Origin of the sequence: Serratia sp. CY37869 (assembly GCF_052168895.1) — a bacterium.
Classification (GTDB): domain Bacteria; phylum Pseudomonadota; class Gammaproteobacteria; order Enterobacterales; family Enterobacteriaceae; genus Serratia; species Serratia ureilytica.
The window spans coordinates 457615-515285 of sequence record NZ_JBJNLU010000004.1; the positions used below are offsets into that span (position 1 = coordinate 457615).

Below are 57671 nucleotides of genomic sequence, written 5' to 3' on the forward strand. Positions count from 1 at the left end.
GCGCGCGCGACAACGACGCGGTCAACATGGTGCTGTACGATCGCACCCTGCTGTGGCTGACCTTCGGGTTGGCGATCATCGGCTTCGTGATGGTGACCTCGGCGTCGATGCCGATCGGCCAACGCCTGGCGGACGATCCGTTCCTGTTCGCCAAACGCGATGCGCTGTACCTCGGCCTGGCGTTCGGCCTGTCGTTGGTGACGCTGCGCATCCCGATGGAAGTTTGGCAGCGCTACAGCAACGTGATGCTGCTGATGTCGATCGTGATGCTGCTGATCGTCCTGGTGGTGGGGAGCTCGGTGAACGGGGCCTCGCGCTGGATCGCGCTCGGCCCGCTGCGTATTCAGCCGGCGGAGCTGTCCAAGCTGTCGCTGTTCTGCTACCTGGCGAGCTATCTGGTGCGCAAGGTGGAAGAGGTGCGCAGCAACTTCTGGGGCTTCTGTAAGCCGATGGGCGTCATGGTGGTGCTGGCGGTGCTGCTGCTGGCGCAGCCGGATCTCGGCACCGTGGTGGTGCTGTTCATCACCACGCTGGCGATGCTGTTCCTGGCTGGCGCGAAAATGTGGCAGTTCCTGGCGATCATCGGCTCCGGCGTGTTCGCCGTGGTGCTGCTGATTATCGCGGAACCGTACCGTATGCGCCGCGTGACCTCGTTCTGGAACCCGTGGGCCGACCCGTTCGGCAGCGGCTACCAGTTGACCCAGTCGCTGATGGCATTCGGCCGCGGCGAGTTCTGGGGGCAGGGGCTCGGCAACTCGGTGCAGAAACTGGAGTATTTGCCGGAAGCGCACACCGACTTCATCTTCTCCATTTTGGGTGAAGAACTGGGCTATATCGGTGTGGTTTTAGCCCTGTTAATGGTATTCTTCGTCGCTTTTCGCGCGATGTCCATCGGGCGCCGCGCGCTGGAGATCGACCAACGCTTCTCCGGCTTCCTGGCCTGCGCGATCGGCGTGTGGTTCAGCTTCCAGGCGCTGGTTAACGTCGGCGCCGCCGCGGGCATGTTGCCGACCAAAGGTCTGACGCTGCCGCTGATCAGTTACGGCGGCTCGAGCTTGCTGATTATGTCGACGGCGATCGTGCTGTTGCTGCGAATTGATTATGAAACGCGCCTGACCAAGGCTCAGGCGTTTGTGAAGAGGTAAGGGATGAGCGGGAAACCTAAGCGTTTAATGGTGATGGCAGGCGGTACCGGCGGGCACGTGTTCCCGGGGCTGGCGGTCGCGCATCATCTGATGGCGCAGGGCTGGCAGGTGCGCTGGCTCGGAACCGCAGACCGAATGGAAGCCGATCTGGTGCCGAAGCACGGGATCGAGATTGATTTTATCCGCATCTCTGGCCTGCGCGGCAAGGGCCTGAAGGCCCAGTTGACGGCGCCGCTGCGGATCTGGCAGGCGGTGCGGCAGGCGAAAGCCATCATGCGCAGCTATCAGCCGGATGTGGTGCTGGGGATGGGCGGTTACGTTTCCGGCCCCGGCGGCCTGGCGGCCTGGCAGTGCGGCATCCCGGTGGTGCTGCACGAGCAGAACGGCATTGCCGGCTTGACCAACCGCTGGCTGGCGCGCATCGCCGCCAAAGTGATGCAGGCCTTCCCCGGCGCGTTCCCGAACGCCGAGGTGGTGGGCAACCCGGTGCGCACCGACGTGTTGGCGCTGCCGTTGCCGGCGGAGCGGTTGCAAGGGCGCGAAGGCCCGATCCGCGTGCTGGTGATTGGCGGAAGTCAGGGCGCCCGCGTGCTGAATCAGACAGTTCCTGAAGTCGCGGCGCGTTTGGGCGATAGAATTACGCTCTGGCATCAGGTTGGCAAGGGCGCGCTGGAAACGGTGCTGCGCGACTACGAGAGGGTAGGGCAGACACAGCACAAGGTGACCGAGTTCATCGACGACATGGCCGCCGCCTATGCCTGGGCCGACGTAGTGGTCTGCCGCTCCGGCGCGTTGACCGTCAGCGAAATCGCGGCGGCGGGGCTGCCGGCGATTTTCGTGCCGTTCATGCACAAGGATCGTCAACAGTACTGGAACGCACGCCCGCTGGAAGAAGCCGGCGCGGCGAAGATTATCGAACAGCCGCAGTTCAACGCCGATGTGGTGGCCGAACTGCTGGCGAGCTGGGATCGCAAGACGCTGCTGGCCATGGCCGAGAAAGCGCGCGCGGTCGCCATTCCGGACGCCACCGAGCGCGTGGCGGCGGAGCTGGTGCGGCTCGCCAAGTAACGAGTGCAGGGGTTCGGCGCGCCGAACCTGAATAAAAGCAATGTGATGTAGGCCGGGATACCGGATCCGGATTAGAGAGAGTGATGAATACACAACAACTGGCGAAACTACGTACTATCGTGCCCGAGATGCGTCGCGTCCGGCACATTCACTTTGTCGGCATCGGTGGCGCCGGCATGGGTGGTATCGCCGAAGTGTTGGCAAACGAAGGGTATCAGATCAGCGGCTCCGACCTGGCGCCAAATCCGGTGACCCAGCAGTTGAGCGCGCTCGGGGCGACGATTTATTTCAATCACCGTCCGGAAAACGTGCTGGATGCGAGCGTGGTGGTGGTGTCTACCGCCATCTCCGCCGACAACCCGGAGATCGTCGCCGCCCGTGAAGCGCGCATCCCGGTGATCCGCCGCGCTGAAATGCTGGCGGAGCTGATGCGTTTTCGCCACGGCATCGCTATCGCCGGCACGCACGGCAAAACCACCACCACGGCGATGGTCTCGAGCATTTACGCCGAAGCCCGCCTGGACCCGACCTTCGTTAACGGCGGGCTGGTGAAGGCGGCGGGCACCCACGCACGACTGGGGTCCAGCCGTTATCTGATCGCGGAAGCGGATGAGAGCGATGCGTCGTTCCTGCATCTGCAGCCGATGGTGGCCGTGGTCACCAACATCGAAGCCGACCATATGGACACCTACCAGGGCGACTTCGAGAACCTGAAGCAGACGTTTATCAATTTCTTGCACAACCTGCCGTTCTACGGTCGCGCGGTGATGTGCATCGACGATCCGGTGGTGCGTGAGCTGCTGCCGCGCGTGGGTCGCCATATCACCACCTACGGCTTCAGTGAAGATGCCGATGTGCGCATCGAAGACTACCGGCAGATTGGGCCGCAGGGGCACTTTACCCTGAGCCGTCAGGACAAACCGTTGCTGACGGTGACGCTGAACGCGCCGGGCCGCCACAATGCGTTGAACGCAGCGGCGGCGGTGGCGGTAGCGACTGAAGAAGGCATCGACGACGAAGATATCCTGCGCGCGCTGGCTGGCTTCCAGGGCACCGGGCGCCGCTTCGATTTCCTCGGCGAGTTTCCGCTGGAGCCGGTCAACGGCAAAGCGGGCAGCGCGATGCTGGTGGACGATTACGGCCACCATCCGACCGAAGTGGACGCCACGTTGAAAGCGGCGCGCGCCGGTTGGCCGGACAAGCGTCTGGTGATGATCTTCCAGCCGCACCGCTACACGCGCACCCGCGATCTGTACGACGATTTCGCCAACGTGCTGTCGCAGGTGGATGTGCTGCTGATGCTCGACGTGTACGCCGCCGGCGAAGCGCCGATCCCGGGCGCGGACAGCCGCTCGCTGTGCCGCACCATCCGCAGCCGCGGCAAGCTGGATCCGATCCTGGTTTCCGATGCCGATACCGTGCCGGAAACGCTGGCGCAGCTGTTGCAGGATGAAGACCTGGTGCTGGTGCAAGGCGCCGGCAACGTGGGCAAAATCGCCCGTAAACTGGCCGAGCTGAAGCTGCAGCCGCCGAAGAAAGAGGAGGAGCACCATGGCTGATAAAGTTGCAGTTCTGCTGGGCGGCACCTCCGCTGAACGTGACGTTTCTCTGCAGTCCGGCGCCGCGGTGCTGGCCGGGTTGCGCGAAGCCGGTATCGATGCGCACGGCGTCGATACCCGCGATTTCCCGGTGACCCAGCTGAAAGAGCAGGGGTTCACCAAAGTGTTTATCGCGCTGCACGGCCGCGGCGGCGAGGACGGCACCCTGCAGGGGCTGCTGGAGTTTCTCGAGTTGCCTTATACCGGCAGCGGCGTGATGGCCTCGGCGCTGACCATGGATAAATGGCGCACCAAGATGGTGTGGCAGTCGATGGGCTTGCCAGTGGCGCCTTACGTGGCGCTGAACCGCCAGCTGTACCTCGGCGCCGAAAAAGCGGCGCTGCTGGCGCGCGTGGCGGATCTCGGTCTGCCGCTGATCGTCAAGCCGAGCCGTGAAGGCTCCAGCGTCGGCATGAGTAAGGTCACCGAAAGCGCCGCGTTGGAAGCCGCATTGGAAGAAGCCTTCCGCCATGACGACGATGTGCTGGTGGAGAAGTGGTTGAGCGGCCCGGAATACACCGTGGCGATGCTGGGCGACCAGGTGCTGCCGTCTATTCGTATCCAGCCGGCCGGCGTGTTTTACGACTATCAGGCCAAGTACATTTCGGACGACACGCAGTACTTCTGCCCGAGCGGTTTGAGCGCCGAGCAGGAAGCCGAGATGGCGGCGTTGGCGCTGCGCGCCTACCGCGGTCTGGACTGCAGCGGCTGGGGCCGCGTCGATGTGATGCAAGACAGCGATGGCAGCTTCTATCTGCTTGAGGTGAATACCTCTCCGGGCATGACCAGTCATAGCCTGGTGCCGATGGCGGCGCGCCAGTTTGGATTAAGCTTCTCGCAGCTAGTGGCGAGAATTTTGGAGTTGGCCGACTGATATGTCGCAAGCTGCCCTGAATGCGCGCGATCGCGAGGTGGATAACGGCCCGCGCCGCAGCAATGGAACCCAGTTGGCGGGAATGATTTTCCTGCTGATGGTGTTGGGAACGGTCGTGTGGAGCGGTTGGGCGGTGCTTGGCTGGATGAAAGACGCCAGTCGCCTGCCGCTCTCAAGGCTGGTGGTGACCGGCGAACGCCATTACACCACCAACGATGATATTCGTCAGGCGATCCTGGCGCTGGGCGCGCCCGGCACCTTTATGACGCAGGATGTGGACGTTATCCAGCAGCAGATCGAACGTCTGCCGTGGATCAAGCAGGCCAGCGTGCGCAAACAATGGCCGGATGAGCTGAAGATCCATCTGGTGGAGTATGTCCCGGTGGCGCGCTGGAACGATTTGCACATGGTGGACGCCGAGGGCAAAGCGTTCAGCGTGCCGGCGGAGCGGGCGGGCAAGCAGAAGTTGCCGCTGCTCTACGGGCCGGAAGGGAGCGAGCAGGATGTGCTGGAAGGCTATCGGGCGATGAGCGCCACGTTGGCGGCCAGCAAATATACGCTGAAAATGGCGGCGATGACCGCGCGCCATTCCTGGCAGCTGGCGCTGGACAACGATGTCCGGCTTGAGCTGGGGCGCGATGACCGCAACGGGCGTTTGCAGCGGTTTATCGAGCTTTACCCGGTATTGCAGCAGCAGGGCCAGGCGGAGAGCAAGCGTGTCAGCTATGTCGATCTGCGCTACGAGTCCGGCGCTTCGGTAGGGTGGGCTCCGGTGTTGGTCGATCCGCAGGCGCTTGGCGGTCAGCAAAACAGTAATCAGCAACAGAATCAGGCACAGGCAAAACAACAATGATCAAGTCGACGGACAGAAAACTGGTAGTTGGACTGGAGATCGGTACTGCAAAAGTCTCCGCGTTGGTAGGGGAAGTTCTGCCCGATGGCATGGTCAACATTATCGGGGTGGGCAGTTGCCCGTCTCGCGGCATGGATAAGGGCGGCGTAAACGACCTGGAGTCGGTGGTGAAGTGCGTACAGCGCGCCATCGATCAGGCCGAGCTGATGGCGGACTGCCAGATCTCGTCGGTGTACCTGGCGCTGTCGGGCAAACACATCAGCTGCCAGAACGAAATCGGCATGGTGCCTATCTCGGAAGAGGAAGTGACGCAGGACGACGTGGAGAACGTGGTGCACACCGCCAAATCGGTGCGCGTGCGCGACGAACACCGCATCCTGCACGTGATTCCTCAGGAATACGCCATCGATTATCAGGAAGGCATCAAAAACCCGGTTGGGCTGTCCGGCGTGCGCATGCAGGCCAAGGTGCATCTGATTACCTGCCATAACGATATGGCGAAGAACATCGTCAAGGCCGTGGAACGTTGCGGCCTGAAAGTTGACCAACTTATTTTCGCCGGTCTGGCCGCGAGCTACGCGGTGCTGACCGAAGATGAACGCGAACTCGGCGTTTGCGTGGTGGATATCGGCGGCGGCACCATGGATATGGCGGTGTACACCGGCGGTGCGCTGCGCCACACCAAAGTGATCCCTTACGCCGGGAACGTGGTCACCAGCGATATCGCTTACGCCTTCGGCACGCCGCCGACCGACGCGGAAGCGATTAAAGTTCGACACGGTTGTGCGCTTGGGTCGATTGTTAGCAAGGATGAGAATGTAGAGGTGCCTAGCGTCGGGGGACGTCCTCCGCGCAGTCTGCAAAGACAGACGCTGGCTGAAGTCATTGAGCCACGCTACACCGAACTGTTGAATCTGGTTAACGATGAAATTTTGCAATTGCAGGAGCAACTGCGTCAGCAAGGAGTGAAGCATCATCTGGCGGCAGGTATCGTGCTGACCGGTGGCGCCGCCCAGATTGATGGCCTGGCAGCCTGTGCGCAACGGGTGTTCCACACCCAGGTACGCATCGGCCAACCCTTGAACATCACGGGTCTGACGGATTATGCGCAGGAGCCTTACTACTCGACGGCGGTAGGTCTGCTGCACTATGGAAAAGAGTCTCACCTGAGCGGTGAGACAGAAGTAGAAAAACGCGCCTCGGTGGGCAATTGGTTTAAACGCATCAATAGCTGGCTGAGAAAAGAGTTTTAATGTTTCAACAAAGAGATCATGCTGAGTAATCTTTTTATGATCTCGCAGCGACAGGCACAAAACGGAGAGAAACTATGTTTGAACCAATGGAACTAACCAATGACGCGGTGATTAAAGTCATCGGCGTCGGCGGCGGCGGTGGCAACGCCGTTGAACACATGGTGCGCGAGCGCATCGAAGGTGTTGAATTCTTCGCTGTGAACACGGACGCCCAGGCGCTCCGCAAAACGGCGGTTGGCCAAACCATCCAGATTGGTAGCGGTATTACCAAAGGTCTGGGTGCGGGCGCGAACCCTGAAGTGGGTCGCAATTCAGCGGAAGAAGACCGCGAAGCCCTGCGCGCAGCGCTGGACGGCGCAGACATGGTCTTCATCGCAGCCGGCATGGGCGGCGGTACCGGTACCGGTGCGGCGCCAGTGGTGGCTGAAGTGGCTAAAGATTTGGGTATTCTGACCGTGGCCGTGGTGACCAAGCCTTTCAACTTCGAAGGCAAGAAGCGCATGGCATTCGCGGAGCAGGGTATCGCTGAACTGTCCAAACACGTGGACTCGCTGATCACCATCCCGAACGACAAATTGCTGAAAGTTCTGGGTCGCGGCATTTCCCTGCTGGACGCGTTCGGCGCGGCCAACGACGTGCTGAAAGGTGCGGTGCAGGGTATCGCCGAGCTGATCACCCGTCCGGGCCTGATGAACGTCGACTTCGCCGACGTGCGCACCGTGATGTCCGAAATGGGCTACGCGATGATGGGTTCCGGCGTGGCTTGCGGTGAAGACCGCGCCGAAGAAGCGGCCGAAATGGCGATCTCCAGCCCACTGCTGGAAGACATCGACCTGTCCGGCGCGCGCGGCGTGCTGGTCAACATTACCGCCGGCTTCGACCTGCGTCTGGATGAGTTCGAAACCGTGGGTAACACCATCCGCGCGTTCGCGTCCGACAACGCTACCGTGGTTATCGGTACCTCGCTGGATCCGGAAATGAACGACGAACTGCGCGTAACCGTGGTTGCAACCGGTATCGGTATGGACAAGCGTCCTGAAATCACCCTGGTGACCAATAAGCAGGCCAGCCAGCCGGTGATGGATCACCGTTATCAGCAGCACGGCATGTCGCCTCTGCCGCAGGAAGTGAAACCTGCCGCGAAGGTGGTCAACGACCAAGCTGCGCAGCCGAATAAAGAGCCCGACTATCTTGATATTCCAGCCTTCCTGCGTAAACAGGCAGACTAAGAATATCCTGAGAATTTGGAATCTCCGCTCTTTGTGCTAAACTGTCCCGCCAGCCATGCTGTATGCTTGGCTGGTAGGATGGATAACATTGCGAGATAAAACGATGATCAAACAAAGGACATTAAAACGTATTGTTCAGGCGACTGGCGTCGGTTTGCATACCGGCAAGAAAGTCACGCTGACAATGCGCCCAGCGCCGGCTAATACCGGGGTCATCTATCGTCGCACTGACTTGAATCCACCGGTTGATTTTCCGGCTGATGCAAAATCCGTGCGTGATACCATGCTCTGTACTTGCCTGGTGAATGAGCATGACGTGCGTATTTCGACCGTTGAGCATCTTAACGCCGCGCTGGCTGGGCTGGGCATCGACAACATCGTCATCGAAGTCGACGCCGCTGAAATCCCAATCATGGACGGCAGCGCCAGTCCGTTCGTGTTCTTGCTGCTGGATGCCGGCATCGAAGAACTGAACTCGGCGAAGAAATTCCTGCGTCTGAAAGAGACCGTACGCGTTGAAGATGGCGACAAGTGGGCCGAGCTGTCCCCGCATAACGGGTTCCGCCTGGACTTCACCATCGACTTCAACCACCCGGCCATCGACGCCAGCTCTCAGCGCTATCGTCTTGATTTCTCGGCTGAGTCGTTCGTGCGTCAAATCAGCCGCGCGCGCACCTTCGGGTTCATGCGTGATATCGAATACCTGCAGTCCCGTGGCCTGGCCTTGGGCGGCAGCTTCGACTGCGCCATCGTGGTAGATGACTACCGCGTGCTGAACGAAGACGGTCTGCGTTTCGAAGACGAATTCGTACGTCACAAAATGCTGGACGCCATCGGCGACCTGTTCATGTGCGGCCACAACATCATTGGCGCGTTCACCGCGTTCAAGTCTGGCCACGCGCTGAACAACAAACTGCTGCAGGCCGTGCTGGCCAAGCAGGAAGCGTGGGAATACGTGACCTTCCAGGACGAAGCCGAAATGCCATTGGCATTCAAGGCACCGTCTACCGTATTGGCGTAAGGTCTGAATTCCTCGCCTGCGAATAACGGCAGGCGCATCCCCTGAGAGCCTGAGAATTCAGGCTCACGATGGTGTGGTGTCGGCTGTCCGGTATTTTGCAGTCCGTGTCGCTGATTACTTATCACGACTGGTTGTGTTGGTACCCTCTCCGGCCAATGCAGCCAGCCGTTCCAATATCTTGCGCAGTTTCTCTGGGCTACGGCTCGCTAATCCCCTCAGCTCTTCCGCACTCTCCAGACTCAAATGCCGCATCGGCACGGGTTTTTCCGGCGCTTTTTCGGCGTTTTGCACCTGGTTGCTGCCTTTCGCCATCAAGGCCGGATTAATCCTGATGTCGATCGACGACAATGATGGTAGAATTTGCGCTCGTAGTGCAGACAGCAAAGCGGGTTGTTCGTAGCGCAAGCGCATCATCCAACTGGCATTTGCCGTTTCGAGCACTAAAATACCCTGTCGGAAATTCGCGACGCGGCACCAGGGATGCAGGGGAGCGGGCAACAGGCCCTTCACTGCACGGTTAAGCTTGAGCAGCGCCACCGCGCGTTGCTGGACGTTATGCAGCGGCCCTTTGCTGCCGGCAGACGCGTCGTCGAACAGGACATCTAATAATTGTGGACGGCTATCGCGCATAATGGGCTCCGGCGGATTATAAACTCGTGATCGGTATTCTAAATCGTTGGCGACAATTTGGCAGACGTTATTTCTGGCCCCATCTCCTGTTAGGGATGGTTGCGGCCACGCTTGGCGCGCCTTCCAATTTGTCCGGCGCACCCGATCAGGCCGCATTGCCGAGCACATCGTCCAGCCTTAACCGGCAAAATTCGGCCAACGGCACCTTCAACAGCCTGGCCCTGCTGCAGGACGCGCATCGCCGTCCTACCTTCAGCGTAGATTATTGGCAGCAACATGCGCTGCGCACCGTCATTCGTCACCTCTCTTTCGCGCTGGCGCCGCAGGCGGTTTATGCGCGGGTGCAGGAGAGCGAAGCCGAAGCGGAACCCCCTTTGCAGGTAGCGCAACTGGCGCTGCTTTCTACTCTCAACGCGCTGCTGACGCACGAGCCGAAGCCGCCGACCATCATTCGCCACACCCACCTTGAGGTGCTGCCAACGCTGGCGCGGCACCAGACCGGCCTGTGGGTGGCGCAGGTGCAGGGCATTCGCGCCGGGCCCGTCGCCCTCGTCTGATTTCGCCCTTTGGGCACAAAAACCATAAATAATAGCAAGTTGACTGCCGCGCTCGGCGGTCATGACAGAGATATCAAACATCATGTTAGTGAAATTATTAACCAAAGTTTTTGGCAGCCGTAACGATCGTACCCTGCGCCGCATGCGCAAAGTGGTTGAGCAGATCAACCGCATGGAACCGGACATGGAAAAGCTGTCCGATGACGAGTTGAAAGCGAAAACCAACGAATTCCGCGCGCGCCTGGAGAAAGGCGAATCGCTGGAAAGCCTGATCCCGGAAGCCTTCGCCGTGGTGCGTGAGGCGAGCAAGCGCGTGTTCGGCATGCGTCACTTCGACGTGCAGCTGCTGGGCGGCATGGTACTGAACGACCGCTGCATCGCCGAGATGCGCACCGGTGAAGGTAAAACCCTGACCGCGACGCTGCCGGCTTATCTGAACGCCCTGAGCGGCCGCGGCGTGCACGTCGTGACCGTCAACGACTATCTGGCGCAGCGCGACGCCGAAAACAACCGTCCGCTGTTCGAGTTCCTCGGTCTGAGCATCGGCATCAACCTGCCGGGCATGCCGGCGCCGGCCAAGCGCGAAGCTTACGCCGCCGACATCACCTACGGCACCAACAATGAGTACGGCTTCGACTACCTGCGCGACAACATGGCGTTCAGCCCGGAAGAGCGCGTGCAGCGCAAACTGCACTATGCGCTGGTGGATGAGGTGGACTCCATCCTGATCGATGAAGCGCGTACGCCGCTGATCATCTCCGGCCCGGCAGAAGACAGCTCCGAGATGTACATCAAGGTCAACAAGCTGATCCCTAAACTGATCCGCCAGGAAAAAGAAGACTCCGACACCTTCAAAGGTGAAGGGCACTTCTCGGTAGACGAGAAGGCGCGTCAGGTACACCTGACCGAACGCGGCCTGATCCTGATCGAAGAGATGCTGGTGGAAGCCGGCATCATGGATGAAGGCGAATCGCTGTACTCGCCGACCAACATCATGCTGATGCACCACGTTACCGCCGCGCTGCGCGCCCACGTGCTGTTCACCCGCGACGTGGACTACATCGTGAAAGACGGCGAAGTGATCATCGTCGATGAGCACACCGGCCGTACCATGCAGGGCCGCCGCTGGTCCGACGGTCTGCACCAGGCGGTGGAAGCCAAAGAAGGCGTGGAGATCCAGAACGAAAACCAGACGCTGGCTTCTATCACCTTCCAGAACTACTTCCGTCTGTATGAGAAGCTGGCCGGGATGACCGGTACCGCCGATACCGAAGCCTTCGAATTCAGCTCGATCTACAAGCTGGACACGATCGTGGTGCCAACCAACCGTCCGATGATCCGTAAGGATATGCCGGATCTGGTGTACATGACCGAGAAAGAGAAGATCGGCGCCATCATTGAAGACATCCGCGAGCGTACCGCCAAAGGCCAGCCGGTGCTGGTGGGGACCATCTCGATCGAGAAATCCGAAGTGGTGTCCCGAGAGCTGACCAAAGCGGGCATCGACCACAAAGTGTTGAACGCCAAATTCCACGCCATGGAAGCGGACATCGTCGCCCAGGCCGGCCAGAGCGGTGCGGTGACCATCGCCACCAACATGGCGGGCCGTGGTACCGATATCGTGCTGGGCGGCAGCTGGCAGGCCGAAGTGGCGCTGCTGGAAGAACCGACCGAAGAGCAGATCGAAGCCATCAAAGCCGCCTGGAAAGAGCGCCACGACGCGGTGCTGGAGGCGGGCGGCCTGCATATCATCGGCACCGAGCGCCATGAATCGCGCCGTATCGATAACCAGCTGCGCGGCCGTTCCGGTCGTCAGGGCGACGCCGGTTCATCCCGCTTCTACCTGTCGATGGAAGATGCCCTGATGCGTATCTTCGCCTCGGATCGCGTGTCCGGCATGATGCGTAAACTGGGCATGAAAGAAGGCGAAGCCATTGAGCACCCGTGGGTGACCAAGGCGATCGCCAACGCGCAGCGCAAAGTGGAAAGCCGCAACTTCGATATCCGTAAGCAACTGCTGGAATACGACGACGTCGCCAACGATCAGCGCCGCGCCATCTACAGCCAGCGTAACGAATTGCTGGACGTGTCCGACGTGAGCGAAACCATCGCCAGCATCCGCGAGGACGTGTTCAAGAGCACCATCGACAACTACATCACGCCGCAGTCGCTGGAAGAAGAGTGGGACATTCAGGGGCTGGAAGAGCGTCTGAAGAACGACTTCGATCTGGAGATGCCGATCGCCCAGTGGCTGGACAAAGAGCCGGAGCTGCACGAAGAGACGCTGCGCGAACGTATTCTGGAGAACGCCAAAGAGCAGTACCTGCGTAAGGAAGAAGTGGTCGGCAGCGAAATGATGCGCAACTTCGAGAAGGGCGTGATGCTGCAGACGCTGGATTCCCTGTGGAAAGAGCACCTGGCGGCGATGGACTACCTGCGTCAGGGCATCCACCTGCGCGGCTATGCGCAGAAGGATCCGAAGCAGGAGTACAAGCGCGAATCCTTCAACATGTTCGCCACCATGCTGGAATCGCTGAAATATGAAGTGATCAGTGTGCTGAGCAAGGTACAGGTGCGGATGCCGGAAGAGGTGGAAGCGCTGGAACAGCAGCGCCGTGAAGAGGCCGAGCGCCTGGCGCAGCAGCAACAGCTGAGCCACCACGACGAGAACGCGCTGGTGACCGAAGATCCGAACGCGCCGGCGACCGCCGAGCGCAAAGTGGGCCGCAACGATCCTTGCCCATGCGGTTCCGGCAAGAAATACAAGCAGTGCCACGGCCGCCTGCAGTAATGCCGGCCGCGGTTGACCGATAATACCCGGGGGTTCAGCTTGCTGAGCCCCTGTTTTTTGGCACCCATCAGGAGGGTGAGATGAAACATCTGAATATCGCCGTGGGCATCATCCGCAATGCTCAACGGGAGATCTTTATTACGCGCCGCGCCGCTGACGCGCACATGGCCGGATTTTGGGAGTTTCCCGGCGGCAAGATCGAACCGGGTGAGACGCCGGAACAGGCGCTGAGCCGTGAGCTGCGTGAAGAGACCGGTATCGAAGCCGATCGGGCCGAACTGCTGGAGGTGGTGGAACATCGCTTCAGCGATCGCATCGTGACGCTGAATTTTTATCTGGTGGAGCATTGGGCGGGCGAGCCGTTTGGCCGTGAGGGGCAGCCGATGCGCTGGGTAAAACAGGCGGAGCTGCGTGAAGACGAGTTCCCGGAAGCCAACGCCGGCATTATCCAACTGCTGGTGGCGCAGGCTGGTGCCGCGCAATAACACTATCGGCCTGGCGTGCGCCAGGCCTTCAATCGGCGATTAGCGGTCGTCGAGTTCGCTCCAGTCCTCACTTTCCGACAGATCGCTGTTGCTCGGAATGCGCTTCTCTTCATCGGCCCACTCGCCAAGATCGATCAGTTGGCAGCGCTTGCTGCAAAACGGCCGGAACGGGCTGACTTCGCCCCAAACCACGCCGGTGCCACAGGTTGGGCATTTCACTACGGTCGTCATAACGGTTCCTTACGCCTTCTGGCGGTGCTGAGAAGGCTTGCTTTCATGAGTTCAACAACAGGCCAGTTCGAACGTCAGGCGTTCAGGCACCATGCCATGTTCGCTGTCCAAAGGCAGGAAACGAATGGCATAACGCGTCTTGTGGCCGGAAATTTGCGGATAAAGCTGCGGCGCCAGATGAAGGCGCAGGCGCAGCAGGTCCGCCCCTTCGGCGTTGTCCTGGAAAAAGCCGTTCAGACTGATTTGATTGCGGAACGGCCCCGACTGACGGATCAGATCCAGCACCATGATCAGCGCCTGGTTCAGCGGATCCAGCGACTGCAGCCAGGCGGCGACGTCGGCATCGCGATCCTGCTGCGGCGCATGCATCCACATGTGCAGGGTCGGCAAATCGAAGCTGCAGCAGCCGCCGGGAATGTTCAGACGCTGGCGCACCAGGCCGATCAGCCGGTCTTCACGCAGTGCCTGACCGAGGCGCGGTGCCGCCATCAGCGCCGATGAACGCGACTTCAACTGGCCGCGCAACTGCTCGATCAGCGCCATATCCACGCCCGGCACATCGGCCCAGGCCAACAGTTTTTGCTGCTGACGCTCCAGCTCTTTGAGCAGTTCGGTGCGTACCTCGCCGCGCTCCAGTACGTCCAGCAAATCGGAGACGGTGCGGAAAAAGGTAAGGGCGATGGCGGTTTCGCTCAGGGCGCGCTGGCCGTGCAGCTGTTGCAGTAAAAACTCGATGCGCAGCCAGGTACGCATTTTTTCGTTCAGCGGGTGTTCAAAGAGAACGGTTGGGGAAACATCACTCATGCAGTTTAATCCTGTTGGGGCGCTGTTGCCGCCAGTTCAAGGTAGCGACGATGCAGTGCGGCGACCCGTGGCTCTATCCCCTGAGCGGCGCCGCTGTTGTCAATAATGTCATCCGCCACGGCGAGGCGCTGCTGGCGCGTGGCCTGGGCGGCGAGAATGCTCTGCGCTTGCTCGCGGCTGATGCCGTCGCGCGCGATGGTGCGAGCCAACTGGGTTTCGGTGTCGACGTCGATCACCAGCACCCGATCGGCGCGATCCTGCAGGCCGTTTTCCACCAGCAGCGGCACGACCCACAGCGCGTACGGGCTGGCTGCCTGCGCCAGTTGGCGTTGGGTCTCGCGGTGTATCAGCGGATGCAGCAGTTGGTTCAGCCAGGTTTTATCATCGGGATGGCTGAAGATGCGCTGACGCAGCGCAGCGCGGTTGAGCGCGCCGTCCGGCAGCAACATTTCATTACCAAATCGCTCGGCGATCGCGGCCAGAGCAGGGGTGCCCGGCTCAACGACCTGACGGGCGATCACGTCGGCATCGACAATGGCTGCGCCGTGGCGCGCAAAGGCGTTCGCAACGGTCGTTTTGCCGCTGCCTATGCCCCCGGTCAACGCAACAATGTAGGCCATGGTGTTAGGTGCATCCGATGTTCATAAAAAAATAATAGACGAATCATAAAGCGATCGCGCAGAAGTGCAAGTCGGCAGGCGGCGCTTGCGCCTCGGCCCCGTTTGGACGGCGAGAAAAAGCGCAGCGGCACGGCAGAAATGAGCGGGCAATCACACTGCGATTATGCAGGTAAATTTGTCGGATTGTAGCGTAAATAAAGGCGAATTCGCAGTCTTGTTCGGCGATTATTAGCGCGTATTATAACGTCACTGGAACTGGCATTAATCTCGCCGTCATCTTTCCGCGCCACGGGAAAGCCGTCGGGCAGAGGTTCGAATATCCTCCTTGCGATCCGTCGCCATTAACCAGGAAATCATAAGTCATGCGTATTGAAGAAGATTTGAAGTTAGGCTTTAAAGACGTGTTGATCCGCCCTAAGCGTTCCACGTTGAAAAGCCGTTCCGAGGTTGAACTGGAACGTCAGTTTACCTTCAAGCATTCAGGTTGCAGCTGGTCCGGCGTGCCGATTATCGCCGCCAACATGGACACGGTGGGCACCTTCCGCATGGCCGAGGCCCTGGCTTCTTTCGACGTTCTCACCGCCGTACACAAACATTACAGCGTCGAGCAATGGGCTGACTTCGTGCAGCGCATGCCGGAATCGGTGCTGCGCCACGTGATGGTGTCCACCGGCACCTCAGAAGCCGACTTCGCCAAAATGCAGCAGATCCTGGCCCTGTCTCCGGCGCTGAAATTCATCTGTATCGACGTGGCCAACGGCTACTCTGAACACTTCGTCGCCTTCCTGCAGAAAGCGCGCGAAGCCTGCCCGAATCACGTCATCTGCGCCGGCAACGTCGTGACCGGCGAGATGGTGGAAGAGTTGATCCTCTCCGGCGCCGACATTGTTAAAGTCGGCATCGGGCCGGGATCGGTATGCACCACCCGCGTGAAGACCGGCGTGGGCTATCCGCAGCTGTCGGCAGTGATCGAATGCGCCGATGCGGCCCACGGGCTGGGCGGCCAAATCGTCAGCGACGGCGGCTGCTCGGTGCCGGGCGATGTCGCCAAAGCCTTCGGCGGCGGCGCGGACTTCGTGATGCTGGGCGGTATGCTGGCCGGCCACGACGAGTGCGAAGGCACCGTGGTGGAAGAGAACGGCGAGAAATTCATGCTGTTCTACGGCATGAGCTCCGAGTCAGCGATGAAGCGCCACGTCGGCGGCGTGGCGGAGTATCGCGCGGCCGAAGGCAAAACCGTCAAGCTGCCGCTGCGAGGCGAGGTGGAGTTCACCGTGCGTGATATCCTCGGCGGCCTGCGTTCCGCCTGCACCTACGTCGGCGCCGAGCGTTTGAAAGAGCTGACCAAGCGCACCACCTTTATCCGCGTGGCGGAGCAGGAAAACCGCGTCTTCGGCAGCAAATAAGCCGCACCTTGCATTCGGGCGCAGCGCACCGCGGCGCCCGCTATCCTTTTACCCTTATCCCAACACGCTGCCCAGTTGAAAGATAGGCAGATACATGGCGATCACCAAAGCGCCGACAATCCCACCTACCACCAGCATCAGCAGCGGCTCCAGCGTTTGCGCCAGCGTATCGGCCAGCTCGTGCGTCTGCCGTTCATACCACTGCGCCAATTTATCCAGCAAGGCGTCCAGCGAACCGGACTCTTCGCCCACCCGCACCAGCTGCCGGCACAGCGGCGGAAACAGCGGTTGCAGGCCCAGGGCATGATGAAAGGCTTCGCCTTCGGCGATCTGCCGTTGCACCTGCTCCAGCGCCTGTTTGTACAGCAGATGGTCAGCCGCCAACGCCGCCGCGTTCAACCCTTCCACCAGCGTCAGCCCGGCGCGTTGGGTCATGGTCAGGATGCGAAATGTTTGGCTCAGCGCGCCGCCGCTCACCAGCCGGGCGATCAGCGGCAGGCGCAGCAAGAGAGCCTGTTCACGTCTGCGCCACGGCGGGCGCGGGTGCAGCCAGCGGCCATAGCCGAACAGCGACGCGCCCAGCAGCAGCGCCAGATAGGGGCCGGTGGCGATCAACTGCGCAGACAATGCCAGCAACCCTTGGGTAAACCAGGGCAGCGGCGCATCGAACGATTGATAAACCTTGGCGAATTCCGGCAGCACCATCACCAGCATCAACACGCTGACCATCAGCGCCACCGCGCAGATGAAGAGGGGGTAACGCAGCGCTTTGGTCACTTTGCGGCGCAGCAGCAACTGGGCCTCCTGTTGTTGCGCCAGCTGCAGGCAGCAGCGATCGAGGTTGCCGGTCAGTTCACCGATGGCGATCAGCTGGCGATAGATCAGGGGAAAAATCCCCGGTTGTTCGGCGAGGGTTTCGGAAAGCGGTTGCCCTTCGCGCACCTGGTCGGCCAGCTGGCGCAGCAGGCAGCGCCAGGCTGCCGAAGGATGCTCTGCTGCCAGCAACTGCAGCGCATTGACCAGCGGCAACCCCGCCTGCAGCAGAGTGGCGAGCTGGCGGGTGAAGTGGATTAACGGTTCTCCACGCCATTGGCCGGGCGTAACGCGTTTGCCGTGCCCGATTCGGTACGGTTGCAGGCCTTGTTCGATCAGCAACCGGCTCACCTGCCGTTTTTCCTCGCTCATCAGTTCGCCGCGGCGTAAGGCGCCCTGTGCGTCGAAAGCCTGCCAAAGAAACAGCCGGCGCGCTTTCATGGCGCGGCTATGCCAGGCTGGACGACGTCGATCACGCGGTACAGTTCTTCCAGCGAGGTCGTGCCTTCGGCGGCCAGCGCCAGGCCCGCTTGCAGCAGCGAAAGCTGCCCCTGTTCGCGGGCGATATCCGCCAGCAGACTGGGAGCGGCGTTCGCCAGCAATGCCGCCTGTATTTCCGGCGTAATGGCCAACAGTTCATACACGCCGATGCGCCCATAGTAACCGCCGAAGCAATGCTCGCAGCCATCGGCGCGCCAGACGGTCAGCGGTTCCGGCCAGATCGCGCTGGGAAAATGCGTCGGCTGGCTGTGCGGATAGCGGCAGTGGCGGCACAGTCTGCGCACCAACCGCTGCGCGACGATCAGCTTCAGACAGCCGGCGAGCAGGTAGCCGGGGATCCCCATGTGCATCAGCCGCGTCAGGGTTTCGCCGGTAGAGTTGGTATGCAGCGTCGACAGCACCAGGTGGCCGGTTTGCGCGGCCTTGACCGCGATCTCGGCGGTTTCCGCATCGCGGATCTCGCCGATCATGATGACGTCTGGATCCTGGCGCAGCAGGGCGCGCAGCACCCGGGCGAAGCTCAGCTCGGTTTTGGCGTTGATCTGGGTCTGATTAACGCCGAACAGCGGGATCTCGACCGGATCCTCGACGCTGCACAGGTTGCTCTGCGCATCGTTCAACTGGCGCAGACCGCTGTACAGCGTCACCGTTTTGCCGCTGCCGGTCGGGCCGGTCACCAGGATCAACCCTTGCGGGCAGGCCAGCGCCGTCGCGTAGTGCGCCAGATCCGCCCGGCTCATGCCTAACTGATCCAGCGGCAGTTCTTGTTGCTCGCCCTGCTGAACGCGCAGCACCACCTTTTCGCCGTGCAGCGTCGGCAGAGTGGCGATACGCATGGCATAGCGCGCGCTGTCCAGCGTCAGGCTGAGCTGCCCGTCCTGAGGCTGACGGCGCTCGGCGATATCCAACTGGCCGAGGATCTTCAGCCGGGCGATGAGGCGCGCAGCCAGCTGCGGCGGCGGTGAGGTGAGGGTTTGCAGCACGCCGTCGATGCGCAGACGAATGCGAAAATGCTGCCGAAAAGGCTCGAAGTGGATGTCAGAGGCGCGGCGCTGGATGGCCAGGCGCAGCGTCTGGTTGATGAATTGCACCACCGGCGCATCGCCGTCGTCGGGGTAGGCGATGTCGGTCGTGTCCTCTTCGGCCGCCAGCGGCGCCGAGAGCGGTTCGTGGCGCTGGTTAAGCGCCAGCTCCAACCTGGCCGCCGGCCATTGTTCCAGATGGATGCGTTTACCGGTGGCGAAACGCAGCGCCGCCAGCAGCCCCTGCGGCGCTTCTTCGCTGAGCGCGACCGTCAGGGTGGTCGGGTCCTCGCTCAACGCCAGCGCCTGATAGCGCCGACACAGGGTGTGAACCTCTTCGCTGATTTGCGCGTTCATCGCCGTTACTCCGCCGCGTCGTCGAAGCGGAAGACTTCCCGGCACACCTCAACCAGCGTCGCGTTTTCGCTGCTGCACAGCCGGGTCCAGCGGGTCAGCCCATCGGCGTTCGACTTGGGGGTTAACGCCACCGCCAGCCCCTGCAGCGTTTGGGTGCCGGTCAGCGTGATTACGCCTTTAACGACTTTCACCCCGCTGACGTAACGCGACGCGCCGCCGGTGGGAATGCCTTTGCTGCCGGCTTCACAGCCGGCGGGCGCGCCTTCATCCAGTACGCACAGCTCGACCGCCAGCTTATACGGCGCCATGGTTTGCAGCATGTCGGTCATCGCCGCTTTCTGGATGTAGCGCTGGTAGGCGGGAATGCCGATGGCGCTGAGGATGGCGATGATGGCGATCACCACCATCAGTTCGATCAGGCTAAAGCCGCGTTGCGTTTCCATGCGTTGTTTCCTCCATAAGGGTGTGGAAAACAACGGTAGCGGTTTGCGCGGGGGAACGGCGAGCGGGTTTTACGCGTTTCTCGGCGTGCTTCCATCAGTATTGATGTCGTTTGCAGCGGAGGGAAAAACGGTGCGAGGGGCTTCGCAAATCTGCGTTAACGCCCCCGGCGGCGGCCGGGGGCGGCCGGGGGCGAGGGGATCATTTGAAGCGCATCGACAGATCGAGCGCGGTCACATGTTTGGTCAGCGCGCCGACCGAAATGTAATCCACGCCGGTCTCGGCGAAGGTGCGCAGCGTCTCGCTGGTGACGTTGCCGGACACCTCCAGCTGGGCGCGGCCCTGGGTTTGGGCGACCGCCTGACGCATCATCTCGACGCTGAAGTTGTCCAGCATGATGATGTCGGCGCCGGCGTCCAGCGCCTGCTGCAGCTCATCGAGCGATTCGACTTCCACTTCCACCGGCACGTCGGCGTGCAGCCAGAAGGCTTTTTCCACCGCGTTTTTGATCGAGCCGGAGGCGATGATGTGGTTTTCCTTGATCAGGAAGGCATCGGACAGCCCCAGCCGGTGGTTGCTGCCGCCCCCGCACAGCACGGCGTATTTCAGCGCGGTGCGCAGGCCGGGCAAGGTCTTGCGGGTATCGAGCAGGCGAGTCTGGGTGCCTTCCAGCAGAGCCACGTAGCGGCTGACCTCGGTCGCCACGCCGGAGAGCATCTGCACAAAGTTCAGCGCGGTGCGCTCGCCGGTCAACAGCACCCGCGCAGGGCCGCGCAGACGGCAAAGCGGTTGGTTCGGTATCAGACGGTCGCCGTCTGCCACCAGCCACTCCACCTGCACTTGGTTGCCCAACTGAATAAAGACTTCGTTCAGCCAGCGGCGGCCGCAGAACACGCCGGCTTCGCGGGTAATGACGGTGGCTTCGGCCTGCTTGTCCGCCGGTAACAATTGCGCGGTAATATCGCGCCCGGCGTCAACTTCACCTCCCAGGTCTTCGCGCAGCGCCTGGGCGACGGAATAGGGAATATCACTTTCAATACGTTCAAGAAGCTCGGTGCGGCGACGGTCGGCACTGTAGCGGCGTGTCGGCATGGAAAACTCCGAAATGGACGGTTAGTTCGTAGGGGAACATGCTACTCTGTTGCAGGAATAAGTACCACCGCAGAGAGGTGTCTGATGCAGTTGGAAAATGGCTGGATTGTCGGGGTGACGCGAGTGGTTTCGCCGCACTGCGATCGGCGCCCGGATGACGAGCCGCCCTCGCTGCTGGTCATCCATAACATCAGCCTGCCGCCCGGCGAATTCGGTGGCCCCTATATCGACCAGCTGTTCACCGGCACGCTCGATCCCGCGCAGCACCCTTATTTCGCCGAGATCCATCAGCTGCGAGTGTCTGCGCACTGCCTGATCCGCCGCGATGGGGAGATCGTGCAGTATGTGCCCTTCGACCAGCGCGCGTGGCACGCGGGCGTTTCTCAGTATCAGGGGCGCGAACGGTGCAACGATTTCTCCATCGGCATCGAGCTGGAAGGCACCGACCAGTTAGCCTACACCGAGGCGCAATATCGCACGCTGCAGGCGGTCACCGCGCTGCTGGCCGAACATTATCCGCCGTTGGCGGCGCATATCGCCGGGCATTGCGATATCGCCCCCGGCCGCAAAACCGATCCCGGGCCGGCGTTCGATTGGGATCGCTATCTGGCATCTCTGGAACAACGCGGCGCGCCCGCCGACGCTATGCTTGAGACAAGAAAAAGGGAGAGGAATCGCTAATGACGCTGTTTACGCTGTTGCTGGTTTTGGCCTGGGAGCGCCTGTTCAAGCTGGGGGAACACTGGCAGCTGGATCATCGCCTCGAAGTGGTATTTCAGCGGCTGCATCGGGTTTCGCTGGCGCAGACGCTGGCGATGACCGCCGCCTGGATGGTGATCGTCTGGGGCGTTCTGTGGTTGTCGCACGGGTTATTCTTCGGCGTGGTGACGCTGCTGCTGTGGATCGTCATCGATCTGCTGTGCGTCGGCGCCGGCATCAAGCGCAAACACTATCGCGCCTACCTGAAAGCGGCGCGGCAGGGGGATACCCATGCCAGCGATCAGATGGCGGAAGAGCTGGCGTTGATCCACGGTTTGCCGGTGGACTGCAGTGAAGAGCTGCGTCTGCGCGAGCTGCAAAACGCGCTGCTGTGGATCAACTTCCGTTATTACCTGGCGCCGCTGTTCTGGTTCGTGGTCTTTGGGCCGTACGGGCCGATCGCGCTGGCGGGATATGCCTTCCTGCGCGCCTATCAAACCTGGCTGGCGCGCCACAATACGCCGCTGGAGCGTTCGCAGTCGGGCATTGATCATCTGCTGAACTGGCTGGACTGGATCCCGGTGCGTTTGGCCGGGGTGGCCTATGCGTTGTTCGGCCACGGCGAGCGCGCGTTGCCGGCCTGGTTCGCCTCACTCGGCGATCGGCATTCGTCGTCGTATCAGGTGTTGACGCGGCTGGCGCAGTTCTCGCTGGCGCGCGATCCGCATATGGACCCGGTGCAAACGCCGCGGGCGGCGGTGACGCTGGCGCGCAAGGTGACGATGATCATCGTGGTGGTGGTGGCGCTGTTGACCATTTACGGCACGCTGCTGTAAACCGCCGTGAAAAACAAAACGGGCGCCTCGGCGCCCGTTTCTTTTTGGCCATCCGGCCGGGATTACAGCTTGGCGAAGCAGCGACGCGCGGCGTCGATGGTGCGCTGGATGTCTTCCTTGCTGTGCGCCACGGACATGAAACCCGCTTCGAAGGCGGACGGCGCGAGATACACCCCCTCTTCCAGCATCAGGTGGAAGAAGCGCTTGAAGCGTTCCACGTCGCACTGCATCACGTCCTGGTAGCAGGTGACCGCCGGCGCGTCGGTGAAGAACAGGCCGAACATGCCGCCGACGTTGTTGACCACCAATGGAATATTCTCTTCCTGCGCCGCGTGCAGCAGGCCAGCGGCCAGCATCTCGGTCAGTTCGGTCAGCGTCTGGTGCACGCCAACCTGCGACACTTCGGTCAGGCAAGCGTAGCCCGCCGCCATGGCGATCGGGTTGCCGGACAGGGTGCCCGCCTGGTAGACCGGGCCGGTCGGTGCCAGCGCGTCCATCACCTCGCGACGGCCGCCGAAGGCGCCCACCGGCATGCCGCCGCCGATGATTTTTCCGAGGCAGGTCAGATCCGGCTCGACGCCGTAATAGGATTGTGCGCCGGCCAGCGCGACGCGGAAGCCGGTCATCACTTCGTCGATGATCAAGAGCGCGCCGTACTTGTCGCACAGGGCGCGCAGGCCTGGCAGGAATTCCGGCAGCGGCGGCACGCAGTTCATGTTGCCGGCGACCGGCTCGACGATGATACAGGCGATCTCGGACGGGTACTGTTCGAAGGCGGCGCGCACCGAATCCAGATCGTTATAGGTGCAGGTCAGGGTGTGTTTGGCGAAGTCGGCCGGCACGCCCGGTGAGTTCGGCTGGCCGAGGGTCAGCGCGCCGGAGCCGGCTTTCACCAGCAGGCAGTCGGCGTGGCCGTGGTAGCAGCCTTCGAACTTGATGATTTTATCGCGGTTGGTGTAGCCGCGCGCCAGGCGGATAGCGCTCATGGTGGCTTCGGTGCCCGAGTTCACCATGCGCACCATATCCATCGTCGGCACCAGTTCGGTGACCAGCTGCGCCATTTTGACTTCCATCTCGGTCGGCGCGCCGAAGCTCAGGCCGCGCTGCGCCGCTTCAATCACCGCGTCGCGGATCGCCGGGTGGTTATGCCCCAGCACCATCGGCCCCCAGGAACCGACATAGTCGATATAGGCCTTGCCGTCGGCATCGAACAGGTAAGCCCCGTCTGCGCGCTCGATAAACAGCGGCAAACCGCCCACGCCGGTGAATGCACGCACCGGAGAGTTTACCCCGCCGGGGATCAACTGTTGCGCCTGGGCGTACAGACTTTCGGACTTGCTGTGTAGGCTCATAAATCGGCTCCTGGATTCTCTTTTGAATGATTTGACCGCGCTATTCTAGAGGAGAGCGCCGCGTTATGAAACGATCACAGTCAGATACCATTAACGGCAGCGCCCGCCGCCGGGTTGGGGTAGAATTATCGCCCTGCCTATTTGTATTACAAATTACCTGACGAATCACTCGCGATGACAGAATCACAATCACAGCCAGTCGGGACGTTGAGCCCGCGTCTTAGCCGCAGCGATGCGGTGCGCCAGTTTATCCGCCGCGATAAAACGCCGGTGGCGATCCTGTTGATGGCCGCGCTGGTGGGGACGCTGGCCGGTTTGCTCGGCGTGGCCTTCGATAAAGCGGTGGAGTGGGTGCAGCAGCAGCGGCTGGCTTCGCTGGCGCAGGTCGCCGACTTCTGGATCCTGGTGTGGCCGCTGGCGTTTATCTTGTCCGCCGCGCTGGCGGCGCTGGGTTATTACCTGGTGCGGCGCTTTGCGCCTGAGGCTGGCGGTTCGGGCATTCCGGAGATCGAAGGCGCGCTGGAGGAGCTGCGGCCGGTGCGCTGGTGGCGCGTGATACCGGTGAAATTCATCGGCGGCATGGGAACGCTGGGGGCGGGCATGGTGCTGGGGCGCGAAGGGCCTACGGTACAGATGGGCGGCAACGTCGGGCGCATGGTATTGGACGTGCTGCGCATTCGCGGCGCCGAGGCGCGCCATTCGCTGCTGGCGACCGGGGCCGCCGCCGGGCTGTCCGCCGCGTTCAACGCGCCGCTGGCCGGCATTCTGTTTATCATCGAAGAGATGCGGCCGCAGTTTCGCTACAACCTGATCTCGATTAAAGCGGTGTTTATCGGCGTTATCATGTCGAGCGTGGTGTTCCAGCTGTTCAACGGCCAAGGCTCGGTGATCGCGGTCGGCAAACTCGCCTCGGCGCCCATCAACACCTTGTGGCTCTATCTGGTGCTGGGCGCGATATTCGGCGCGGTGGGTGTGGGATTCAACGCGCTGATCTTTCGCACTCAGGACATGTTCGCGCGCCTGCACGGCGGCAGAATGCGCAATGTGCTGCTGATGGGCGGGCTGCTCGGCGGCGTGTGCGGCATTCTGGGGCTGATCCAGCCGGAGGCGGCGGGCGGCGGCTTTGGGCTGATCCCGATCGCCGCGGCGGGCAATTACAGCGTCGGCATGTTGATGTTCATTTTCATTACCCGCATCTTCACCACGCTGCTGTGCTTCGGTTCCGGCGCGCCGGGCGGCATCTTTGCGCCGATGCTGGCGCTGGGCACGCTGTTCGGCACCGCCTTCGGGCTGGCGGGGGCGCATTTGTTCCCGCAGTACGGCATCGAGGCGGGCACTTTCGCCATCGCCGGCATGGGGGCGTTGTTCGCCGCCACGGTGCGCGCCCCGCTGACCGGTATCGTGTTGGTGCTGGAAATGACCGACAACTACCAGCTGATTTTACCGATGATCATCACCTGCCTCGGCGCTACGGTGGTGGCGCAACTGCTCGGCGGCAAGCCGCTGTATTCGTCGATCCTGGCGCGCACCCTGCAACGGCAGGAGGCGCAGTTGGCGCGGGAAGCGGCGGAGAAAACAAGTAAAGAAAATACAACAAATGCGGTGAATACTTGAACGCAACACTCAGGTATCGGATAATCGTTAATATTAATCAGGCAGCCCTGGTCGCGATCTGATGCTGAACAATGTTGGGAGTAAAGAGTATGAGTGATGAAACGGCACTGCCCCTGCAATTTACCGAGGCAGCAGCAAACAAGGTCAAGTACCTGATTGCTGACGAAGAAAATCCGAACCTGAAGTTGCGGGTTTACATTACCGGCGGCGGCTGCAGCGGATTCCAGTACGGTTTCACTTTTGACGACAAGGTCAACGATGGCGACATGACCATCGAGAAGCAGGGCGTGGCGCTGGTGGTCGATCCGATGAGCCTGCAGTATCTGGTTGGCGGTTCGGTGGACTACACCGAAGGGCTGGAAGGATCGCGCTTCGTGGTGACCAACCCGAATGCCAAAACCACCTGCGGTTGCGGTTCGTCGTTCAGCATCTGAGTTTGCCTGTCAGAATATCAACCCGCTTGCTTTCCAGCCGGCGGGTTTTTTTATGCCTACCACTCCACGAGGAGCACTGCCACGCCGTTCTCCTGGGCCGGTGGGCTGTGGATGATAATCGGCTGTGCCGTCGCGTGGCTGCATTCGCCCCGCAGGGCGGCGGCTCAGCGTTCGAGAATAAAGGCGGGCAGCTTGAGGTGCCAGCGGATGGCCGCCAGCCGAATGGCCAGCGTGATGACCATGCCCAGCATCATGGCTTGTTGCAGCGGCATGTTGAAGGTGTAAAACGCCGTGGCGTGCGCGATGCCGCCGATGATACAGGCGGTGGCGTAAATTTCGGTGCGCAGGATCATCGGGATCTCGCGCGCCAGCACGTCGCGGATAATGCCGCCGCCGACGCCGGTGATCACCCCCATGCAGATCGCCACCAGCGGGCCGGTACCGGCCGCGAAAGCCTTGTTGACGCCGATGCCGACGAACACCGCCAGCCCGACGGCATCGAGCACCGGCAGCACCCATTTCGGCAGGCGGCGCGGCTGGCGCACCAGCAGCAGCGTCAATACGCAGGTGATCATCGCCACCACCAGATCGGTGGGATCCTTGACCCAGAACACCGGGCCGTTGGCCAGCGCCATATCGCGGATGGTGCCGCCGCCGACCGCGGTAACCACGCCCAACACCAACACGCCGAACGGATCCATGCGCAGTTTGCCGGCCAGCAGTACGCCGGAGACGGCGAACACCGCCGTACCGAGAATATCCAACCAGAACACCAGCATCAGCGGATCTCCGCCAGCTGGCGGCACAGTTGCTGCGCCGCCAACAGCAGCCGCGGGCCGCCGCGATTGAACCAGTCTTCATTCAGCGCGATCACCGGCACCTGCAGCTGCGGCGCCCAGAAGGCTTTCACATTGGCGGCCTCTTTCGCGCCGCCGGTGATGACGATGGCCTGGGGTTGGCGCGCCAGCACCTGCTCGCGGCTGATCTGCGGCCAAGGCGTGCGGCTGTCGGCGAAGACGTTCTGCGCGCCGCACAGCGCCAACACCTGGCTCTGCAGCGTGGCGCCGGAGCTGGTGAACAGCGGCTGGGTGCCGAACTGCAGCAACACGCGTCGCGGAGGATTATCGGCGTACTGTTGTCTGAGAGCAGCGAACTGACGGCGAAGGCCGGCGGCGGCCTGATGCGCCTGGTCCGGGTGCGGGCTGTATTGCGCCAGCTTATCCAGCAAGCCGGCGATCCCTTCGAGATTATCGGCGTCCGCATAGAAGATCGGGATGCCGAATGCGGCGAGCTGATCCAGCACGCGCTGCGGATTGCCGCCGCGCCAGGCGAGGATCAGATCCGGCTTGAGCGCCAGCACCCGCTCCAGATTGATGCCCTGCCAGGAGGCCACCTGCTCCAGCCTGGCGGCCTGCGGCGGATAATCGGAATAGGCGCTCGCCGCCACCAGCACCTCGCCCATGCCGGCGGCATAGGCGAGTTCGGTCGCATTGGGCGCCAGGCTGATCACTCGCTGGGCGGCCCCGGTCGGCAGGGCTAGCCAGAACGCCAGCAGCCAGAGCGCCGAGGTGAAGCGCAGCCTCACATCAACCGCGCTTGGCCAGGGTTTGCAGCATGGCGTTGACCATCAGCGTAGACTGCTTGGCCGCTACCACCAGGAACTCGTCAAAGCTCATGTGCGACTCGCTGTCGGCGACGTCGGAAATGGCGCGCACCACCACGAACGGCGTGCCGAACAGATGGCAGACGTGGGCGATCGCCGCGGCTTCCATTTCCACGGCGGCGACGCGCGGGAAGGTGGCGCGGATGCGCGCCAGCGGCTCGGCGCCGTTGATGAAGGCGTCACCGCTGCAGATCAGGCCGCGCACCGCGTGCAGATCCAGCTGTTTGATGCAGCTTTCCGCCAGCGCGATCAGTGCGTCGTCGGCGACGAACGCCGCCGGGCAGCCGGCCATCTGGCCCGGCTCGTAGCCGAAGGCGGTGACGTCGGCGTCGTGGTAGCGCACTTCTTCCGACACTACGATATCGCCCACGCGCAGCGTGCTGGCCAGGCCGCCGGCGGAGCCGGTATTGATCACCACGTCCGGGCTGCAGTGCTCCAGCAGCAGGGTGGTGCCCATGGCTGCGGAGACTTTGCCGATGCCGGATTTCAGCAGGGCCACTTCAACGCCGCCGATCTGGCCGGTGTAGATTTCGCAGCCCGCGCGCTGGATGGTTTGACGGTTTTCGATTTGATCGCGCAGCAGGGTGACTTCCTGCTCCATTGCGCCGATGATGCCTACTTTCATAAATAACACTCGCTGATTGGCCGTGAGAATTGCGGCATAGTCTATCATGGCTGTGTATCAGAGATAATGCGTTGCATCCGCCGCCGGGAATTGTTATCACGGGGGCAGGGCGCAACGGCGGAGAAACAGATGTCCGGGATCGACTTCAAGCAAAAAATCAGCTTCCAACGGCCTTTCAGCAAACCGATCGAGGCCGAGGAAGAGTACGACATCGTGCGGCAGTTCGAGAGCGATCGCGGGCGCATCGTCAACTCGGCCGCCATTCGCCGTTTGCAGCAAAAAACCCAGGTGTTTCCGCTGGAGCGCAACGCGGCGGTGCGCAGCCGCCTGACGCACTCGATGGAGGTGCAGCAGGTCGGGCGCCATATCGCCAAAGAGATCCTCAACCGCTTCAAACAGGCGGGTAAGATCGATGAATTCGGCCTGACCCGGCTGCTCGATCCGTTTGAGAGCATCGTGGAAATGGCCTGTCTGATGCACGATATCGGCAATCCGCCGTTCGGTCACTTCGGCGAGTCGGCGATCAACGACTGGTTCACCCAGCGGCTCGATCCTGCCAGCTGCGGCAGCGAGCCGGGCAGTCACGATCGCTGCCAGGTCGCGTCGCTGCGGCTGCATGAAGGGGAGAGCGATCTGAACCGGCTGCGCAGCCGGATCCGTCAGGATCTCAGCCATTTCGAGGGCAACGCCCAGGCGATCCGCATGGTGTACAGCCTGCTGAAACTCAATCTGACCTACGCGCAGGTCGGCTGCATTTTGAAATACACCCGCCCGGCTTATTGGGCGGGCGACATCCCCGCCAGCCACAGCTATTTGATGAAAAAGCCCGGCTATTATCTGGCGGAAGAAGCCTTTGTCGATAGGCTGCGGCGCGAGCTGCACATGGGCGAGTTCGATCGTTTTCCGCTGACCTACATCATGGAGGCCGCCGACGATATCTCGTACTGCGTGGCCGATCTGGAAGACGCGGTGGAGAAGAGCATTTTCACCGTCGAGCAGCTGTATCAGCATCTGATTCAGGAGTGGGGCGAGGTGGCGCCGGGCGATCTGTTCGACAAGACCGTCGCCAGCGCGTTTCGCAAGATCGACCGCGGCGGCGCGCGGCGCAGCGCGGAAGATCAGTTCTTCATGTATCTGCGGGTGTTTACCGTGGCGCGGCTGGTGCCGCACGCGGCGCAGCGCTTTATCGACAATCTTGACGCGGTTTATCAGGGCAGTTTCAATCAGGCGCTGCTGGAAGATTCCAGCCCGGCCTATCAGCTGCTGAAAATATTTAAAAATGTGGCGTTCAAGCACGTGTTCAACCACCCGGAGGTCGAGCAGCTCGAGCTGCAAGGCTACCGGGTGATCAGCGGCCTGCTGGACATTTACAGCCCGCTGCTGGCGATGTCGCTGGCGGACTTCAGCCGGTTGGTGCGCGAGGACAGCCATCGCGCTTACCCGATCGAAACGCGCCTGTTCCACAAGCTGTCCACCAAGCATCGGCTGGCTTATGTGGAAGCGGTAGAAGGGCTGCAGCATTTATCGCCGGAGCAGCAAACCATTCGGGAATATTATTTCCGCGCGCGTTTATTGCAGGACTATATCAGCGGAATGACCGACCTTTATGCCTATGATGAATATCGTCGATTAATGGCGGCGGAATAATTAAGCGGAGGAATAATTATCAGCAATTCCAACCGGTTGGCTGTCTCGAGTTTTGTAAAGACGAACAATATTTGTTTACTATTGCCAATCATCTGTGCCGGAACTTCGGGCTATTAATTAACTCTGAATAAGCACGCAAGACAGCCATTCTTTTTTGAACGACTTTATAAGAGACACACAGATGAAAAAAACCGCATTAGTTCTGAGCGCACTGGCATTCAGCATCGGTATGGCGATGGGCCCGGTTACGGCCAGCGCCGCTGAAACCGCGTCTTCCAGCACCCAGCAGTTGCCGAGCCTGGCGCCGATGCTGGAGAAGGTGATGCCTTCCGTCGTGAGCATTAACGTTGAGGGCAGCACCACGGTCAATACGCCGCGCATGCCGCAACAGTTCCAACAGTTCTTCGGTGAAGATTCGCCGTTCTGCCAGGACGGTTCACCGTTCCAGGGCTCGCCGATGTGTCAGGGCGCTGAACAGCCCGGACCGGATGGCCAGCAGCCGCAGGGCACGCAGCAGAAATTCCAGGCGCTGGGCGCTGGGGTGGTTATCGATGCCGCCAAGGGCTATGTGGTGACCAACAATCACGTGGTGGACAACGCCAACAAGATCCAGGTGCAACTGAGCGACGGCCGCCGTTTCGACGCCAAAGTGATCGGCAAGGATCCGCGTTCCGACATCGCCCTGATCCAGCTGAAAGACTTCAAGAACCTGACGGCGATCAAGATGGCGGACTCCGATCAGCTGCGCGTCGGCGATTACACCGTGGCGATCGGCAACCCGTACGGGCTGGGTGAAACCGCCACCTCGGGCATCGTGTCCGCCCTGGGGCGCAGCGGCCTGAACATCGAAAACTACGAAAACTTTATCCAGACCGATGCGGCAATCAACCGCGGCAACTCCGGCGGCGCGCTGGTTAACCTGAACGGCGAGCTGATCGGCATCAACACCGCGATCCTGGCGCCGGACGGCGGCAACATCGGCATCGGCTTCGCCATTCCGAGCAATATGGTGAAAAACCTGACGGCGCAAATGGTCGAGTATGGCCAGGTGAAACGCGGCGAGCTGGGCATCATGGGCACCGAGCTGAACTCTGAGCTGGCCAAGGCGATGAAGGTCGACGCGCAGCGCGGCGCCTTCGTCAGCCAGGTAATGCCGAAATCTTCCGCCGCGAAGGCGGGCATCAAGGCCGGTGATGTGATCGTCACTATGAACGGCAAGGCCATCTCCAGCTTCGCCTCGTTCCGGGCAGAGATTGGCACGTTGCCGGTCGGCAGCAAGATGTCGCTGGGCATTATTCGCGACGGCAAGCCGATAACGATTGACGTCACGCTGGAGCAAAGCGCGCAGACCCAGGTGGCCTCGGGCAATATCTACACCGGCATTGAAGGCGCCGAGCTGAGCAATACCCAGGTCGGCAACGTGAAAGGCGTCAAGGTCGACAGCGTGAAAGCCGGCAGCGCCGCCGCACGCATCGGCCTGAAAAAGGGCGACGTGATCCTGGGCGTGAACCAACAGCCGATCCAGAACCTGGGCGAGCTGCGTAAAATCCTCGACAGCAAACCGTCGGTGCTGGCGTTGAATATTCAGCGCGGCGATAGCCAGCTGTACCTGCTGGCGCAGTGATAAACGTCAGGTGCTAAAAGCAACAAAGGCACGCTACGGCGTGCCTTTTTGCATTATGGCCTGAGGATTCAGGCCGGTTGCGCCAGATGCGCGCGCGCCGCGTGGATCACCAGTTCAATCTCATCCAACAGCTCCAGCCACTCCGGCTCCAGCTCGTCGTTGGTGATGCCCTGGCGCAGCTGCCGCTCGAGGTAGAAACACAGCTGCTTGAGGCGCGGCACGCCGCTGTAGCTGCAGCTGCCGTGTAGCTTATGGACCAGGTCGAGGATCTCGTCGTCGTGTTGCCCCTCGAGCAGCGCCTGCACCCGTTCGCGTACCTGCGGCAGGAAATCGAGCAGCATTTGCAGCAGATCGCGCGCCAGATCCGGTTTATTGGCCGCCTGGCGCAGCGCCAGCGGCCAGTCGAGCGACAGCGGGGCATCGTCGGCGACGGCGCTTTCCACGTCGCCGCTGTGGTAGCGCGACAGCACGCGGGTCAGCATTTTCTCGTCGATCGGCTTGGCCAGGTAGTCGTCCATCCCCGCCTGCAGCAGATGCTCGCGTTCGCCGCTGGCTGCATGGGCAGTGACGGCGACGATCGGCGTGGAGTTGTGGTGCGGCAGTTGGCGGATCAGTTCGCTAGCGTGAATGCCGTCCATCTTCGGCATTTGAATGTCCATCAGGATCAGATCCAGCACGTTGTTGCGCGCCAGCGCCAGCGCTTCCTCACCGCTCTCGCACAGCAGCGTTTTTTCCACCTGTTCGCCCAGCAGCGTGCCGATCAGCTTCAGGTTGGCCGGGTTGTCGTCGACCGCCATCACCGTCAGCGGCAGACGTTTACGCTCAGGCGGGGCGGCGAGCCGATCGGGCGTTTCCATTCTCAGCAGCGGGAACAGACGCGTGCTGGTGATAGGCTTGATCAGGCAGCCGAGCGCGCCTTGTTGCTTAAGCAGCTCGGCGTCGATCTGCGCCTGGCACGGCAGCGCCAGAATGACCCGATCGGCCAGCTTCAGCGAGGCCAACAATTTGTCCTGATGCTGCGCCATGTTGTCGCGGAACGGGATCGGCACGCCGGCCAGCAGGAAATCGTAATGGCCTGACGGCAGCTGGCCCAGCGTCGGCGAGTGGGTGATCACCAGCTGCGTGACGCTGAGCATGTTGAGCGTCGCCTGTGCCGCCGTCGGGTTGGACTCGATGTAGGCGAGCGTTTTGCCGTTCAGGTCCGGCAGGTTCGGCGCCAGCGACAGCATGCCCTCGTTCAGATCCAGCGTGATGTGGAACCAGAAGGTCGAGCCGCGATTCAGCTGGCTGTGGAAGCAGATGTCGCCGCCCATCTCCTTCACCAGCTTTTGCGTGATCACCAACCCCAGCCCGGTGCCGCCGTGGCGGCGGGAGATGCTGGCGTCCGCCTGGCGGAACGCCTGGAACAGCTGCGACTGCTGGCGTTCGGAGATGCCGATGCCGGTGTCGTGGATCTGCACTTCCACTTCCACCCGGCGCTCCAGCTGTTTGCGCAGCTCGACGCGAATATCGATATTGCCGGTTTCGGTGAACTTGATGGCGTTGCCCAGCAGGTTGGTGATGATTTGCTGCAGGCGCAGCGAGTCGCCGATCACCTGCTCCGGCACGTCGTTGTGCACATCCAGCGTCAGCTCCAACCCTTTGTCGTGGGCGCTGGGGGCCAGCAGCACCACCACTTCGTCCAGCGTTTCGCGCAGGGCGAACGGAATATGCTCCAGCACCAGTTTGCCGGCCTCCAGCTTGGAGAAGTCCAGCACGTCATTGATGATGGTCAGCAGGTTGTTGGCCGAGCGCTCGATGGTCTGCAAATAGTCGGTTTGGGTCGCGCTCAGATCGGTTTTCAGCATCTGGCGGGTAAAACCGATCACGCCGTTGAGCGGGGTACGCAGCTCGTGCGACATGTTGGCCAGGAATTCGGACTTGATGCGCGCCGCCTCCTGCGCGCGTTTTTTCGCCAGATCCAGTTCGACGTTCTGGATCTCCATCTGCTCCAGCGTTTCACGCAGGTCAGACGTGGCCTGATCGATGTTCTGCTGCATCTCTTCGTGATAGGCGGTGAGCGACATCGCCATCGAGTTGATGCCGTTCTTCAGCATGTGCAGCTCGCCGAGCATGTAGCCCTCCACGCGGCTGTCGAGCTGGCCGCGGCGGATGCGATCGACGGTGTTCACCATGTTGCGGATCGGGCCGGTCACGTCGCGCATCAGGCGGTAAGCGAACAGGATGGCGATGCACATGCACAGCAGCAGCAGCAGGGTGGAGACGAACACCTCTTTATACTGCTGCAGCCGCACCGACTGCAGATCCAGCTCGATCGCCACATAGCCCAGGTTGTTGTCGGGGTGGCTGCCGCCGTCGGCGGTTTCATCCGGATACTGATTTTCCGACAGGATCGGCGTGCGCAGGATCAGCGAATCGCCGCGCCGGGTGAGCATCAGTTCGGTGGGCAACGGCACGCCTTTCGGCAACTGCAGCTGAGCGAAGTTGTGGTGATAATTGGAGGTGACGAACAGGTTGTTCTGCGCATCGAACACGGTGATCGAACGCACGATGTCCGAATGGCGGCGGTGCAGCAGGCTGACCAGTTGCCTGACCGATTCGCGGCTGCGGAACGTCATGCCGTACTCGCTGGCTACCGCCAGCGGCTCGATGATGCTGGCGCCGGCGTCGACCAATTGCTCCTGCAGCTCGTTATAGCGGTGCACCACGAAGAAGGTGCTGAGCAGCAAACCAATCAGCAAGGTCGGGGCCAGAATCAGGATCATCATGCGCGCACGCAGGCTGTATTTGGTCATGGGATTCCAATGTGGGAGAATTGACAGCTGACACTAGCTTAATGAACCAGCACACAATCGACAAATATGGCGCAATTCTACTCTCCCAAACGCCGCGTGACGACCCGGCAGAGCTCACAAATCTTCACCGTGACGGTGAGCGATCTCGATCCTTTCGGCCAGGGCGTGGCGCGCCACGACGGCAAAGCAGTGTTCGTGCCGGGCGTATTGCCGGGCGAGCAGGCGGAAATCCAGCTGACCGAAGACAAGCGCCAGTTCGCCAAAGGCAAGCTCAAGCGCCTGCTGAGCCGCAGCCCGCAGCGGGTGGAGCCGCGCTGCCCGCATTTCGGCGTGTGCGGCGGCTGCCAGCAGCAACATGCGGATGAGGCGCTGCAACAGCAGAGCAAGGCGGCGGCGCTGGTGCGCATGATCGCCCGCGAAACCGGGGTGACCCCGCAACAGGAACCGGTGATCGCCGGCCCGGAATACGGCTATCGCCGCCGCGCCCGCCTGAGCCTGGCGTGGCAGCCGAAGCTGCAGCGCCTGATGATGGGGTTTCGACAGGCGGCCTCCAGCGAGCTGGTGGCGGTGGAGCACTGCCCGGTGCTGCGCCCGGAGCTGGAACAGCTGCTGGCACCAGTGCGCGCCTGCCTGAGCGGGCTGCTGGCGGTGCGGCGGCTGGGGCATGTGGAGCTGGTGCTGGCGGATAACGGCCCGCTGCTGGTGCTGCGCCATCTCGATGCCCTGAAAGAGGCGGATCGCCAGGCGCTGTTGGCGTTTGGCGAGCGGGAAAAGGTCGCCGTTTATCTGGCGCCGGACAGCGATCGGGTGGAAAAACTGTGCGGTGAAACGCCGTATTATCAGGTTGACGGGCTACGCTTAGACTTCAGTCCGCGCGACTTTATTCAGGTCAATGACGCCGTAAACCAACAAATGGTGGCGCAGGCCCTTGAATGGCTCGACATTCAACCCAATGATCGGGTGCTGGACCTGTTCTGCGGCATGGGGAATTTCACCCTGCCGCTGGCGCGCCGCGCCGCTGCGGTGGTGGGCATCGAAGGTGTTGCCACGCTGGTAGCGAATGGGCAATATAATGCACATAAGAATAAGCTGAATAATGCGTCGTTCTTCCATGAGAATCTGGAGGACGACGTTGAGCGGCAACCTTGGGCAGCACAAGGGTTTGATAAGGTGATGCTGGATCCCGCCCGCGCCGGTGCGGCCGGGGTGATGTCACACATTGTAAAACTGGCGCCGGCGCGGGTGGTGTATGTTTCCTGTAACCCCACCACGCTGGCTCGCGACAGCAAAGTGCTGTTGAACGCCGGTTATCGTCTTGCGCGCGTGCGGATGTTGGATATGTTTCCGCACACGGGGCATCTTGAATCAATGGCGCTGTTTATCAACGAGCGCGCGCCAGAGGTCGCTGCAAAGTAGGGAGAAGTTATGGTTGCGGTAAGAAGTGCACATCTGAATACGGCGGGTGAGTTCGCTCTCGATGAGTGGATCGCCGGCTTGGGGCTACCCAACCCGCAGTCATGTGAGCGATTGGCCGCAACCTGGCGTTATTGTGAGCAGCAGACCCAAAACCATCCCGACGCCTCGCTGCTGTTGTGGCGCGGCCTGGAGATGGTGGAAATCCTCTCGACGCTGAGCATGGACAACGACAGCATGCGCGCCGCGCTGCTGTTCCCGCTGGTGGATGCCGGCATCGTGCAGGAAGAGATCCTGACGGAAACGTTCGGCAAGGGCATCGTCGCCTTGGTGCATGGCGTGCGGGACATGGACGCCATTCGCCAACTGAAAGCCACCCAAAACGATTCGATGGCCTCCGAACAGGTCGACAACGTGCGCCGCATGCTGCTGGCGATGGTTGAGGATTTCCGCTGCGTCGTCATCAAGCTGGCGGAGCGCATCGCCCACCTGCGCGAGGTGAAAGACGCGCCGGAAGACGAACGCGTGCTGGCGGCGAAAGAGTGTTCCAACATCTATGCGCCGTTGGCTAACCGGCTCGGCATCGGCCAGTTGAAGTGGGAGCTGGAGGATTTCTGCTTCCGCTACCTGCACCCGGAAGAATACAAGCGCATCGCCAAGCTGCTGCATGAGCGCCGCATCGATCGCGAACAGTTCATCGACGACTTCGTCGCCGGGCTGCGCGCCGAGATGGCCAAAGAAGGCATTCGGGTGGAGATTTACGGCCGGCCGAAACACATCTACAGCATCTGGCGCAAGATGCAGAAAAAGCACCTGGCGTTCGACGAACTGTTCGACGTGCGCGCGGTGCGCATCGTGGCGGAGCGTCTACAGGATTGCTACGCGGCGTTGGGCATCGTGCATACCCACTTCCGCCACCTGCCGGACGAGTTCGACGACTACGTCGCCAACCCGAAACCCAACGGCTACCAGTCGATCCACACCGTGGTGCTGGGGCCGCGCGGCAAAACCGTCGAGATTCAGATCCGCACCCGGCAAATGCATGAAGACGCCGAGCTGGGCGTGGCCGCACACTGGAAGTACAAAGAGGGCGCGGGGGTTACCGTGCGCTCCGGCTATGAAGAGCGCATCGCCTGGCTGCGTAAGCTGATCGCCTGGCAGGAAGAGATGGCGGACTCCGGCGAGATGCTCGACGAAGTGCGCAGCCAGGTGTTCGACGATCGGGTCTATGTATTTACCCCGAAAGGCGACGTGGTCGATCTGCCGGCCGGCTCCACGCCGCTCGATTTCGCCTACCACATTCACAGCGACGTTGGTCACCGCTGCATCGGCGCCAAGATCGGCGGCCGCATCGTGCCGTTTACCTATCAGCTGAAGATGGGCGATCAGATTGAGATCATCACCCAGAAACAGCCGAACCCGAGCCGCGACTGGCTGAACCCGAACCTGGGCTACGTGACCACCAGCCGCGGGCGCTCGAAGATCCACAACTGGTTCCGCAAGCAGGATCGCGACAAGAACATTCTTGCCGGCCGCCAGATGCTGGACAACGAATTGGAACACCTCGGCATCAGCCTGAAAGAGGCCGAGAAGCTGCTGATCCCGCGCTACAACATGAACTCGCTGGACGAGGTGCTGGCGGCGATCGGCGGCGGGGACATTCGCCTGAACCAGATGGTGAATTACCTGCAGGGCAAGTTCAACAAGCCGAGCGCCGAAGAGCAGGATCGCGAGGCGCTGCGCCAGCTGGTGCAGCAGAAAGCGCCGCCGCCGGCCCGCAACAAGGATAACGGCCGCGTGGTGGTGGAGGGCGTGGGCAACCTGATGCACCACATCGCCCGCTGCTGCCAACCGATCCCGGGCGACGACATCGTCGGCTTTATCACCCAGGGGCGCGGCATCTCGATCCACCGTGCGGACTGCGATCAGCTGGCCGATTTGCAATCGCATGCGCCGGAGCGCATCGTCGATGCGGTGTGGGGCGAAAGCTACTCCAGCGGTTATTCGCTGGTGGTGCGCGTGATGGCCAACGATCGCAGCGGGCTGCTGCGCGATATCACCACCATTCTGGCCAACGAAAAGGTCAACGTGCTGGGCGTCGCCAGCCGCAGCGATACCAAGAAGCAGTTGGCCACCATCGATATGGACATCGAAATTTATAACCAGCAGGTGCTGGGCCGGGTGCTGGCGAAGCTGAACCAGCTGCCGGACGTGATAGACGCCAAGCGTCTGCACGGCAACTAACTCCTGCGCCTTTCGGGCCGCATCCGAGGTCGATGCGGCCCGAACTCCATCAGTTCCGGCGGACATGTCCGTGCGCCCCCATTTTCTCAGAGATTTTTTATGACCCAATCCACTTCGTTGCAGCGCCTGCTGAACATCATGAAAACGCTGCGCGACCCGCAGAACGGTTGCTCATGGGACCGTAAGCAAACCTTCGCCACCATCGCGCCCTACACGCTGGAAGAGACTTACGAAGTGCTGGACGCCATCGAACGGCAGGACTACGCCGATCTGCGCGACGAACTGGGCGACTTGCTGTTTCAGGTAGTGTTCTACGCTCAGATGGGGCAGGAACAGGGGCTGTTCGATTTTGATGAGGTGTGTACTGCCATCAGCGACAAGCTGGAGCGCCGTCATCCGCACATCTTCGGCGACGCCGAGGGCGGAGACAGCGAAGCCGTGGCGGCGCGCTGGGAGCAGCTCAAGGCCGGCGAGCGCGCCGAAAAAGCGCTGCACTCAGTGCTGGACGACATTCCGCAGGCGTTGCCGGCGTTGATGAAGGCGCACAAGATCCAAAAACGCTGCGCCTCGGTCGGCTTCGACTGGAACACGCTGGGCCCGGTGCTGGACAAAGTGTATGAAGAGATCGACGAAGTGATGCACGAAGCCCGCCAGGCGGTGGTCGATGAGAGCAAGCTGGAAGAGGAGATCGGCGATCTGCTGTTCGCCACGGTGAACCTCTCGCGCCATTTGGGCCACAAGGCCGAGAACGCATTGCAGGCGGCCAACCGCAAGTTCGAACGCCGCTTCCGCGAGGTGGAGGCGATCGTCAAGCAACGCGGGCTACGCTTGGAAGACGCCACGCTGGAGCAGATGGAAGATGCCTGGCAACAGGTGAAACGCCAGGAAAGTTGAATCGCTGCAACGACAATGTTGAATGTTGATCACAAACAAGGTTCACTCAAGCTGAAACGGTTAAGCTTACGGTCAGGTCACAGGCGCAGGGCTGCCGTCGGCAGCAAAAGGCCAACAAACTGAAATCTAAGGTGTTTTATCGCTCGAGAGGGGCGGTAAAAAGAAATTCCCTCCGCTAACTCTTTGTATTTCCTGGAGGGTTTTGGGCGCGCCGGCGGAGTAAACCCTGATGAACACGGGAGGGCGGCCGAGATGATGGACAGCAAAACGATCGTTTGTAGGTCAGGAGAGGTTCGGGTATACTACTTTCCCGTCCTGGTTCTTCCATCGTCTTTAAACCTAAACTCTCAGGTTCAGCATGACAACTAATTATATTTTTGTGACCGGCGGGGTCGTATCCTCTCTGGGTAAAGGCATTGCCGCAGCCTCTCTGGCGGCTATTCTTGAAGCCCGTGGCCTCAACGTTACCATCATGAAACTGGACCCGTACATCAACGTGGATCCGGGCACCATGAGCCCGATTCAGCATGGGGAAGTTTTCGTCACCGAAGACGGCGCAGAAACCGATCTGGATTTGGGTCACTACGAGCGCTTCATTCGCACCAAAATGTCGCGTCGCAACAACTTCACCACCGGCCGCATCTACTCCGACGTGCTGCGTAAAGAACGCCGCGGCGACTATCTGGGCGCGACCGTGCAGGTCATTCCGCACATCACCAACGCGATCAAAGAACGCATCATCGAAGGCGGCGAAGGCCACGATGTGGTGCTGGTGGAAATCGGCGGCACCGTCGGCGATATCGAATCGCTGCCGTTCCTCGAAGCCATCCGTCAGATGGCGGTGGAAGTGGGCCGCGAGCACACCCTGTACATGCACCTGACGCTGGTGCCGTACATGGCGGCGGCGGGCGAAGTGAAAACCAAGCCGACCCAGCATTCCGTAAAAGAGCTGCTTTCCATCGGTATTCAGCCTGATGTGCTGATTTGCCGTTCCGACCGCGCGGTTCCTGCTAACGAACGCGCGAAAATCGCGCTTTTCTGCAACGTGCCGGAAAAAGCGGTTATCTCTCTGAAAGACGTTGATTCTATTTATAAAATCCCAGGCCTATTGAAATCTCAGGGGCTGGACGATTATATTTGTAAACGATTCAGCCTGAACGCGCCGGAAGCCAACCTGGCCGAATGGGAACAGGTGATCTACGAAGAAGCCAATCCGGGCGGCGAAGTGACCATCGGTATGGTCGGCAAATACGTTGAGTTGCCGGACGCCTACAAGTCGGTGATCGAAGCGCTGAAGCACGGCGGGCTGAAAAACCGTCTGACCGTGAACATCAAGCTGATCGACTCGCAGGACGTGGAAACCCGCGGCGTGGAAGTGCTGAAAGGGCTGGACGCGATCCTGATCCCGGGCGGCTTCGGCTACCGCGGCGTGGAAGGCAAAGTGATGACCGCACGCTATGCGCGCGAGAACAACATTCCTTACCTGGGCATTTGCCTGGGCATGCAGGTGGCGTTGATGGAGTTCGCTCGCAACGTGGCGGGGATGGAGAACGCCAACTCCACCGAGTTTATGCCAGACTGTAAGTACCCGGTGGTGGCGTTGATCACCGAATGGCGCGATGAAGACGGCAACGTCGAAGTGCGCAGCGAAGAAAGCGATTTGGGCGGCACGATGCGCGTAGGTGGCCAACAGTGCAACCTGAGCGACAACAGCCTGGTGCGTCAGCTGTACGGCGAACCGACCATTGTCGAGCGTCATCGTCACCGTTACGAAGTTAACAACATGCTGTTGAAGCAGATCGAAGCCGCAGGGCTGCGTGTCGCCGGTCGTTCCGCCGACAACAAGCTGGTCGAGATCATTGAACTGCCGAATCACCCGTGGTTTGTGGCCTGTCAATTCCACCCGGAATTTACATCGACGCCGCGTGATGGGCATCCGCTGTTTGCCGGCTTCGTGAAAGCCGCAGGCGAGCATCAGAAGCGCCAGGTGAAATAAAATATTTGGTAGGCGGCGCGCGGTGAGAACCGCGCGCTGTTTGTCTGGAGTTTTAGTTTAACTTGTACTGAGGAAAACCTAATGTCCAAAATCGTTAAAGTCATCGGTCGTGAAATCATCGACTCCCGCGGTAACCCGACTGTTGAAGCCGAAGTTCATCTGGAAGGCGGTTTCGTCGGCCTGGCTGCTGCGCCGTCAGGTGCTTCTACCGGTTCCCGCGAAGCGCTGGAACTGCGTGACGGTGACAAGTCTCGTTTCCTGGGTAAAGGCGTACTGAAAGCCGTTGCTGCAGTAAACGGTCCGATTGCTCAGGCAGTACTGGGTAAAGATGCCAAAGACCAGGCGAACATCGACAAGATCATGATCGAGCTGGACGGCACCGAAAACAAATCCAACTTCGGCGCCAACGCCATTCTGGCGGTTTCCCTGGCAGCAGCGAAAGCGGCCGCAGCCTCTAAAGGCATGCCGCTGTACGAGCACATCGCTGAACTGAACGGCACCCCAGGCAAATTCTCCATGCCACTGCCGATGATGAACATCATCAACGGCGGCGAGCACGCTGACAACAACGTCGACATTCAGGAATTCATGATTCAGCCGGTTGGCGCGAAGACCCTGAAAGAAGCGGTGCGTATCGGTTCCGAAGTGTTCCACCACCTGGCGAAAGTTCTGAAAGCCAAAGGCATGAACACCGCCGTGGGCGACGAAGGCGGCTACGCGCCAAACCTGGGTTCCAACGCCGAAGCGCTGGCGGTTATCGCTGAAGCGGTAAAAGCGGCGGGCTACGAGCTGGGCAAAGACGTCACTCTGGCGATGGACTGCGCGGCTTCCGAATTCTACAAAGACGGTAAATACGTGCTGGCCGGCGAAGGCAACAAAGCCTTCACTTCCGAAGAGTTCACTCACTTCCTGGAAGAGCTGACCAAACAGTACCCAATCGTGTCTATCGAAGACGGCCTGGATGAATCCGACTGGGCGGGCTTCGCTTACCAGACCAAAGTGCTGGGCGACAAAATCCAGCTGGTGGGCGACGATCTGTTCGTGACCAACACCAAGATCCTGAAAGAAGGCATCGAGAAAGGCATCGCTAACTCCATCCTGATCAAGTTCAACCAGATCGGTTCTCTGACCGAAACGCTGGCGGCTATCAAGATGGCGAAAGACGCCGGCTACACTGCGGTGATCTCTCACCGTTCCGGTGAAACCGAAGACGCAACCATCGCCGACCTGGCGGTAGGTACTGCAGCTGGCCAGATCAAAACCGGTTCCATGAGCCGTTCTGACCGCGTTGCCAAGTACAACCAACTGATCCGCATCGAAGAAGCGCTGGGTGACCGTGCGCCGTTCAACGGCCTGAAAGAAGTTAAAGGCCAGTAAGTTCGACCGATTCGGTTGCTAAATAAAAACCCGCCGCGGCGGGTTTTTTTATGGCTGACGTCCCGATGTTAACCCTGTTTTATTTATTAATAATCGCTGCGTTTAACCTAATAATTTTATTGTGCAGTTTTCTTGCCGGTTTTTATATTCCGTTTTTATTTGCTTTATAATTATTCGTTACTAGAATGCCAATAAGGCGGCGTTATTTTTTTCTTGCCGTTAAATATCGCCATCATCGTAATGCGTTCTTTCATACTGCCGGGTTTCGGCTGGGGGAGGGCCAGATGCGACAGCGAGTCGTCATTGTCGGCGGTGGAACCGGCGGCACCATGCTAGCCAATCTGCTGGCCGTGAAATTGCACAGGGAAATTCTCAATAATAAAGTTGAGTTATTAATGATTTCGGATTCGCCGCTGCATTATTACAAGCCGGCGTTTATGTATGTTGCATTCAATAATTTTTTCAAGCAGGAGCTCACGCGTTCACAGCGGAGTTTATTGCGGCCGGAAATACAGTTTGTCGTCGATAAAGCGGAATCTTTTGATTTAAAAAAGCGGTATATCATTACGCAAAGCGGCAAGCATTATCCGTATGACTTCCTGGTTTTCGCCACCGGCTGCGTGCCCTGGCCGGAGCGCATCGAAGGGTTGGCGCAGGCGGGCGATCATTTCTACCAGTATCAGGCCGCGCGACGGTTGGCGCATAAGCTGGCGACGATCGAGAAAGGCCGCATTTTCATCACCGTGTCCTTCCCTGAAACGCCTAATGTGCCCCATCAGTGCGGCATCGCGCCGATTGAAACCACCCTGATGCTGGACGACTACCTGCGGCGGCGCGGCGTGCGCAAGGCGGTGGAGATCGTTTATACCTACCCAACCATTTCTCAACTGCTGCGCAACTGTCTGTTTTTACAGCGCCCGACCGGCGAAGCGCTACCCGCTATTTTTGCCGCGCGCGACATTCGCCACCAGCGTGGGTTTACCCTCAGCCGGGTGGACGCTCAGCGCAACATCGCCTATTCCGCCGAGGGGGAAGAACAGCCGTTCGACATTCTGATGGCGACGCCGCCCATCCGTGCAGTGGAGGCGGTGCGCAATACCGGGTTGAGCGAGAGCCAAAACGGCGAAGGCTGGCTGCCGACCGATCATCAAACGCTGCAGGTCTACGGCCAGCAGGGGGTGTATGTCATAGGCGATACCGTGGATTTGCCGGTCAGCAAGGCCGGCGGCTCTTGCCATAACCAGGCGCCGGTCATTGCCGACAACATCGTGGCGGAAATGCGGCTGGGCCAAACCGTGAGCCATTATGACGGCAAGGTGCAGGCGGTCGCGCAAATGGGGCTGAATGCCGGCATGCCGCTGGTGTACGACTACCGTCACGACGTGCTGCCGACGCCCGCCACCAAGGCGGGCGGCATGCTGCGCAACGGGTTCAACCGCGGCCTTTACTGGGCCACGGTAAGGGGGCTGATATGACGGAAAGCACGGTGCACGCGGCGGACCTGCAATCATTGGCGGCGTTGCTCGAGAAACTGCAGCCGCTGCTGGCGGGCGGCCGTTTGGATAACGTGATCGATCTGTTGTCGCTGCTGTCGGATGTGGTGGACATCGCCGACAACGCGCTGGTGGAGAAACTGGCCGGCGTCTTTGAAGGTTTGGTGACCATCGGTTGGGAAGGCGGAACGGCGCTGCAGATGGCGCACAGCGAGCTGCAATTGAATCCTCCGCCGGCCAGTTTTCGCGCGCTGTATGCCTTGCTGAAGCAGCCGGATACCCTGCTGGGGTTGACGCTGCTGCTGCGTACTTTACAAATCATCGGCCAGCGCACGCGAGACAGCGCATTGCCGCCGGCCCTTTCGGATGAATCAAAAAATTAAGCTTCACCCACTCAGGTAAGGAGTTGTGTTATGTCCGCTACAGCAGTTGGCCACGACTTTGCCACCCGGGCTATTCATTACGGCTACGATCCGCAGCGGTATCAGGGGGCACTGTCTCCGCCGGTGTTTATGAGCTCTACGTTTGCTTTTCCCACTGCAGAATACGGCGGCGCCTGCTTTGCCGGCACCGAGCCGGGGTACTTTTACTCGCGCATCGCCAATCCGACGTTAAACCTGCTCGAGCAACGCATCGCCAACCTGGAGGAGGGGGAGGCGGCGGTGGCGTTCGCTTCCGGCATGGGGGCGATCACCGCCTGTTGCTGGACGCTGCTCAGACCGGGCGATGAGCTGATTGTCGACGAAACCGTGTATGGCTGCACCTTCAGCTACTTTCATCATGGCCTGGCGCGCTTTGGCGTCAAGATAACCCACGTTGATCTGACCCGGCCGGAGCGGCTGGCGGCGGCCATTGGACCGCGTACCCGCCTGGTGTATTGCGAAACGCCGGCCAATCCCAATATGCGTTTGATCGATATCGCCGCCGTGGCGGAGATTGCCCATCGGCATCAGGCGCTGTTGCTGGTGGACAACACCTATTGCACGCCCTATCTGCAGCGGCCTTTGGCGCTAGGCGCCGATATCGTGGTGCACTCGGCGACCAAGTACCTCGGCGGACACGGCGATCTCCTGGCCGGAATAGCGGTGACGCGTCAGGCGTTGGCCGAGGCGATCCGTCTGGAGGGGCTAAAGGACATGACCGGGGCGGTACTGTCGGCGCAGGATGCCGCGCTGGTGCTGCGCGGGATGAAAACCCTGCCGCTGCGCATGGATCGTCATTGCGATAACGCGCAGCGCCTGGCGGAGATGTTGGCGGAGCATCCGGCGGTCGAGCGGGTATATTACCCCGGCCTGGCGAACTTCCCGCAGCATGCGTTGGCGCAGCGGCAAATGGCGCGCCCCGGCGGCATGCTGGCGTTTGAGCTGCGGGGCAGCCTGCGTGCGGGCATTCGTTTCCTCAACGCGCTGCAGCTCATCTTGCGCGCGGTCAGCCTGGGCGATTGCGAAAGCCTGGCGCAGCACCCGGCCAGCATGACGCACTCGGCCTACACGCCGGAAGAGCGGAAACGGCACCACATCAGCGAGGGGCTGGTGCGGTTGTCCGCCGGGCTGGAGGCGTTTGACGATCTGCAGGCGGATATCCTGCAGGCGTTGGCGCAGGCGCAATAAAAAACCCGCCGCAGCGGGTTTTAGCAGAAGCGAGCGTTACATCTGTTGCGTCGCCGCGGTCACCGGCGAACCGCCGCCTTTCTTGCGCACCCACAGCCAGTAAGCCACGGTGAGTAAAGCGATCCACACCAGCCCGACGTACAGCGCGATGCGGCTCTCTTCGAAATAGCCGAGCAGGCCGATGACGAACGCCATAAAGGCGGTCGCCAATGCCGGCGCCACCGGCCACCACGGCACCGGGAAGCTCAACTGACGCGTTTCTTCCGGCGACAGCGTGCGGCGCATGACGATCTGCGACAGCAGGATCATCAGCCACACCCAGACGGTGGCGAAGGTGGCGATCGAAGCGATGATCATGAAGACCTTCTCCGGGATCAGGTAGTTGAGCACCACCGCCAACAGCAGGGCGACTGACATCACCAGCACCGTCATCCACGGCACGCCGCTGGCGGTCAGTTTGGTGAAGCTGCGCGGCGCCTGGCCGTCCTGCGCCATGCCGTACATCATGCGGCCGGCGCCGAAGATATCGCTGTTGATGGCCGAAATGGCGGCGGTGATTACTACCACGTTCAGCACGTTGGCGGCGGAGCTGATGCCGAGGTTGCTGAAGATCTCAACGAACGGGCTGCCGTTCTGGCCGATGCTGTTCCACGGATAGATAGCCATCAGCACCGTCAGCGTCAGCACGTAAAACAGCAGGATGCGCACCGGCACGGCGTTGATCGCCTTCGGCAGCACTTTGGCAGGGTCTTTCGCCTCGCTGGCGGTAATGCCGATGATCTCGATGCCGCCGAAGGCGAACATCACCACCGCCAATGACGCGACCACGCCGCCGATGCCGTTAGGCATAAAGCCGCCGTGTTGCCACAGGTTGCTGATACCGGTGGCGTGCTGGGTTTGCCCGAAACCGAACAGCATCACCGCTGCACCGCCGACGATCATCGCCACGATGGCGGCGACCTTGACCAGCGACAGCCAGAACTCCAGCTCGCCGAAGACCTTGACGCTGCACAGGTTGAGCGCGCCGATAAACAGGATGATGCTGAGCACCCAAACCCACTGAGCGACGTCGGGGAACCACAGCCCCATATAGATACCGAAGGCGGTGACGTCCGCCAGGGCGACGATCACCATTTCGAAGGTGTAGGTCCAGCCGGTGAGGAACCCGGCCAGCGGGCCGAGATAGTGGCTGGCGTAGTGGCCGAACGAGCCGGAAACCGGCTGATGCACCGCCATTTCACCCAGCGCGCGCATCACCATGAATACCGCCGCGCCGCCCACCAGATAGGCCAGCAGCACGGCCGGACCGGCCAGTTGGATGGCGCCGGCGGAGCCGTAGAACAGGCCGGTGCCGATCGCCGAGCCGAGAGCCATGAAACGGATATGCCGCGCGTTTAGTCCGCGTCTGAGTTGTGTCGTTTCGTTACGCATGTTGTTTCCCGTTAAGTGTTTGCCGAACAGGCACGCGCTGCCCGCACCGGGTGGAACGCACCCGGCGGGGCAGAACAAACTGCGTGATTCAGTGTGTGATGATTATGCCTGGCTAGGCAGCAGCGCCGCAGGCAGCAGCGATGTCAGGTGACCGGCCGCCAAGAGTTGGCTGGCGGCTTCAATGTCGGGGGCGAAGAAACGATCCTTGTCGTAGAAACTGACATGCTCGCGCAGCAGACGGCGCGCCTGCTCCAGACCTTCCGAGGTCTTCAGGCCGTTGCGGAAATCCAGGCCCTGGCAGGCGGCCAGCCATTCGACCGCCAGAATGCCGCGCACGTTGTCCGCCATGCTCCACAGGCGGCGACCGGCGGCCGGCGCCATGGAGACGTGGTCTTCCTGGTTGGCGGAGGTCGGGATGCTGTCGACGCTCGACGGATGCGCCAGCGCTTTGTTTTCGCTGGCCAGCGCCGCGGCGGTGACCTGAGCGATCATGAAGCCGGAGTTCACGCCGCCGTTTTCCACCAGGAACGGCGGTAGTTGCGACATGTGTTTGTCCATCATCAGCGAGATGCGGCGTTCGGACAGCGAACCGATTTCGGCGAACGCCAGCGCCAGGTTATCGGCGGCCATCGCCACCGGTTCGGCATGGAAGTTGCCGCCGGACAGCACGTCACCCTGTTCGGCGAACACCAGCGGGTTATCGGAGACGGCGTTGGCTTCTATCTCCAGCACCTCGGCGGCCTGGCGGATCTGCGTCAGGCAGGCGCCCATCACCTGCGGCTGGCAGCGCAGGGAGTAAGGATCCTGCACTTTTTCGCAGTTGCGGTGCGAGTCGGAGACTTCGCTGCGCGCGCCGAGCAGGTGGCGGTAGGCGAGGGCGGCGTCGATCTGGCCGCGCTGGCCGCGCACCTCATGGATACGCGCATCGAACGGGCTGCGGGAGCCCAGCGCCGCTTCCACCGTCAGGCTGCCCGCCACGGTCGCGGCGGCGAACAGGTCTTCCGCGTCGAACAGGCCGCGCAGCGCGAAGGCGGCGGAGACCTGGGTGCCGTTCAGCAGCGCCAGGCCCTCTTTCGCCGCCAGCGTCAGCGGTTTCAGACCGGCCTTGGCCAGCGCTTCGGTCGCCGGCAGCCACTGGCCCTGATGACGCGCCTGGCCTTCGCCCAGCAGCACCAGGCTCATGTGCGCCAGCGGCGCCAGGTCGCCGGAGGCGCCGACCGAGCCCTTCAGCGGGATATGCGGATAAACTTCGGCGTTGACCAGCGCGATCAGCGCCTGGATGACTTCCAGACGAATGCCGGAGAAGCCGCGCGACAGGCTGTTGATTTTCAGCACCATGATCAGGCGCACCAGATTGTCGTCGGTAGGCTCGCCCACGCCGGCGGCGTGTGACAGCACGATCGAACGCTGCAGGTTTTCCAAATCGTCGCGGGCGATGCGGGTCGAAGCCAGCAGGCCAAACCCGGTGTTGATGCCGTAAGTGGTGCGGTTTTCTTCAACGATGCGTTCCACGCAGGCCACGCTCTGCTGGATAGGGCCGTAGGCGTTGTCGTCCAGCGTCAGCGTCACCGGGTGTTGATACACGTCGCGTAGCTGGGCCAGCGTCAGTTTGCCTGGGCGAATAGTCAGCGCTTTCATGCTTTTTCTCCTTGGGTCGCGGCAACCATCGGCAGGTTCAGGCCTTGCTCACGGGCGCAGTCGATAGCGATATCGTAACCGGCGTCGGCGTGACGCATGACCCCGGTAGCCGGGTCATTGTGCAGGACGCGGGCGATGCGCTCGGCGGCTTCGTCGGTGCCGTCGCAGACGATCACCATGCCGGAGTGTTGGGAGAAGCCCATGCCGACGCCGCCGCCGTGGTGCAGGGAAACCCAGGTGGCGCCGCTGGCGGTATTCAGCAGCGCGTTCAGCAGCGGCCAGTCGGAAACGGCATCTGAGCCGTCTTTCATCGCTTCGGTTTCACGGTTCGGGCTGGAAACGGAGCCGGAATCCAGATGGTCGCGGCCGATGACGATCGGGGCGGACAGTTCGCCGCGGCGCACCATCTCGTTGAACGCCAGGCCCAGCTTGGCGCGCTGGCCGAGGCCAACCCAGCAGATGCGCGCCGGCAGGCCCTGGAAGCTGATGCGCTCGCGCGCCATGTCCAGCCAGCGGTGCAGGTGCTCGTCATCCGGGATCAGCTCTTTCACCATGGCGTCGGTTTTGTAGATGTCCTGCGGATCGCCGGACAGCGCCGCCCAGCGGAACGGCCCGATGCCGCGGCAGAACAGCGGACGGATGTAGGCCGGCACGAAGCCCGGGAAGTCGAAGGCGTTGTCGACGCCGGTTTCTTTCGCCATCTGGCGAATGTTGTTGCCGTAGTCGAAGGTCGGCACGCCCATCTGCTGGAACGCCAGCATGGCTTTGACGTGATCGGCCATCGATTGCTTGGCGGCGGCGACCACTTTGGCCGGCTCGGTTTGAGCGCGCTGGCGATACTCTTCCCAGCTCCAGCCCTTCGGCAGGTAGCCGTTCAGCGGATCGTGGGCGCTGGTCTGGTCGGTGACCATGTCCGGGCGCACGCCGCGGCGCACCAGCTCAGGCAGGATTTCCGCCGCGTTGCCGCACAGAGCGATGGAGATGGCTTTGCCTTCTGAGGTGTATTTCTTGATGCGGGCCAGCGCGTCGTCCAGATCTTTGGCCTGCTCATCGACGTAGCGGGTTTTCAGACGGAAATCGATGCGGCTCTGCTGACATTCGATGTTCAGCGAGCAGGCGCCCGCCAGCGTCGCGGCCAGCGGCTGCGCGCCGCCCATGCCGCCCAGACCGGCGGTCAGCACCCAGCGCCCCTGCAGGCTGCCGTCGTAGTGCTGGCGGCCCGCTTCGACGAAGGTTTCATAGGTGCCCTGAACGATGCCCTGGCTGCCGATGTAGATCCAGCTGCCGGCGGTCATCTGGCCGTACATCGCCAGGCCTTTGGCGTCCAGCTCGTTGAAGTGTTCCCAGGTTGCCCAGTGCGGCACCAGGTTGGAGTTGGCGATCAGCACGCGCGGCGCGTTGCTGTGGGTTTTGAAGACGCCGACCGGTTTGCCGGACTGCACCAGCAGGGTTTCGTCTTCTTCCAGCGTTTTCAGGGTTTCGACGATCTTGTCGTAGCAATCCCAGTCGCGCGCGGCGCGGCCGATGCCGCCGTACACCACCAGCTCGTGTGGGTTCTCCGCAACTTCAGGATCGAGGTTGTTCATCAGCATGCGTAACGGCGCTTCGGTCAGCCAGCTTTTTGCGTTTAATTGTGTGCCGCGTGGCGCGCGTACATCGACATTGCGAACTTTGTTATTTGTAGTCACAGCATTTTCCTCAAACAGTATCGGTGCAGATTCCATGCCGCGGTGGGGATGAGTACCACGGCATAACAATGCGTAGGGCTTATTAACATATACTTGTATGTACAAGCATATGCAACACTGACCAGTTGCCGCTGAAAAGTGGCATAAGAAAAAGTTATTTTCTTTTTATATCAGGTTGATATGCGATTTTTTATCGCCGGCCTCAGGTACGGAAAGCCGGAGAAAAGTGAGCTGTTCGGCAAAAATGAATTAAAATTGACTCATTTTTGGGCGGCTAGTCACAATATTTTTACAGTCTGATTACAGTTGACGGCGGAGGATAAAAAAGCCCTATCACCGCAGGAAGAAAGCCCGCCGTGGGCGGGCTTGCAAGGGTCAGGCGGCCGGCTGCAGCGTCGGTTTGCGGCTCATCTTGCACACCGTGGCGATGGCGGCGATCAGCGCCGGCACGCACAGGAACATCAGGATGCTCTGCACTTCCCACTGCATAGCCAGCAGTTGGGCGCCCATCATGGTGCCGGCGACGCCGCCGAAGCGGCCGATGCCCTGCATCCAGGCGATGCCGGTGGCGCGGCTGTGGGTCGGGTAGAAGGTCGCCGCCAGCGTTTGCAGCCCGGACTGCGCGCCGTTCATGGTGACGCCCATCAGGAAGATGAAGGCGCCCAGCAGTACGATCTGTTTATCCTCGGTGGCCATCGCCACGATCAGCAGGGCGGTGACGACAAAGCCGCTCGAGACTACTTTGTGCGCATTCCAGCGGTCCATCAACCAGCCGGCCACCAGGATGCCCAGCGTGCCGCCGAAGGTGAACAGCGAGGTGAGCATCGCCGATTGCTCCAACTGATAGCCCAATCCCTGCATCAGGATTGGCATCCAGCTCAGCAACACGTAGTAGATCACCAGCCCCATAAAGTAGGTCAGCCACAGCATCAGCGTGCCGAGCAGGTAAGGGCGGCTGAACAGCAGGCCGACGCTGGTCTTGGTCTGCGCCAGCTTCTCTTCGTACAGGTAAAAACGCGTCACGCCGTCGAGGCTCCGGCTGACGAAGCGCTGCGCGATGCGCTTGATCTTCGCCGCATCCTGGCCGCGGTTAACCATATATTTAACCGACTCCGGCAGCAGCAGGATCAGCAGGACAGTCAAGACCAGCGGCGCGATGGCACCGAGCAGCAGCACGCTGTGCCAGCCGTAGGTCGGGATCAGCCACGATGAAATGGCGCCGCCGCCGGCCGCGCCCAGCGGAAAACCGCAGTACATGGTGTTGATCGCCAGCGAACGGCAGCGCTGCGGCGCGTATTCGGAGATCAAGGTAATGGCGTTGGGCATCGCCGCCCCCAGCCCGAGACCGGTGAGGAAGCGCCACAGCGTCAGGCTGTTGAGCGAACCGGCGTAGGCGGTGGCCAGGCTCGACAGGCCGAAGAACAGGCAGGAAAACACCAGCACGCGCTTGCGGCCGATGCGGTCGGAGATCGGCCCGGCGATCAGCGCGCCGAGCGACAGCCCCAGCAGCGCAGCGCTCAGCACCGGCCCCAGATCCTGCTTCACGATGCCCCAGTCTTTGGCGACCGAGGGGGCGATATAGCCCATGGCGGCGGTATCGAAGCCGTCGATGGCGAGGATCAGAAATCCGAGAATGATCAGTGTCCAGTGAAACAGCGAAAACTTGCTGTCGTCGATGGCCTGTTGAATGTTTAACTCGCTGGTGGAATGAGTCATGGCACCCTCTAAACGCAGATGTAGTCGTGATGGATGGAACGTGGCCGAAACTGGCGCTCGGCTTGTGTTTGCTTGTATATACATCTGCGCGTCGGCGCTTTATGTCAAATATAATTATCTTATTTGTTAACTTTGTGTTGTTTTCTGTGGAGCAGGTTGCACCGCCGATGAAAGGCCAAAGACCGGTTAACAAATTAAATGAACGCCATTGGCGGTGAGATATGCTGACGGCGGCGCGGAGGATAAAATTTAATACAATTTTGGCCGTTTGGTCGCCGGGCCGGAATCTGCGATAATCGCTTTTTACTTTTCCAGATTGAGAAACCGATGCAGTACCCGATCAACGAGATGTTCCAAACCTTGCAGGGCGAAGGCTTTTTCACCGGCGTTCCGGCCATTTTCATCCGCCTGCAGGGCTGCCCGGTAGGGTGCAGCTGGTGCGACACCAAACATACCTGGGAAAAGGAAGCCCATCGGGAAGTCGACCTGCAACGGATCCTGGTCAAAACAGAAGAGAGCGACGCCTGGGGCAATGCCGGCGCCGAGCAGCTGTTGGCGGTGATGCGCCAACAAGGTTACACCGCGCGCCATGTGGTGATCACCGGCGGTGAACCCTGCATCTACGATCTGGCGCCGTTGACCGAGCTGTTCGAGCAGCACGGCTACCGTTGCCAGATTGAAACCAGCGGCACCCACGAAATTCGCTGCTCCGCCAACACCTGGGTGACGGTTTCGCCCAAGGTGAATATGCGCGGCGGCATGAAGGTGCTGGATCAGGCGCTGCGGCGCGCCGACGAGGTGAAGCATCCGGTGGCGCGCGAGCGCGATATCGAGGCGCTGGATGCGCTGCTGGCGACGCTGCAGGACGATAAGGCGCGCATTATCGCGCTGCAGCCGATCAGCCAGAAAGAAGAGGCGACCCGCCTGTGCATCGAAACCTGCATTGCGCGCAATTGGCGGTTGTCGATGCAGACCCACAAATATCTGAATATCGCCTGAGTTTTTTATTGGCCGCAGGCCTTCGAACGGGACGGGAGTTACGGTGAAAATTGTATCGCGTGCATTCGAGGCGGTGACGGAAGCGGAATTGCGGTCGATTCGCTCGCTGTTGTCCGACGCTTTCCCCGAGATAACCGACGGATTTTATCGGCGGCAGGTGCCGGCTTGCCTGGTGACCGCCACGGAAGGCGAGGCGATCGTTGGCCAACTGGCGGTGCATGAGCGGCCGGTGTTGATTGACGGTGAGGCCGAGGTGATCGGCATCATCGGGCTGGTGGCCGTGGCACACACGCATCGGCGCCGCGGCGTGGCCGCAAACATGCTGGTGAAGGCGCATGACTATTTGCGCAGTAAAGGGATCGCGTATTCCATACTGTTTGCGGTAAGCGAAAAGTACTATACCGGCGCCGGCTATCGGGCGATGGAAAACGAGACGGCGTTCATTGAGGATGGCGAGAGCAAAACGTTTGTCTATCGAGGGGGAATGGCGCTGAGCCTGTCGGAAAGGCCCTGGACGGCGCGGCGCTTGGATCTGCAAGGCGAGGTAGTGTGAGGGTATCTGCACATACCCTCACGGCATCAACCTTTATATACGCATCCCGCTGTACAGGTCTCTTTCACCATCACCGCAGTCAGTTCCGGTAACTGGGGCTTGAGCTGCTGCCAAATCCAGGCGGCGAGCACTTCGCTGGTGGGATTTTCCAATCCTGGAATATCGTTCAGATAATGGTGATCCAGCCGCTCCCAGATCGGGGAAAACACAGCCTTGAGCTCGGCGAAATCCATCACCCAACCGGTGTGGGGATCCACTTCACCGGTCACTTCCAGACGCACCATAAACGAATGCCCATGCAGACGGCCGCATTTGTGGCCCTCCGGCACATGCGGCAAACGGTGTGCGGCTTCAAACTGAAAATCTTTAAACAGCGTGGTTGCCATTATTACGGCCTCATTGACTCAAAAACCGCCGCATAGTACCGGAAAGCGCGTCTGCTTGCCATTTATACCGTTATGGTCTACCGCCACGGCAAACGCATCCGGTTAACACTTTTTTTGTTTGGTGTCTGCGGCACCTATCGGCTGGGGTTATGAGCCGAAATGTTGAACGGTGAAAAAATGATGAAAAAAAGTGCTTTATTTTCATCTGGATAAAAAACTTTGTTTAACGGTTTAAGCGTTATCCCTTACCAGAAAAACAGCTTAGTCATTTTGGTTATGATTTATTGCTATCCCTTATTTAATCGTTGCTATTCTGCTCGGTAACCTTACAAACTCTCCTGATCTTTTCCGCACACCCGACGCAGCGAAGAGACAGCGACTGACACTGGCGCGCGCCTGGCAGGAAAGGCGCTAAGTATAGGAAATAAGTACAGCAATGACGACTCAGGCTCCTCCAACATCTTTGCTCCCGCTGACGCCCGAACAGCTGGCACGCCTGCAGGCGACGATCGGCGACTATTCGCCGACGCAGCTGGCGTGGCTGTCCGGTTATTTTTGGGGCATGGTCAATCAACAGCCAGGAGCCGTGGCCATTGCGCCCGCCGCCCCTGCCGCCGCCGGCATCACCATCATTTCCGCTTCGCAGACCGGCAATGCGCGCCGCCTGGCGGAGCAGCTGCGCGACGATTTGCTGGCCGCCAATCTGAACGCCACGCTGATCAGCGCCGGCGATTACAAGTTCAAGCAGATAGCGCAAGAGCGCCTGCTGGTGATCGTCGCCTCCACGCAAGGGGAAGGCGAGCCGGCGGAAGAAGCGGTGGCGCTGCATAAATACCTGTTCTCGAAAAAGGCGCCGAAGCTGAGTGACACCGCGTTTGCGGTGTTCGGGCTGGGCGACACCTCTTATGAGAATTTCTGTCAGTCCGGTAAAGATTTCGACGCCAAGTTGGCCGAACTGGGCGCCGAGCGCCTGGTGGAGCGCGTGGATGCCGACGTGGAGTATCAGGAACTGGCCGCCGCCTGGCGCAAACAGGTGGTGTCGGTGCTGAAGGCGCGCGCGCCGGCGGAAAGCGCCGCGCCGGGCGCGTTGGCCAGCGGCGCGGTCGACCTGATCGACAGCAGCCCGTACAGCAAGGAACAACCGCTCACCGCCCAACTGGCGGTCAAGCAGAAAATTACCGGCCGCGCGTCCGATAAAGACGTGCGCCATATCGAGATCGATTTGGGCGATTCGGGCCTGCGCTACCAGCCTGGCGATGCGCTCGGCGTATGGTTCGACAACGATCCGGCGCTGGTGGACGAATTGGTGCAGCTATTGTGGCTGAAAGGCGATGAACCGGTGGAGGTGGAAGGGCAAACCCTGCCGCTGGCGCAGGCGCTGCGCAGCCATTTCGAACTGACGCAGAACACCACGCCGATCGTCGATAAATACGCCGCGCTGTCGCGCGACGAAAAGCTGATCGGTCTGTTGGCGGATAAAGCCGCGCTGCAGCAGTATGCGCACAACACGCCGATCGTCGACATGGTGCGCCAGGCGCCGGCGGATCTGAGCGCCGAACAGCTGGTCGGGCTGCTGCGTCCGCTGACGCCGCGCCTGTACTCCATCGCCTCTTCACAGGCGGAAAATGAGAACGAAGTGCACATCACCGTGGGCGTCGTGCGTTACGACATCGACGGGCGCGCTCGCAGCGGCGGCGCCTCCGGTTTCCTGGCGGATCGCCTGGAGGAGGACGGCGACGTGCGGGTGTTTATCGAGCACAACGACAACTTCCGTCTGCCGGCCAACCCGGAAACGCCGGTGATCATGATCGGCCCGGGCACCGGCATCGCGCCGTTCCGCGCCTTTATGCAGCAGCGCGACGCCGACGGCGCCGGCGGCAAAAACTGGCTGTTCTTCGGCAACCCGCACTTTACCGAAGATTTCCTGTACCAGGTTGAATGGCAGCGCTACGTGAAAGACGGCCTGCTGACCCGCATCGATCTGGCCTGGTCCCGCGACCAGCAACATAAAATATACGTACAAGACAAACTGCGCGAACAGGGCGCGGAAGTGTGGCGCTGGATTCAGGAAGGAGCGCACATTTACGTCTGCGGCGATGCCAATCGCATGGCGAAAGACGTGGAACACACATTACTGGAACTGGTGGCCGAGCACGGTGGCATGGATACCGAGCAGGCGGATGAATTTTTAAGTGAGCTGCGCCTTGAGCGCCGTTATCAGCGAGATGTTTACTGATGAGTGATAAACACCCCGGGCCTTTGGTGGTCGAAGGCAAACTGGCCGATGCGGAGCGCATGAAGAAGGAGAGCAACTTCCTGCGCGGCACCATCGCCGAAGATTTGAACGACGGCCTGACCGGCGGCTTCAACGGCGACAACTTCCTGCTGATCCGTTTTCACGGCATGTACCAGCAGGATGATCGTGACATTCGCGCCGAACGCGCCGAGCAGAAGCTGGAGCCGCGCCACGCCATGATGCTGCGTTGCCGCCTGCCGGGCGGCGTCATCAGCCCGCAGCAGTGGCTGGGCATCGACAAGTTCGCGCAGGAGAGCACGCTGTACGGCAGCATTCGCATCACCAACCGCCAAACGTTCCAGTTTCACGGCATCCTGAAAGGCAACGTCAAACCGGTGCACCAGTTGCTGAATCGCCTGGGGCTGGACGCGCTGGCGACCGCCAACGACGTGAACCGCAACGTGCTGTGCACCTCCAACCCGGTGGAGTCCGAGCTGCATCAGGAAGCCTACGAGTGGGCGAAGAAGATCTCTGAACACCTGCTGCCGCGCACCCGCGCCTACGCAGAGGTGTGGCTGGATCAGGAAAAGGTGGCCACCACCGACGAAGAGCCGATTCTGGGGCCGACCTACCTGCCGCGCAAATTCAAAACCACGGTGGTGATCCCGCCGCAGAACGACGTCGATCTGCACGCCAACGACATGAACTTCGTGGCGATCGCCGAAAACGGCAAGCTGGTGGGCTTCAACCTGCTGGTGGGCGGCGGGCTGTCTATTGAGCACGGCAACAAGAAAACCTACGCGCGGCAGGCCAGCGAGTTCGGCTACATTCCGCTCGAGCATACGCTGGCGGTGGCGGAAGCGGTGGTCACCACGCAGCGCGACTGGGGCAACCGCACCGACCGCAAGAACGCCAAGACCAAATACACGCTGGAGCGCGTCGGCGTGGACGTTTTCCGCGCCGAAGTGGAAAAGCGCGCCGGCATCACCTTCGCGCCGATCCGCCCGTATGAATTCACCGGCCGCGGCGATCGCATCGGTTGGGTGAAGGGCATCGACGATCAGTGGCATCTGACGCTGTTTATCGAGAACGGCCGCCTGCTGGACTATCCGGGGCGCCCGCTGAAGACCGGCATGGCGGAGATCGCCAAGATCCATAAAGGCGACTTCCGTCTGACGGCGAACCAAAACGTGATCATCGCCGGCGTGCCGGAAAGCGAGAAGGCCAAGATCGACGCCTTGGCGCGCGATCATGGCCTGATCGACGACCAGATCAGCGAGCAACGCAAGAACTCGATGGCCTGTGTGTCGTTCCCGACCTGCCCGCTGGCGATGGCGGAGGCCGAGCGCTTCCTGCCGCAGTTCGTCACCAAGGTTGAGGCGATCATGCATCGGCACGGGATGGGCGACGAGCATATCGTGCTGCGCATCACCGGCTGCCCGAACGGCTGCGGCCGCGCGCTGCTGGCGGAGCTGGGGCTGGTGGGCAAGGCGGTCGGCCGCTATAACCTGCATTTGGGCGGCAACCGCGAAGGCACGCGCATTCCGCGCATGTACCGCGAAAACATCAACGAAGACGAGATCCTGAGCGAGATCGACCTGTTGGTGGGGCGCTGGGCGAAGGAGCGCAACGCCGGCGAAGGCTTCGGCGACTTCACCGTTCGCGCGGGCATCGTCAAACCGGTGCTGGATCCGGCGCGAGATTTCTGGGAGTGAGGCCGGGCGGCCCCTGGGCAGAGGGGCCGCACAGGTAATTTCAAGTATCAGGAGAGACAACATGGCTGAATTCGATCTGGCGGCGCTGAACGCGTTGCCCAAATCCGGGCAGGCGCTGGCATTGGCGGTGGTCAACGGCCAGCTGGAGAGCCTCAGCGCCGAACAGCGCGTTGCATGGGCGCTGGAGCATCTGCCCGGCGAG

At 61.0% G+C, this 57671-nt stretch carries 49 protein-coding genes and 1 pseudogene (2 of these 50 only partly in view); 32 read left to right on the plus strand and 18 right to left on the minus strand.

What is annotated here, in order from left to right; all coding sequences use genetic code 11:
• From ftsW to lpxC, 8 genes are all read left to right on the plus strand, one after another.
• Window positions 1-1145: the 3' portion of a cell division protein FtsW gene (gene ftsW, locus ACJ8J1_RS20840; RefSeq protein WP_015376649.1), read on the plus strand. The gene continues 58 nt to the left of window position 1, outside the view; only the last 1145 of its 1203 coding nucleotides appear in the window; its start codon lies beyond the left edge, outside the window; its stop codon occupies window positions 1143-1145.
• A 3-nt stretch (window positions 1146-1148) separates the two neighbouring features.
• Window positions 1149-2213 carry an undecaprenyldiphospho-muramoylpentapeptide beta-N-acetylglucosaminyltransferase gene (murG, locus tag ACJ8J1_RS20845; protein ID WP_004932773.1) on the plus strand — a complete coding sequence of 355 codons (1065 nt, stop codon included), beginning with the start codon at window positions 1149-1151 and terminating at the stop codon, window positions 2211-2213.
• An 83-nt stretch (window positions 2214-2296) separates the two neighbouring features.
• Window positions 2297-3772, plus strand: coding sequence for a UDP-N-acetylmuramate--L-alanine ligase (gene murC, locus ACJ8J1_RS20850; protein ID WP_025301571.1), 1476 nt, complete (start codon window positions 2297-2299; stop codon window positions 3770-3772).
• Window positions 3765-4685, plus strand: coding sequence for a D-alanine--D-alanine ligase (locus ACJ8J1_RS20855; RefSeq protein WP_033641257.1), 921 nt, complete (start codon window positions 3765-3767; stop codon window positions 4683-4685). The genes murC and ACJ8J1_RS20855 overlap by 8 nt, the downstream gene beginning before the upstream one ends.
• A 1-nt stretch (window position 4686) precedes the next feature.
• On the plus strand, window positions 4687-5538 hold the full coding sequence (gene ftsQ, locus ACJ8J1_RS20860; protein WP_004932761.1) for a cell division protein FtsQ: 852 nt from the start codon (window positions 4687-4689) through the stop codon (window positions 5536-5538).
• Window positions 5535-6791: a cell division protein FtsA gene (gene ftsA / locus ACJ8J1_RS20865; RefSeq protein WP_004932758.1), complete on the plus strand. Its 1257-nt coding sequence runs from the start codon at window positions 5535-5537 to the stop codon at window positions 6789-6791. Before ftsQ ends, ftsA begins: the two co-directional genes overlap by 4 nt.
• 74 nt (window positions 6792-6865) lie before the next feature.
• On the plus strand, window positions 6866-8020 hold the full coding sequence (gene ftsZ, locus ACJ8J1_RS20870; RefSeq protein ID WP_004932757.1) for a cell division protein FtsZ: 1155 nt from the start codon (window positions 6866-6868) through the stop codon (window positions 8018-8020).
• A gap of 103 nt (window positions 8021-8123) precedes the next feature.
• Entirely contained in the window at window positions 8124-9041 is a 918-nt protein-coding gene (gene lpxC, locus ACJ8J1_RS20875) for a UDP-3-O-acyl-N-acetylglucosamine deacetylase (RefSeq protein WP_004932754.1), read from the plus strand.
• A gap of 114 nt (window positions 9042-9155) precedes the next feature.
• Here the strand turns inward: lpxC and ACJ8J1_RS20880 are convergent, their stop codons facing one another.
• Complete coding sequence (locus ACJ8J1_RS20880; RefSeq protein ID WP_004932751.1) at window positions 9156-9671, minus strand: DUF721 domain-containing protein; 516 nt, start codon at window positions 9669-9671, stop codon at window positions 9156-9158.
• Window positions 9672-9697: 26 nt separating this feature from the next.
• Between ACJ8J1_RS20880 and secM the strand changes: the two genes are divergently transcribed.
• The 3 genes from secM to mutT all read left to right on the plus strand — a co-directional run bounded on the left by secM (window position 9698) and on the right by mutT (window position 13504).
• Window positions 9698-10228 carry a secA translation cis-regulator SecM gene (secM, locus tag ACJ8J1_RS20885; protein WP_033641856.1) on the plus strand — a complete coding sequence of 177 codons (531 nt, stop codon included), beginning with the start codon at window positions 9698-9700 and terminating at the stop codon, window positions 10226-10228.
• Between the two features lie 82 nt (window positions 10229-10310).
• Window positions 10311-13019 carry a preprotein translocase subunit SecA gene (secA, locus tag ACJ8J1_RS20890; protein ID WP_033641857.1) on the plus strand — a complete coding sequence of 903 codons (2709 nt, stop codon included), beginning with the start codon at window positions 10311-10313 and terminating at the stop codon, window positions 13017-13019.
• A gap of 80 nt (window positions 13020-13099) precedes the next feature.
• Window positions 13100-13504, plus strand: a complete 405-nt coding sequence (gene mutT, locus ACJ8J1_RS20895; protein WP_033641858.1) for an 8-oxo-dGTP diphosphatase MutT — start codon at window positions 13100-13102, stop codon at window positions 13502-13504.
• Between the two features lie 39 nt (window positions 13505-13543).
• Here mutT and yacG read toward each other — a convergent pair whose 3' ends face one another.
• Together yacG and zapD are read right to left on the minus strand one after the other, a co-directional pair.
• Window positions 13544-13735 (minus strand): DNA gyrase inhibitor YacG, encoded by a 192-nt coding sequence (gene yacG, locus ACJ8J1_RS20900; protein WP_025301578.1) that lies wholly within the window; start codon window positions 13733-13735, stop codon window positions 13544-13546.
• A gap of 51 nt (window positions 13736-13786) precedes the next feature.
• Window positions 13787-14527, minus strand: a pseudogene (zapD, locus tag ACJ8J1_RS20905) (cell division protein ZapD); the annotation flags it as partial.
• On the opposite strand from zapD, the gene ACJ8J1_RS20910 reads away from it, so the two are divergent.
• Window positions 14415-14645: a hypothetical protein gene (locus ACJ8J1_RS20910; RefSeq protein WP_227414610.1), complete on the plus strand. Its 231-nt coding sequence runs from the start codon at window positions 14415-14417 to the stop codon at window positions 14643-14645. The pseudogene zapD and the gene ACJ8J1_RS20910 sit on opposite strands and share 113 nt — an antisense overlap.
• On the opposite strand, the gene coaE is transcribed toward ACJ8J1_RS20910, so the two are convergent.
• Window positions 14545-15159, minus strand: coding sequence for a dephospho-CoA kinase (coaE, locus tag ACJ8J1_RS20915; protein WP_025301580.1), 615 nt, complete (start codon window positions 15157-15159; stop codon window positions 14545-14547). The two genes, ACJ8J1_RS20910 and coaE, sit on opposite strands and share 101 nt — an antisense overlap.
• A gap of 362 nt (window positions 15160-15521) precedes the next feature.
• On the opposite strand from coaE, the gene ACJ8J1_RS20920 reads away from it, so the two are divergent.
• Window positions 15522-16565, plus strand: coding sequence for a GMP reductase (locus tag ACJ8J1_RS20920; protein ID WP_015376656.1), 1044 nt, complete (start codon window positions 15522-15524; stop codon window positions 16563-16565).
• Between the two features lie 54 nt (window positions 16566-16619).
• Here the strand turns inward: ACJ8J1_RS20920 and hofC are convergent, their stop codons facing one another.
• The 4 genes from hofC to nadC all read right to left on the minus strand — a co-directional run bounded on the left by hofC (window position 16620) and on the right by nadC (window position 20791).
• Window positions 16620-17819 (minus strand): protein transport protein HofC, encoded by a 1200-nt coding sequence (gene hofC, locus ACJ8J1_RS20925; RefSeq protein WP_033641860.1) that lies wholly within the window; start codon window positions 17817-17819, stop codon window positions 16620-16622.
• Window positions 17816-19258 carry a type II secretion system protein GspE gene (gspE, locus tag ACJ8J1_RS20930; RefSeq protein WP_033641861.1) on the minus strand — a complete coding sequence of 481 codons (1443 nt, stop codon included), beginning with the start codon at window positions 19256-19258 and terminating at the stop codon, window positions 17816-17818. Before gspE ends, hofC begins: the two co-directional genes overlap by 4 nt.
• Window positions 19259-19263: 5 nt before the next feature.
• Window positions 19264-19701, minus strand: a complete 438-nt coding sequence (gene ppdD / locus ACJ8J1_RS20935; protein ID WP_033641862.1) for a prepilin peptidase-dependent pilin — start codon at window positions 19699-19701, stop codon at window positions 19264-19266.
• Window positions 19702-19900: 199 nt separating this feature from the next.
• Window positions 19901-20791 carry a carboxylating nicotinate-nucleotide diphosphorylase gene (gene nadC / locus ACJ8J1_RS20940; protein WP_025301584.1) on the minus strand — a complete coding sequence of 297 codons (891 nt, stop codon included), beginning with the start codon at window positions 20789-20791 and terminating at the stop codon, window positions 19901-19903.
• 84 nt (window positions 20792-20875) lie between these two features.
• On the opposite strand from nadC, the gene ampD reads away from it, so the two are divergent.
• Together ampD and ampE are read left to right on the plus strand one after the other, a co-directional pair.
• Window positions 20876-21472, plus strand: a complete 597-nt coding sequence (ampD, locus tag ACJ8J1_RS20945) for a 1,6-anhydro-N-acetylmuramyl-L-alanine amidase AmpD (protein WP_442520422.1) — start codon at window positions 20876-20878, stop codon at window positions 21470-21472.
• Window positions 21472-22326: a beta-lactamase regulator AmpE gene (gene ampE / locus ACJ8J1_RS20950; RefSeq protein ID WP_033631795.1), complete on the plus strand. Its 855-nt coding sequence runs from the start codon at window positions 21472-21474 to the stop codon at window positions 22324-22326. Before ampD ends, ampE begins: the two co-directional genes overlap by 1 nt.
• Before the next feature lie 62 nt (window positions 22327-22388).
• Here ampE and hemL read toward each other — a convergent pair whose 3' ends face one another.
• Window positions 22389-23678 (minus strand): glutamate-1-semialdehyde 2,1-aminomutase, encoded by a 1290-nt coding sequence (gene hemL / locus ACJ8J1_RS20955; RefSeq protein ID WP_033641863.1) that lies wholly within the window; start codon window positions 23676-23678, stop codon window positions 22389-22391.
• A 174-nt stretch (window positions 23679-23852) separates the two neighbouring features.
• Here hemL and clcA point away from each other — a divergent pair, with 174 nt between their 5' ends.
• Window positions 23853-25292: a H(+)/Cl(-) exchange transporter ClcA gene (gene clcA, locus ACJ8J1_RS20960; RefSeq protein WP_033641864.1), complete on the plus strand. Its 1440-nt coding sequence runs from the start codon at window positions 23853-23855 to the stop codon at window positions 25290-25292.
• An 89-nt stretch (window positions 25293-25381) separates the two neighbouring features.
• A complete protein-coding gene (gene erpA / locus ACJ8J1_RS20965) occupies window positions 25382-25726 on the plus strand; it encodes an iron-sulfur cluster insertion protein ErpA (RefSeq protein WP_033641865.1) in 345 nt (114 codons plus the stop codon).
• A gap of 164 nt (window positions 25727-25890) precedes the next feature.
• Here the strand turns inward: erpA and ACJ8J1_RS20970 are convergent, their stop codons facing one another.
• From ACJ8J1_RS20970 to mtnN, 3 genes are read right to left on the minus strand one after another with little or no spacing between them, the layout of a single operon-like run.
• Window positions 25891-26505: a TRIC cation channel family protein gene (locus ACJ8J1_RS20970; protein ID WP_033641866.1), complete on the minus strand. Its 615-nt coding sequence runs from the start codon at window positions 26503-26505 to the stop codon at window positions 25891-25893.
• Window positions 26505-27311, minus strand: coding sequence for a vitamin B12 ABC transporter substrate-binding protein BtuF (gene btuF / locus ACJ8J1_RS20975; RefSeq protein ID WP_033641867.1), 807 nt, complete (start codon window positions 27309-27311; stop codon window positions 26505-26507). The genes ACJ8J1_RS20970 and btuF overlap by 1 nt, the downstream gene beginning before the upstream one ends.
• 1 nt (window position 27312) lies before the next feature.
• Window positions 27313-28014 (minus strand): 5'-methylthioadenosine/S-adenosylhomocysteine nucleosidase, encoded by a 702-nt coding sequence (mtnN, locus tag ACJ8J1_RS20980; RefSeq protein ID WP_019455094.1) that lies wholly within the window; start codon window positions 28012-28014, stop codon window positions 27313-27315.
• A gap of 129 nt (window positions 28015-28143) precedes the next feature.
• On the opposite strand from mtnN, the gene dgt reads away from it, so the two are divergent.
• Both dgt and degP read left to right on the plus strand, forming a co-directional pair.
• On the plus strand, window positions 28144-29661 hold the full coding sequence (gene dgt / locus ACJ8J1_RS20985) for a dGTPase (RefSeq protein ID WP_033641868.1): 1518 nt from the start codon (window positions 28144-28146) through the stop codon (window positions 29659-29661).
• 181 nt (window positions 29662-29842) lie between these two features.
• A complete protein-coding gene (degP, locus tag ACJ8J1_RS20990) occupies window positions 29843-31285 on the plus strand; it encodes a serine endoprotease DegP (RefSeq protein WP_033641869.1) in 1443 nt (480 codons plus the stop codon).
• A gap of 68 nt (window positions 31286-31353) precedes the next feature.
• Here the strand turns inward: degP and barA are convergent, their stop codons facing one another.
• The gene (barA, locus tag ACJ8J1_RS20995) at window positions 31354-34080 is read right to left on the minus strand and encodes a two-component sensor histidine kinase BarA (RefSeq protein WP_033641870.1); all 2727 of its coding nucleotides are present in this window, start codon (window positions 34078-34080) and stop codon (window positions 31354-31356) included.
• 66 nt (window positions 34081-34146) lie between these two features.
• Here barA and rlmD point away from each other — a divergent pair, with 66 nt between their 5' ends.
• The 8 genes from rlmD to ACJ8J1_RS21035 all read left to right on the plus strand — a co-directional run bounded on the left by rlmD (window position 34147) and on the right by ACJ8J1_RS21035 (window position 45107).
• Window positions 34147-35496, plus strand: coding sequence for a 23S rRNA (uracil(1939)-C(5))-methyltransferase RlmD (gene rlmD / locus ACJ8J1_RS21000; protein WP_033641871.1), 1350 nt, complete (start codon window positions 34147-34149; stop codon window positions 35494-35496).
• A gap of 9 nt (window positions 35497-35505) precedes the next feature.
• Window positions 35506-37737 (plus strand): GTP diphosphokinase, encoded by a 2232-nt coding sequence (gene relA / locus ACJ8J1_RS21005; protein ID WP_033641872.1) that lies wholly within the window; start codon window positions 35506-35508, stop codon window positions 37735-37737.
• A gap of 99 nt (window positions 37738-37836) precedes the next feature.
• Window positions 37837-38631: a nucleoside triphosphate pyrophosphohydrolase gene (gene mazG, locus ACJ8J1_RS21010; protein WP_033641873.1), complete on the plus strand. Its 795-nt coding sequence runs from the start codon at window positions 37837-37839 to the stop codon at window positions 38629-38631.
• A gap of 358 nt (window positions 38632-38989) precedes the next feature.
• Window positions 38990-40627 carry a glutamine hydrolyzing CTP synthase gene (pyrG, locus tag ACJ8J1_RS21015; protein WP_004932674.1) on the plus strand — a complete coding sequence of 546 codons (1638 nt, stop codon included), beginning with the start codon at window positions 38990-38992 and terminating at the stop codon, window positions 40625-40627.
• An 81-nt stretch (window positions 40628-40708) separates the two neighbouring features.
• On the plus strand, window positions 40709-42004 hold the full coding sequence (gene eno / locus ACJ8J1_RS21020) for a phosphopyruvate hydratase (RefSeq protein WP_004932670.1): 1296 nt from the start codon (window positions 40709-40711) through the stop codon (window positions 42002-42004).
• Between the two features lie 284 nt (window positions 42005-42288).
• A complete protein-coding gene (locus ACJ8J1_RS21025; RefSeq protein ID WP_033641874.1) occupies window positions 42289-43479 on the plus strand; it encodes an NAD(P)/FAD-dependent oxidoreductase in 1191 nt (396 codons plus the stop codon).
• The gene (locus tag ACJ8J1_RS21030; protein ID WP_080273363.1) at window positions 43476-43880 is read left to right on the plus strand and encodes a hypothetical protein; all 405 of its coding nucleotides are present in this window, start codon (window positions 43476-43478) and stop codon (window positions 43878-43880) included. The genes ACJ8J1_RS21025 and ACJ8J1_RS21030 overlap by 4 nt, the downstream gene beginning before the upstream one ends.
• A gap of 30 nt (window positions 43881-43910) precedes the next feature.
• Complete coding sequence (locus tag ACJ8J1_RS21035; protein ID WP_033641875.1) at window positions 43911-45107, plus strand: methionine gamma-lyase; 1197 nt, start codon at window positions 43911-43913, stop codon at window positions 45105-45107.
• 36 nt (window positions 45108-45143) lie between these two features.
• Here ACJ8J1_RS21035 and ACJ8J1_RS21040 read toward each other — a convergent pair whose 3' ends face one another.
• From ACJ8J1_RS21040 to ACJ8J1_RS21055, 4 genes are all read right to left on the minus strand, one after another.
• Entirely contained in the window at window positions 45144-46538 is a 1395-nt protein-coding gene (locus ACJ8J1_RS21040) for an amino acid permease (protein ID WP_033651653.1), read from the minus strand.
• A gap of 102 nt (window positions 46539-46640) precedes the next feature.
• Complete coding sequence (hutH, locus tag ACJ8J1_RS21045) at window positions 46641-48176, minus strand: histidine ammonia-lyase (RefSeq protein WP_025301604.1); 1536 nt, start codon at window positions 48174-48176, stop codon at window positions 46641-46643.
• Window positions 48173-49864, minus strand: a complete 1692-nt coding sequence (hutU, locus tag ACJ8J1_RS21050) for a urocanate hydratase (protein ID WP_025159649.1) — start codon at window positions 49862-49864, stop codon at window positions 48173-48175. Before hutU ends, hutH begins: the two co-directional genes overlap by 4 nt.
• A 375-nt stretch (window positions 49865-50239) precedes the next feature.
• Entirely contained in the window at window positions 50240-51580 is a 1341-nt protein-coding gene (locus ACJ8J1_RS21055; protein WP_089191193.1) for an MFS transporter, read from the minus strand.
• A gap of 327 nt (window positions 51581-51907) precedes the next feature.
• Here ACJ8J1_RS21055 and queE point away from each other — a divergent pair, with 327 nt between their 5' ends.
• Window positions 51908-52579 carry a 7-carboxy-7-deazaguanine synthase QueE gene (gene queE, locus ACJ8J1_RS21060; protein WP_033641878.1) on the plus strand — a complete coding sequence of 224 codons (672 nt, stop codon included), beginning with the start codon at window positions 51908-51910 and terminating at the stop codon, window positions 52577-52579.
• Between the two features lie 43 nt (window positions 52580-52622).
• Window positions 52623-53132, plus strand: a complete 510-nt coding sequence (locus tag ACJ8J1_RS21065; protein ID WP_049866645.1) for a GNAT family N-acetyltransferase — start codon at window positions 52623-52625, stop codon at window positions 53130-53132.
• A gap of 26 nt (window positions 53133-53158) precedes the next feature.
• On the opposite strand, the gene queD is transcribed toward ACJ8J1_RS21065, so the two are convergent.
• Window positions 53159-53518 (minus strand): 6-carboxytetrahydropterin synthase QueD, encoded by a 360-nt coding sequence (gene queD / locus ACJ8J1_RS21070; protein ID WP_004932638.1) that lies wholly within the window; start codon window positions 53516-53518, stop codon window positions 53159-53161.
• Between the two features lie 436 nt (window positions 53519-53954).
• Here queD and cysJ point away from each other — a divergent pair, with 436 nt between their 5' ends.
• The 3 genes from cysJ to ACJ8J1_RS21085 form a co-directional block, all read left to right on the plus strand.
• Window positions 53955-55754 carry an NADPH-dependent assimilatory sulfite reductase flavoprotein subunit gene (gene cysJ / locus ACJ8J1_RS21075; protein ID WP_033651649.1) on the plus strand — a complete coding sequence of 600 codons (1800 nt, stop codon included), beginning with the start codon at window positions 53955-53957 and terminating at the stop codon, window positions 55752-55754.
• Window positions 55754-57469 (plus strand): assimilatory sulfite reductase (NADPH) hemoprotein subunit, encoded by a 1716-nt coding sequence (gene cysI / locus ACJ8J1_RS21080; RefSeq protein WP_123061392.1) that lies wholly within the window; start codon window positions 55754-55756, stop codon window positions 57467-57469. Before cysJ ends, cysI begins: the two co-directional genes overlap by 1 nt.
• Window positions 57470-57530: 61 nt before the next feature.
• Window positions 57531-57671 carry the 5' portion of a phosphoadenylyl-sulfate reductase gene (locus tag ACJ8J1_RS21085; protein WP_047025218.1) on the plus strand. Its footprint extends 594 nt past the window's final position, so 141 of the gene's 735 nt are visible here — the first part of the coding sequence; its start codon is at window positions 57531-57533; its stop codon lies beyond the right edge, outside the window.

Coding starts and splice junctions, on each gene's coding strand:
- gspE (WP_033641861.1), bottom strand. CDS start 19,258: ATGAACGCGCAAATCAGCGAAGAGGTTCACACCCTGTGTCGGCGCTAT.
- lpxC (WP_004932754.1), top strand. CDS start 8,124: ATGATCAAACAAAGGACATTAAAACGTATTGTTCAGGCGACTGGCGTC.
- yacG (WP_025301578.1), bottom strand. CDS start 13,735: ATGACGACCGTAGTGAAATGCCCAACCTGTGGCACCGGCGTGGTTTGG.
- dgt (WP_033641868.1), top strand. CDS start 28,144: ATGTCCGGGATCGACTTCAAGCAAAAAATCAGCTTCCAACGGCCTTTC.
- ampE (WP_033631795.1), top strand. CDS start 21,472: ATGACGCTGTTTACGCTGTTGCTGGTTTTGGCCTGGGAGCGCCTGTTC.
- hemL (WP_033641863.1), bottom strand. CDS start 23,678: ATGAGCCTACACAGCAAGTCCGAAAGTCTGTACGCCCAGGCGCAACAG.
- mutT (WP_033641858.1), top strand. CDS start 13,100: ATGAAACATCTGAATATCGCCGTGGGCATCATCCGCAATGCTCAACGG.
- ACJ8J1_RS20855 (WP_033641257.1), top strand. CDS start 3,765: ATGGCTGATAAAGTTGCAGTTCTGCTGGGCGGCACCTCCGCTGAACGT.
- ACJ8J1_RS20970 (WP_033641866.1), bottom strand. CDS start 26,505: ATGCTGGTGTTCTGGTTGGATATTCTCGGTACGGCGGTGTTCGCCGTC.
- mazG (WP_033641873.1), top strand. CDS start 37,837: ATGACCCAATCCACTTCGTTGCAGCGCCTGCTGAACATCATGAAAACG.
- murC (WP_025301571.1), top strand. CDS start 2,297: ATGAATACACAACAACTGGCGAAACTACGTACTATCGTGCCCGAGATG.
- hutH (WP_025301604.1), bottom strand. CDS start 48,176: ATGAAAGCGCTGACTATTCGCCCAGGCAAACTGACGCTGGCCCAGCTA.
- ACJ8J1_RS21055 (WP_089191193.1), bottom strand. CDS start 51,580: ATGACTCATTCCACCAGCGAGTTAAACATTCAACAGGCCATCGACGAC.
- ACJ8J1_RS21035 (WP_033641875.1), top strand. CDS start 43,911: ATGTCCGCTACAGCAGTTGGCCACGACTTTGCCACCCGGGCTATTCAT.
- eno (WP_004932670.1), top strand. CDS start 40,709: ATGTCCAAAATCGTTAAAGTCATCGGTCGTGAAATCATCGACTCCCGC.
- murG (WP_004932773.1), top strand. CDS start 1,149: ATGAGCGGGAAACCTAAGCGTTTAATGGTGATGGCAGGCGGTACCGGC.
- ftsZ (WP_004932757.1), top strand. CDS start 6,866: ATGTTTGAACCAATGGAACTAACCAATGACGCGGTGATTAAAGTCATC.
- ftsA (WP_004932758.1), top strand. CDS start 5,535: ATGATCAAGTCGACGGACAGAAAACTGGTAGTTGGACTGGAGATCGGT.
- ACJ8J1_RS21025 (WP_033641874.1), top strand. CDS start 42,289: ATGCGACAGCGAGTCGTCATTGTCGGCGGTGGAACCGGCGGCACCATG.
- ACJ8J1_RS21040 (WP_033651653.1), bottom strand. CDS start 46,538: ATGCGTAACGAAACGACACAACTCAGACGCGGACTAAACGCGCGGCAT.
- cysI (WP_123061392.1), top strand. CDS start 55,754: ATGAGTGATAAACACCCCGGGCCTTTGGTGGTCGAAGGCAAACTGGCC.
- coaE (WP_025301580.1), bottom strand. CDS start 15,159: ATGGCCTACATTGTTGCGTTGACCGGGGGCATAGGCAGCGGCAAAACG.
- ACJ8J1_RS20920 (WP_015376656.1), top strand. CDS start 15,522: ATGCGTATTGAAGAAGATTTGAAGTTAGGCTTTAAAGACGTGTTGATC.
- degP (WP_033641869.1), top strand. CDS start 29,843: ATGAAAAAAACCGCATTAGTTCTGAGCGCACTGGCATTCAGCATCGGT.
- secA (WP_033641857.1), top strand. CDS start 10,311: ATGTTAGTGAAATTATTAACCAAAGTTTTTGGCAGCCGTAACGATCGT.
- ampD (WP_442520422.1), top strand. CDS start 20,876: ATGCAGTTGGAAAATGGCTGGATTGTCGGGGTGACGCGAGTGGTTTCG.
- hofC (WP_033641860.1), bottom strand. CDS start 17,819: ATGAAAGCGCGCCGGCTGTTTCTTTGGCAGGCTTTCGACGCACAGGGC.
- ACJ8J1_RS20880 (WP_004932751.1), bottom strand. CDS start 9,671: ATGCGCGATAGCCGTCCACAATTATTAGATGTCCTGTTCGACGACGCG.
- rlmD (WP_033641871.1), top strand. CDS start 34,147: ATGGCGCAATTCTACTCTCCCAAACGCCGCGTGACGACCCGGCAGAGC.
- cysJ (WP_033651649.1), top strand. CDS start 53,955: ATGACGACTCAGGCTCCTCCAACATCTTTGCTCCCGCTGACGCCCGAA.
- ppdD (WP_033641862.1), bottom strand. CDS start 19,701: ATGGAAACGCAACGCGGCTTTAGCCTGATCGAACTGATGGTGGTGATC.
- mtnN (WP_019455094.1), bottom strand. CDS start 28,014: ATGAAAGTAGGCATCATCGGCGCAATGGAGCAGGAAGTCACCCTGCTG.
- queD (WP_004932638.1), bottom strand. CDS start 53,518: ATGGCAACCACGCTGTTTAAAGATTTTCAGTTTGAAGCCGCACACCGT.
- clcA (WP_033641864.1), top strand. CDS start 23,853: ATGACAGAATCACAATCACAGCCAGTCGGGACGTTGAGCCCGCGTCTT.
- nadC (WP_025301584.1), bottom strand. CDS start 20,791: ATGCCGACACGCCGCTACAGTGCCGACCGTCGCCGCACCGAGCTTCTT.
- ACJ8J1_RS21030 (WP_080273363.1), top strand. CDS start 43,476: ATGACGGAAAGCACGGTGCACGCGGCGGACCTGCAATCATTGGCGGCG.
- pyrG (WP_004932674.1), top strand. CDS start 38,990: ATGACAACTAATTATATTTTTGTGACCGGCGGGGTCGTATCCTCTCTG.
- ACJ8J1_RS20910 (WP_227414610.1), top strand. CDS start 14,415: ATGGCGGTTTCGCTCAGGGCGCGCTGGCCGTGCAGCTGTTGCAGTAAA.
- ftsQ (WP_004932761.1), top strand. CDS start 4,687: ATGTCGCAAGCTGCCCTGAATGCGCGCGATCGCGAGGTGGATAACGGC.
- queE (WP_033641878.1), top strand. CDS start 51,908: ATGCAGTACCCGATCAACGAGATGTTCCAAACCTTGCAGGGCGAAGGC.
- relA (WP_033641872.1), top strand. CDS start 35,506: ATGGTTGCGGTAAGAAGTGCACATCTGAATACGGCGGGTGAGTTCGCT.
- barA (WP_033641870.1), bottom strand. CDS start 34,080: ATGACCAAATACAGCCTGCGTGCGCGCATGATGATCCTGATTCTGGCC.
- erpA (WP_033641865.1), top strand. CDS start 25,382: ATGAGTGATGAAACGGCACTGCCCCTGCAATTTACCGAGGCAGCAGCA.